Origin of the sequence: Paenibacillus sp. FSL R5-0473, from assembly GCF_038004565.1 — a bacterium.
Taxonomy (GTDB): domain Bacteria; phylum Bacillota; class Bacilli; order Paenibacillales; family Paenibacillaceae; genus Paenibacillus; species Paenibacillus amylolyticus.
On record NZ_JBBORL010000001.1, the window covers coordinates 57,672 to 115,342 of the forward strand.

Below are 57,671 nucleotides of genomic sequence, written 5' to 3' on the forward strand. Positions count from 1 at the left end.
GGCTGCAGAAGTCATTCAGGCCATTTTAAGCGAAATTCCCATCCCTCCCGGTGACATTGATGATGTTCTATTGGGGAATGCAGTAGGCGGGGGAGGTAACATCGCCAGGTTATCCGCGTTACAAGCCAAACTCCCAGTAGAGGTCCCTGGCGTGACGATTGATCGTCAATGCGGATCTGGTCTTGAAGCCATTCATTTAGCAGCGAGGCTGATTCAATCAGGTGCCGGGAAAGTGTATCTGGCTGGTGGTGTCGAAAGCACAAGTCGTGCACCCTGGAGATTGGAGAAACCCTTGTCTCTGTACGGGAGTGTAGTACCTCAAGTAATCACTCGCACACGATTCTCTCCGGAATGGATCGGAGATCCGGATATGGGGAAGGCGGCTAACAACGTTGCTAAGAAGTACGGTGTGACTCGAATGGACCAGGACGAATATGCGCTTTCCAGTCATAGGAAAGCGATTGCTTCAATACAAAGCGGGCGTTTCGACAACGAAATCGTTCCATTGTCTATCCCGGAGGGTAAGCAATTCAGAATCATTCATACAGACGAATGTCCTCGGGCGAATACAACACTTACGAAGCTTGCAGCATTGCCATCTGTTTTCGAACAGGATGGTACAGTGACGGCTGGTAATGCATGTCCATTGAATGATGGAGCCGCTATCGTTTTAATCATGTCAATGGGAAAAGCATTATCGTTAGGACTTACACCCCTAATGAAATTTATCGACAGTGTGGCAGTGGGGGTTGACCCGAACTACTTGGGTATCGGTCCGGTCCCTGCCGTTACCAAGTTGCTCAGCCGAAATCGCTTGGCAATGGAAGACATTGATCTTGTGGAATTCAATGAAGCGTTCGCTTCACAAGTTCTGGCCTCTTTAAGAGAACTGCATATTCCAACTCACATTGTTAATGTGGGAGGCGGGGCACTGGCGCTTGGACACCCGTTCGGTGCATCGGGAGCCATCCTGGTTACACGCCTATTCAACGAGATGAGGCATATAAAGGGGGCTCGGGGAATCACAACACTGGGTATTGGTGGCGGGATCGGGCTTGCATCATTGTGGGAGAAGTGCGAATAGGAGGAAACAGTCTTTGTTGTTAGAGGGACAGGTAGCAGTCATTACGGGTTCCAGCCGCGGAATTGGGCGTGCAACCGCAATACGTATGGCACAAGAAGGAGCCAAGGTAGTAGTCAACGGTGTACAAGAAGGTGGGGTATGGGACGTTGTCCAGTTGATTCGGGATCAGGGTGGGACCGCTATTGGGGTCGTTGAATCCGTTGCAAGCATGGCCGGTGGTGAACGCATCATATCGGAGGGTCTTCGCGAATTCGGCAAGATTGATATCCTGGTGAACAACGCCGGAGTTGTTCACGATAAGATGGCCCATAAAATGAGTGAAACCGAGTGGGATCTTGTATTGAATTCGCATCTTAAGGGAGCCTTTGCTTGTATCCGGTCCGCTCTGCCGAGCATGAGGGAACGAAGGGAAGGCAGCATTATTAATATGATCTCCGTGGCGGGCTTGACCGGAATGATCGGACAATTAAATTACAGTGCTGCCAAAGCCGGATTGATAGGCATGACGTGGACACTTTCGCTGGAACTTGAATCTTATGGCATTAATGTGAATGCAGTTTCTCCCGCAGCGCGTACTGACATGACAATGCCCTATATCGAACGGGCGAAGCAGACCGCTGAAATGAAAGGCGAGTCGTTTCCCGAGTACTGGAAAGTAGGTTCAACGGAAGATGTGGCCGAATTGATGCTTTCCTTATGTCTGCCGCGTTGCCGTAGGGTTACCGGTCAGATCTTCTCTGTTAATGGTGGAAAGATCGGTGTGTGGTCCCCTCCAGAGCACCGTATAGTTGCCACCCAATCCAGTAGGGAGAACGGTTGGGAAGCAAGCGAACTCTTTGAGCAAGTGTTGTCAGCCTACGTGAAAGTGTAGAACTATTTCCGAAATATACGAATTGATGGAGGAAATTTTGTTGAAGAAAAAACGCATTTTTATTGGGATGATGGCCGGGATGGGGAGAGTGAATCGTTGTCTTCCCATAGCACTAAAGTTACGAGAGATGGGACATGAGGTGGCGTTCACAATCTGGGGAAATGCCGGGGTGGCGATGGAACAGATGGGTTTTACCTATATTCCGATTCCAGTTATTCCTGCTCCCAAGGGACAGGTTTTCCACCCAAACTTCAAGGATATGAATCACTTTTTGTCCATGATGGGGTACTCGGACCCTGTTTACATGCGAAATGAGCTTGAAGCTCGTCTGCGGGTAACCATCGGTTTTAAACCGGACCTTGTTATTTCCGATTCGAGTGTCCCCGCAGCGTTCATTGCCTGTAAGCTGGACATTCCTCTCGTTTCTATGAATCAGTCCAGCACACTTCCAGGTGGTCTTCCTTTTACAACGAATTATGGATTATATGGAGACATACCAGATGTCACGAATGTATTGAACGGAGCGTTGGTTGAGTATGGTCTGCCTGAAACGGACAACCTTCTCACATTTCTGGCGGGTAATCTTGCCCTTCTTCCGAGCATACCGGATTTTGATCCGGTACAGATCGGGAAGCTGCCCGTTCCAATTGAATATATCGGTCCCGTGGTATGGAGAGATACAAATGAGACAGGAATGCCTGCGAACTGGTTGAAGAAATCAGACAACGACAGGAGGCCACGTGTATTTGTATACACAAGTCGTCTCGTGGAATGGGGTGTGGAGAGTGGTGGTCATATTTTCAGGGAAGCCGTTAGAGCACTCGGTAACACTTCGACGGAGCTTTTGATTGCTACTGGTTTTAATCCATTGGAAGGGGACAGCGTGGAAGTTCCCCCTAATGTACACTTCACCTCATATGTATCGGGAGTTATGGCAGCCGAGCATAGCGATGTGATGATTCACCATGGCGGACATGGAAGTTGCATGACGACGATCTTAACAGGCACGCCGTCGTTGGTCATTCCGACCTGGGCAGAACGTGAGTTTAACGCCAAGCAGTTACAGGACGTTGGCGGTGGCAGAGTAATGTCCCCAGATGAGGTTACGGGATCCGCTCTAGCTGAGACCGTTAACGCGATGATGACTAATGGAGACATGGATAAGGCTGTGGCGCTGAAGGAAAACGTCTGTACTTCGCAGTACGGAGGAGCCGGGCGTGCAGCTGAACTCATTCGTCGTTTGTTGTAAAGAGGGGGCAAGGTTCTATTGAAAAGTCTTTTGGTTGTCCTGAGAAGTCCGGCCTTACTTTTATTATCCGTATGTATTTTTTTTATTGGTTTGGGATACGGATTAACGCTACCATTCATGCCATTATTCGGAGTAGAACGGGCTGGAATGAGCCCCTTATCATTAGGGATCTTTATGGCGTGTGGATCGTTAAGCGGCATTATCATTAGTACGCTGTTTAGTCGATTGTCCGATAAAAAGCCTGTGCGCAAGTGGATCATTGTTGGATCATGTGTATCTGCTTCTGTAGGCTATGTATTCTATGCAAATACGGACAGTTACATTGTGTTAATGCTGGTTTCCTGTACTTTCATGGCCTTGTCTTTCTCGGCCTTTCCGCAATTATTTGCTCTTGCGAGAGAAGTAGTCGAGAGGGAGGCGAGTGAAGATGTCACCGTTGTTATGGCTGTATTGCGAGCTCTGGTGTCTCTGGCCTGGATTCTTGGTCCTGTAATGGCGTCTTTTATAATCTACCAGTTCTCGTACACAGGCCTGTTTCTGGTTGTTTCGTTGATGTACATGCTCGTTGCCGTATTTGTACTGATGATTCGAGCAGACGAGATTCGGGAACCGGGGGGCGGAACGGAATTATCATCTGACTCAGTACGTAGCTTCAAGCGCCTGCTGATGGCACCGCAGATTGTATTTTCATTACTTGCTTTCATGGCATTTGAGTTGGCTAATACGATGGGGGGCATTGTAACTCCCTTATATGTTACGCAAGAGTTGCAAGGCGGGAAGTTGGACGTTGGCATGATCTCGGGAGTTAACGCAGCCTTGCAGGTTCCCACCATGATCATTTTGGGAATACTGGCCAAAAGGTTTGGTAGTATCACAGTTATGAAATGCGCGGGATTGTTTGGAGTCGCCTATTTTTCACTATTTTGGTTTACCCAATCGGGATGGCAGATCATTGCTATCCAGATATTCAGTGCCATTTTTATCGCGATTGTACTTGGAGTTGGAATGACTTTTTTTCAGGATTTGGTTCCTAAAATGACAGGTACGGCCACAACGTTGTACAACAATGCAAACATCATTGGTTCCATGGGTGGTGGATTACTAGCCGGAGCAGTCGGAAATTATTTTGGTTTTAAAATAGTGATTGCCTGTTCGGCAGCACTTGCCTTCCTGGGATTTGTACTATTATTGGTGCCAAACGCAAATAAAAAGGTAGTCCGGCATGTGGGAGGAGATACGTATGAAAGCTAGTGTAATTATTCTATCGCATAATCAGAAAGAAGTGATTCAGGCCTGTTTGTCTTCCTTATCGAGACAGCGTTTGTGTGAAGGCGATCAATACGAAGTTGTAGTTATCGATAACGGGTCTATAGACGGCACGGGCGAGATGATCGGCAGGCTTACGTATGATTTTCCTATACGATATAATGACATTCCTTCTACGGAGCAATCAAGTCGGGCAGCGGCACGAAACAAGGGGATTACTATCTCGAATGGAGATGTGATCGTGTTCCTTGATGGAGATCAACTCGCCGGACCGGACTTTATCTATGAACATTTGAGAGTGCACAAGCTAGCCGAGGGGAAACTTGTCATAGGGTTTCGAAGATATTTGGGTGAAGAGAGCATCGATATAACGTCGTTAAATTCGGGATGGGTGCATACTGCTATTACATCATCAGAAGCAGATGAACGATTTCAGCTCATGGAACGTTTTTCGGAAAATGGAAGCGCATTCCGCACAGCGTGGCATCTGTCTTTCAGCTGCAATTTCTCGGTAACAAGAGAAGTACTGATCCGATCGGGTATGTTTGACGAAGGGTTCAAGGGATGGGGGTTGGAAGACAGTGAGCTTGGCTATCGTCTGCAACAGGCTGGAGGAACGTTCGTATTGAACAAAAAAGCGTTAACCTTCCATATCTTTCACCCTTCCGAGTTTGATGAGAATCGTTATGATGGTTGGAAAACGAATCTAGATTATTTCCTCGAATGTCATCCGATGTTTGAAGTACAGGCGCAAAACATCTTAAAGGAATTTTTTGACCCAGAGATTAGAAAATCATGGTGGGATTGTTATATTCGCTTTGAGAAGGTTGTAAGAGCACATCAGGGTTACGAGGGGGATCGATTACCTGTCAGCATCATTGTTGTCTATGCCGAGGGCCCAGAACTGATCCAGACCATTTCGGCAGAAGCTGCCCATAGAGAAGTGTTGGTTATAGATAAGACACCATCATCGGACCTGGATATCTTGTGCCAATGTATTAACGAGAAATTTGATGTTTTGTATTACAAGCATCCTTCGGAAGATCAGTTAATCGACTTGTACCATCAGTATGCAGTCAGGGGAATTGTGAAACATGAAATTTTCAAGTGATCATGGATCAGCTGTTCTGGCCCCAAATGATGACATTTTATACGGGAGGTTGACATGAATTTTGAATTGACAGAGCAACAGAAGCAGATTCAATCCGCCGCACGCCATTTTGTGGACGAGCTACTGATTCCGTTGGAACCTGAATTATTGCGTAACGAGCGTGAGGGAAGACCCGGAATCGAACTTAGACAGATTAGAGAGCTTCAACAAAAGGCGAAAACACAGGGCCTATGGGGTATTGAGACACCAGAAGAGTATGGGGGAGCAAATCTTGGGACGGTCATTAGTGCACTCCTGAAAATGGAGCTAGGACGCACGTGTATTCCGTTTGTCTTCGGGGGGGAAGCGGACAATATTCTGTACCTTTGCAACAAGGCACAACAGAACAAGTATTTGCTTCCCGTTATTGCGGGCGAGAGACAGTCCTGTTTTGCAATAACGGAGCGTTCGGCAGGTTCCGATGCAAGTCGAATTCAGATGAGTGCTGAGCGTGTAGCGGATGGTTGGGTACTCAATGGAGAGAAAGTATTTATCACAAACGGAAACGAGGCGGATTTTGCAATTGTTTTTGCAGTGACTGATGTCCAGGCAGAGCCGGGCAAAGGGATCACTTGCTTTCTGGTGGACCGGGACATGGGGTGGACGTCAGAGCCGATTCCTACGATGGGTGGGGATAAAAGCCCTTCTGTACTTACGTTTAACCAAGTGTTCGTGCCAAACGGAAATGTGCTCGGTGAAGAGGGGCAGGGGTTAACAACAGCGATGCAGTGGATCAGTCGAGGGCGTTGGGTGATTCCGGCTATTGCTGTGGGTGCATCTGGCAGGCTGATCCATATGGCCATTGATTACGTTAAAGAAAGGTCGACATTTGGAGAGCAGTTGGCAAGTCGGCAGAGCATCCAATGGATGATTGCCGACTCTGCTGTTGAGCTGGAGGCTCTGAAATGGCTGGTATTATATACTGCTTGGAGGGTGGATCAGGGGCTGGATGCAAGACATCATGCAACGATGTCCAAGTTGTACGGTGCAGGTAGAGCAAACGATATTGTGGATCGGGTCCTTCAGATTTTTGGTGGAATCGGATATTCGAAGGACTTGCCGATCGAGCGTTGGTATCGGGAAATGCGAGTATGGAGAATCTTCGAGGGCACAGACGAGATTCAACGCATGATTATTTCCCGCAATCTGCTTAAGGGTCATGTCCGAATTGGAGAGTGGGATTAACGGGCCGTGTAACGAACGGATCCTTCATAGGCTAGCAAGTTAGAAGGAACACCCGCTCGATGTTCAATATAGACTGTGATACTGCATGCCAGATGGGAGAGGTTATCCGTGTTGATGACACTCACGAGGACACGGACGACGTCCCCTTCCATCACGGGTGAGCGAAATCGGTATTTTATATCGCATAGAATCCAGTTATCCAACCCCAGCATTTGCAGTCGGTTTCCAATCATGCCACCGATAAGCATACCTTGTGCAATTCGGCGAGGTGCACCTGCTTCATGTGCTTTGAGAACATCCAGATGAATTGGGTTGTTATCGTTCGATGCAGCTGCATAGGCGATGAGCATAGCACTGGTTATGGTTCCAAGACAAGCGTCGAACAGGAGTTCACCAGATGAGAGACGGTGTTTCCCATCCCATTGATAATAAATCTCCGAGGGATATTGCGGATACACAGGCTCGAGTTCGGAGTACGAAGGCTGCAACGCTGGAGAGTCTAGAAGTATTAATGTGGTGTTAGCAACGAGTACGGGTTGTTTCATGACGTTCGTAACCTTCATTGTACAATCAAGGAGCTGGATCTTCCCCAAAGATCCAGTTGTTTCGCGTACGTTTGCAAGTTCAATCCTGTAAAATAAAGCTGCATCATACTTCAATTTACGTTCGTATGTAAACGATTGTTGGCCATGGATCATAATTTTCCCAGGAAGCTCCATCCAGGGTAAGTGTGTCTGTTGCCACCATATCATCGGAAAGGTGAGAGGAATGGATCTTGCGTCGGGACGAAATTCTTCTGGAAAGCCTTGTGTGAACTGGACAATCTGATCTGTGGTAATAACCATTTTCTTGGGAGGAGTAGGTACTCCGATCCACGATTGGTAATCCATAACTTGCATCTCTCCTTTGACTGACCATGTCTTGTATTATATCGAAGGCAGTTAGAATCATAAATGTTTTATCACATAAATTACTTTTTCGAAAATAAAGGTACACAAAAGATACATAATGAACTAAAATGAACTTATATGAACATTATCAAACTCAATCTCAACTAATTTAAATGACGAAAGGAATGGATTAATAATGGAAAATCGTTATGCTGCACATCCCAATGAAGTGAAAACGTATGATACATCTCGCCTGCGTGAGGAATTTTTGATGGAGCAACTGTTTGCAACTGATGAATTGGTAACGGTGTATTCTCATGTGGATCGTTATATTGTGGGAACGGCTGTACCTGAGAGCAAGGACATTACCCTTGAAGTGAACCTGAAAGATATCGGAACGAGCTTTTTCCTGGAGCGTCGTGAAATCGGTATCATTAATGTAGGTGGCCATGGAACAGTAACGGCGGATGGACAAGGCTATGAGATTGGAGCGAAGGAATGTCTCTACATCGGTAGAGGTGTGAAGGAAGTTGTGTTCACAAGCAGTGACAAGGCTCAACCTGCCCAATTCTATTTTGTATCCACACCGGCTCATCACACCTATCCAACGGTAAAAGCAACACAAGAACAAGCTCAGCCAAATCATCTGGGCAGCATCGAAACTTCCAATGAGCGTACGATCTATCGTTACATTCACCAAGGAGAAGGCGGAATTCAGAGTTGTCAGTTGGTGATGGGCATTACCGAACTCAACAAGGGTAACATGTGGAACACGATGCCTGCACATACCCATAACCGCCGTTCCGAAGTATACTTGTACTGGAACTTGCCTGAAGACGGTGTTGTATTCCACATGATGGGGGAGCCGAACGAGACGCGCCATCTAGTTGTACGTGATCGCCAGGCGATCATTTCCCCAAGCTGGTCCATTCACAGTGGTGTGGGTACAAGCAATTACACCTTCTGTTGGGCGATGGCTGGTGAGAACCAGACGTTCGAAGATATGGACGGCGTAGCGATGAAAGACCTGAAATAATAAATTACAGATGTCTGAGTTAAATTGACAGGGTAGACACTAGAACGGAGGGTACAGAAAGGACCAGAAGAAGCGAAGCGTGCGCCTTTATCACCAGATTTCTCCCTTTAAATAAGGGATCAAAGGAAATATGGGGATAAGAGTGATCGGAAGGTTTTCTGTACCCGAAGTGTAAGTGCGAAACTACCATTTAACTCAGGTAATATAGGAAGTTGATTATGATGAATCCATTGAAAAGACATGAAAAAATTATGGAGGCTCTGCTGGAACGCCAGGAAGTAACCGTCAGTGATCTGAGTGAGTTGTTGCAGGTGACGGGTAAGACTGTGCGAGAGGATCTCGACAAGTTGGAGAGTATGGGACTGCTCGTACGTGTCCATGGTGGTGCTATGCTGGCTCAGAATGACCAGTATGGCATCTTGAATAGCCGCGGAGTTACCGAGAAGCATCATTCGGAGAAGACGGAGATTGCTGAACGTGCCCTTGCTTACATTCGACCTGGAGATATCGTTGCTCTCGATGGTGGCAGCACTACGCTGGAGATGGCCAAACGTCTCGATAATCAACCGCTGACGGTGGTGACTAATGATCTATTCATCATTGCGGAGTTGACCAAAAAGGAGCAAGTGCGACTGGTTGTGCCTGGCGGGGCGCGTGTACGGAATATGTTGGTTGGGGATGATACGGCTGCGTTTATATCCAGTCTTAACATTCATAAAGCCTTTATATCCACGACAGCCCTTCATCCGGAATTTGGATTATCCATATACACGGGAGATCTGGTTCCTTTGAAAAAAGCAATGATATCTGCCTCGCAGCAAGTATACGGCGTTGTGGATCATTATAAATTCGGACAATTTGCACTGCGAACTTTCGCCCAGTGTTCGCAACTGGACTATATTATCAGCGATAGTCGTTTGGATGAAGAGACGGCTGCCTTATACGAGCAGAGCGGTGTCACAGTGGATTATCAAAGTTAACCTCATTCATTATTCATGGGATTAAAGAACGGACGGATCTAAGGATTGCATATCAAAACCATGCGGAGGAATCATTCATGAACCCATTTGATTTAAGCGGACAAGTTGCACTGGTGACAGGTACCTCGGGAGGACTTGGACAAGGGATGGCCATTGGTTTGGCAGAAGCAGGTGCTGATGTGGTGCTGGTCTCTTATTCCAAGCCTGCGGCAACGGCAAGTGCCATTGAAGCACTCGGACGCAAAGCTTATGTGATTGAAGCGGATTTAAGTCGTGAAGATGAGTTGTCGGCTGTGTTCGAACAGGCGCTTGCGTTCCAGGGCAGAATTGACATTCTCGTCAACAATGCCGGAATCATTCGTCGCACACCTGCGGCTGATCATGCAGTTCAGGACTGGCATGATGTAATTGGTCTGAACCTGAACACTGTATTTTTCCTAAGCCAATTGGCAGGCAGACATATGATTGAACGCGGAAGTGGCAAAATCATTAATATTGCATCCATGTTGTCCTATCAAGGTGGGATCAACGTGCCAGGGTATACAGCCAGTAAACATGGCGTTGCCGGTTTAACCAAAGCACTCGCCAATGAATGGGCAGGGAAGGGAATCCAGATTAACGGTATCGCACCTGGTTATATGGAAACCGATAATACTACCCAGATCCGTGCGGACGAGAATCGTTACCGGGATATTACAGCCCGTATTCCTGCTGGGCGTTGGGGAACACCTGAAGATCTGAAAGGCCCGGTTGTCTTTCTGGCATCTGCCGCTTCGGATTATCTGAATGGTCATGTGCTGAATGTCGATGGCGGCTGGATGGCACGTTAATCACTTGATAATCGGATTAGCATAAGGAGGCAGTGAGATGAAACTTGGTATTCTGGCACATACATTTGGCAAACAGCCTACAGCACAGCTTGCGCAGACGATTGCGGATAACGGATTTAATTCCGTACAGCTGGCGCTGGCCAAAGCATTATCAGATGTGGACTCATCGAATGGCAAGCTGAGCCCAGGGCTAGCGAATGAGATCGGAGATCAATTTGCACAGCGCGGGGTGAAAATTGCGGTACTGGGCTGTTATATTAATCCGATTGACCCTGATCCGGTAAGACGACGTGCGGACATTGATCGATTCAAGGAGCATCTGCGTTATGCCCGGGATTTTGGTTGCAGCATGGTAGCAACGGAGACCGGCGGCTTGGACACCTATCAGGATACACATCCGGATGGATATGAAGAGAAGGCGTGGAGTGTGCTGAAAGAAACGGTTGAGGAGTTGGCTGAGGAAGCGGAGAAATGGGGCGTGCATGCGGCGATTGAGCCTGTGTCGACACATACTCTTCATACCCATGAACATATGACACGTTTGTTTGAAGAGATTCCTTCATCAAATCTGGGGATGCTGTTCGATCCGTGTAATCTGATCAAACAACCACATGCAGCAGATCAAGGGGCTTTCTTGCGCGAGGTGATGGAATCGCTGTATCAGCGCATAATTGTGATCCATGCCAAAGATGTAGCCTTTGATGCACAGGGAGAGAAGTACAATCCGGTACCTGGGGCAGGGATACTGGATTACCCGTTATTTTTTGAATTGCTAAAAACGTATAAGCCACATATCGATATTTCACTTGAAGGCGTAACTGCGGAGGAAGCTGTACCTGCGGCCAAACATTTGCGTGAAGTATGGAGTGCAGTTCGGGTCTAACCAAACCCAGGATGAGGTATTGCATACCGAAGCTAAAGTAGCTGAAAAACCTTTGCGAGTGCAAAGGTTTTTTTTGGTACAGAAATCGATAATGTACATATTTAATTTTTCTTATCGGAACAATCGGAAATAAGTCTTTTCAAATGCGACATCTTGTGAGAGAATATGGAAAACATACGCCACCATGCGAAGACATCAGGAACTTAAAGAACGTATATATTGAGGGAGGATTCAGATTTATGTCAAACGAACGTGAGCTTTCATTTGAAACATTGGCAATTCATGCAGGCCAGGAGATTGATCCAACCACCAACGCACGAGCTGTGCCCTTGTATCAGACAACATCGTATGGATTCAAGGACACCGAGCATGCAGCTAACTTGTTTGGTTTGAAAGAGTTTGGCAACATTTATACCCGTCTGATGAATCCAACAACCGACGTGTTTGAGCAACGGATTGCGGCGTTGGAAGGCGGAGCTGGAGCGCTGGCTACAGCTTCTGGTCAGGCAGCCATTACGTTTTCACTTCTGAATATTGCTGGTGCAGGTGATGAGATCGTATCTTCGGCGAGTTTGTATGGAGGTACATACAATCTGTTCTCGACGACTTTGCCGAAACTGGGTCTGGACGTAAAATTTGTGGATTCCAGTGATCCTGAGAATTTCCGGGCAGCGATTACGGAGAAAACGAAAGCATTGTATGCCGAAACGATTGGTAATCCGAAGGGGAATGTACTGGATATTGAAGCGGTGGCAGCGATTGCTCATGAACATGGAATTCCTTTGATTGTGGATAATACGTTCCCAAGTCCGTACCTGCTTCGTCCCATCGAACATGGAGCAGATATTGTCGTTCACTCTGCAACGAAATTTATTGGCGGTCATGGTACATCCATTGGTGGCGTTATCGTGGATAGCGGAAAATTTGACTGGAAAGCAAGTGGCAAGTTCCCTGGATTGACGGAGCCGGACTCCAGTTATAACGGTGTTGTATATACGGAAGCGGTTGGACCGATTGCTTATATTATCAAAGCTCGTGTACAGCTATTGCGTGACCTGGGTGCAACAATCTCTCCATTCAACTCCTGGTTGCTGCTGCAAGGACTGGAGACATTACATCTGCGCGTAGAGCGACATAGTAGCAATGCCCTTGCGGTTGCGGAATTCCTTGAGAAACATGAGGACGTGTCTTGGGTAAGTTATGCAGGTCTGCCGAGCCACGGTTCTTACGAGCTTGCACAGAAGTATCTGCCAAGAGGGCAGGGTGCCATTCTGACCTTTGGAATCAAAGGTGGTGCGGACGCAGGTCGCAAATTGATTGAAAGTGTCAAACTGTTCTCTCACCTTGCAAACGTGGGCGATTCCAAGTCACTGATTATTCACCCGGCAAGTACAACACACGCGCAGTTGACCGAAGATGAACAAACTGCAGCAGGCGTTAATCCGGAATTGATTCGTTTGTCTGTTGGTACCGAGAACATTCAAGACATTATCTATGATCTGGAGCAAGCCATCAAGGCAAGTCAGGGAGCAAGCGTAGGCGCGTAAATGGCATTTGGATGAATCACTTAAGTGATATGCCATAAACAGGTCATATGAATATCAATAGATGGTTAAAGCCGTTGTCCCCCGGGACAGCGGCTTTTTGTCTTTTTGAACACGCATGTATGACTATCCATCGAAAAAGCCCATTTACAAATGTGGATCACAGGCATATACTGATTGAAAGTTGTATTGAGTAAACACAATTGCATAAGTGCAAAAATGATTATCATTCTCATTCGAGATTATGTCAAAATCATTCATAAAACCATGCTGCTGCGGGATTCCCGCAGCAGCATGTGTCATTTTTAGGGCATTAACAATGGCTCTCATTCTCAATACAACTTCATTTTTGGGAGCGGAATTTAGCAGACTCGTCATCCGCAAACCTACCATTCGAAAGGAACGTGATTCATATGCAAGCGATACATCAACCACTACACAGACAGAAACAAGCGGGACAGCGCTTATCCCAAACACCAGGCCCAAACCGGGGACGTAAGCCTGATTTTCGAGCCATGTTGCAGAATAAAGAGATGCAATCTGCATTGGGCAGCGGGCTGTTGATGCTGATTGCCTGGGGAACTGCACCGTATTTCGGGACTTTGTCCATCATGCTCTACATTGTGGCGTATGCCGTTGGCGGTTGGAACAAAGCGAAGGAAGGTATCGAGACACTGGTCAAGGAACGTGATCTGGATGTAAACCTGCTGATGATTGCCGCATCCCTCGGGGCAGCAGCCATTGGTTACTGGAATGAAGGTGCGATGCTGATCTTTATTTTTGCACTCAGTGGTGCGTTGGAAAGTTATGCGACAGAGCGCAGTCATAAGGATATCTCATCTTTACTGGCGCTGAAGCCAGAGACTGCACTGCGTATTGAGGATGGACAGATGAACCTCGTGGCTATTGATGATCTGCAACCTGGTGATCTGCTATTGGTCAAACCGGGAGAACTCATCCCAGCAGATGGTGTCGTGTACCGTGGGAGTTCTTTTATCAATCAGTCGTCCATCACCGGAGAATCCCTGCCTGTGGACAAAGTTGCGGGGGATGAAGTCTATGCAGGTACGGTAAACGGGGTGGGTGCTTTATACGTAGAGGTTACAAAATCGGCTGAAGGGTCACTGTTTGGCAAAATCATTAAAATGGTGGAAGAAGCGCAGGCAGAAGTGCCGGATTCCCAGCGTTTTATGGAGCGGTTTGAAGGAATTTACGCACGCATTGTTGTAGGGGTGACTTTACTTGTGATTGCAGGAACTCCACTACTGCTTGGCTGGACATGGAATGAGGCATTTTATAAAGCCATGGTGTTTCTGGTTGTTGCTTCACCTTGTGCATTGGTGTCTGCCATCATGCCTGTCATGTTGTCCGCGATGTCCAGCAGTGCGCGCCGTGGCATTCTCTTCAAGGGTGGTGCCCATATGGAGAATATGGCTCGCACGCGGGTCGTGGCTTTTGACAAAACAGGTACATTGACCATGGGCACCCCGCAAGTCACCGATATTATTACGGCTGAACATGTAGATCGTACCCAGCTGTTAGCTGCGGTAGCGGCGATTGAGAACCTCTCCATGCACCCCTTGGCTCGTGCCATCGTAGATCAGGCGAACAAGGAAAACATTACACTTCAGGAAGCAGAGCACGTACAGGCTCTAACAGGCTGGGGCATCGAAGGAACGGTAAACGATGTGGTCTGGAGCATTGGCAAAACAAATGTAATGGAATCGTTGCAGTTAGAGAAGATAAAGGACGCTAACGTTGATGATTCAGATGAACATGATGTTAACCCTGTGAAAGTATCTTCTGAGTGGGGTGATGTATGCTCTCGTCTTGAAGGGGAGGGAAAAACCGTATCCGCTGTTATGGCTGATGGTGAATTAGTCGGGCTGATCGCGATGCGGGACACGGTACGGCCACAGGCAGCAGCTGCAGTGAAAAAGCTTGAAGCGATGGGTGTAAAAGTTACCATGTTAACAGGAGATCGAGCCAGATCAGCTTCTGTAATTGCGCGTGAAACTGGAGTAAGCATGGTCTATGCAGACTTGCTGCCTGGAGATAAGGTGAAGCAGGTACAAGCACTCCGCAAACAGTATGGTCCTGTGCTGATGGTAGGGGATGGTGTCAATGATGCACCGGCACTTGCAGCAGCTACTGTGGGTATGGGGATGGGATTGTCCGGCAGCGGGACTGCACTGGAGGTCGCTGATGCGGTACTTATGAACGATAACATTGAAGAGATCGCTTGGGTGATTGGGCAGGCTCGTCGAGCACAGCGCACGGTGAAGCAGAATATGTTTTTTGCCATCACCGTTATTCTGGCTTTGATTGTTGGTAACTTCCTCCAAGACGTTGCATTGCCTCTGGGTGTGGTAGGTCATGAAGGCAGTACAATTCTGGTTATTCTAAATGGGCTTAGACTGCTACGGTAATAAGATTTGAAGAGGAAAATGAGTAATTGGTTTCGCTGGTAGTATGCGGCTGGTGGAACAGCTTACGTTTGAACCTTGGGTCAGCGGGTAATGATTCGAAGAGACGATTCGATAATAAGGGAGCTGTGAAATATGGGACGTTATGTACAAGTGGAACCAAATGTAAAAGTATATGTTGAAGATATTGGCGAAGGAACCCCGGTTGTCTTTTTGCACGGCTGGCCTGTTAATTATAAAATGTTTGAATACCAATTGAACGTACTGCCGAACCATGGCATTCGTGCCATCGCGATAGATTTTAGAGGATATGGCTTATCGGATAAGCCTTCCACAGGATATGATTATGATCGCATGGCAGACGATGTTCGTGCCGTTATTGATGATTTGGAGCTGAAAGACGCGGTACTCGCAGGATTCTCTATGGGTGGAGCGATCGCAGTACATTACATGGCTCGCCATAAGGGACATGGCGTCTCCAAGCTGGCCTTGTTATCTGCGGCAGCACCTGTGTTCACACAGCGTGAAGGTTATCCGTATGGATTGACTCCAGAGCAGCTGAACGAGCAGATCATTGAGCCAATCTTTGCAGATCGTCCGAAGTTACTGGAGACGTTTGGCGGCATGTTCTTCGCAAAGAAACACAGCCAGGCATTCATGGATTGGTTCCACGCTCTCGGCATGGAAGCTTCATCTTATGGTACCATTCGCAGTGCAATTGCGTTGCGGGACGAGGACTTGCGAGGTGACCTGAGTTCCATTCAGGTGCCAACAGCCATTTTGCACGGGAAAAAAGATGAGATCTGTCCGTTTGAGTTCGCCGAGCAGATGCACCAAGGCATCGCTTCGTCTCAGCTGATTGCTTTTGAAGAGAGTGGTCATGGTGCATTCTATGATGAATTGGAAAAATTCAATTCGGAATTGATTCGTTTCATCCAATCCTGATCAGGAGAGGGCATAATACCTCTGACAGACGATCCCAGTAATTTCATGGAATCTTCATTTGTGGCTAAACAAAGAACCCGGTTGACAGTCTTGGACTGTTCGCCGGGTTCTTTAGTCTTCAATTAAAACAGTTCGGTCAGACCAATCATCGTGATGAGCCCGAGTAAAAAGGACATCGTCGCCACACGTGCATTGCCATCGCCGTGACTCTCGGGAATAAGTTCCTTATAAACAATGAACATCATCGCACCGGCTGCAAAGGCCAGACCATAAGGCACAAGACCAGCTACGAGACTGCTCAAGGTGTAACCAATCATAGCTGTAATAATCTCTACCGCTCCGGTCAGGGTGGCAATACCCAGCGCTTTGAAGCGGCCAATGTTCTGGTTTACTAGGAAAAGGGCCACCAGAAATCCTTCCGGCGCATTCTGCAATCCAATGGAAAAGGCAATGAGATTGCCAAGGTTCTCATCCGAGCTTGCATAGCTGACTCCAACGGATAACCCTTCCGGCAGATTATGCATGGTGATGGCTGCAATAATCATGAAGGCTTTGGTTTCAATTTTAAAAGGCATTTTCTCGGGATTCTCCAGATCGACGTGTGGGATCTTCATCTCCAGCACCAGTAGAACCAGGCTACCAAGCATAATACCAAATGCAAGTACAAAGAGATTCGATTGGCCAAGCGCTTCCGGAATGAGATTATACACCGAGGCCGAGGTCATAATACCTGCGGCGTATGCCAGCAAGATATCACGCAGACGGTGCGATATTTTGCGCATAAATAGAATCGGTACGGCCCCTAGGCCGGTAGACATGGCTGATATAAAACTGCCAATGAGTGCATCGTTCATGCTTCCATTTTCCCTCCTGATGAAGACTTCTTCATAATCGCTGCCGAGCATTGACACCGTACATAAAAGAGATCATAATGAACAACAGATTAGAATGATTATAAATTAGAATTCCGTTTCTGCATAGGGCCATTGTCATATCACAGGCAGGTCTTGTGGACATGATGTGGGCTTTTCGTTCTAGTGTATGCAAAAGCCTAAGCTTTTGATGCCGGAGGGTCTAACCTTTTTGCAGAACCCGGGGGAGGAACTATACATGTATAAATCAATTATTATTGGAACAGGCCCTGCAGGGCTGACAGCAGCAATCTATCTGGCACGTGCCAACATGAACCCACTCGTTATTGAAGGACCACAACCTGGTGGCCAACTGACAACAACGACTGAAGTGGAGAACTTCCCAGGTTTCCCTGATGGTATTATGGGTCCTGAACTGATGGACAACATGCGTAAACAAGCGGAGCGCTTCGGTGCTGAATTCCGCACAGGCTGGGTGAACAACATCGACATGAGCGAGCGTCCATTCAAGATTCAAGTTGAAGGTATGGGTGAACTCGTATCGGAAACATTGATCCTGTCCACAGGCGCAACTGCTAAATACCTGGGTATCCCTGGCGAAGAAACGAATATAGGCCGCGGTGTCAGCACATGTGCAACATGTGATGGATTCTTCTTCCGTAACAAAGAAATCATCGTCATCGGCGGTGGCGACTCTGCCCTTGAGGAAGCAAGCTTCTTGTCCCGTTTCGGTTCCAAAGTAACACTGGTACACCGTCGTGAAGAACTGCGTGGCTCCAAAATCATGCAGGATCGTGCACGCAGCAACGAAAAAGTAGAAATGGCTTTGAACCGTACACCACTCGAAGTACTTGCTGGCGACAACGGCGTAACCGGACTGAAAGTGTTAAACAACGAAACAGGTGAAGAAGAAGTGATTCCGGCAAGTGGCGTATTCGTAGCGATCGGTCACACACCAAACACTGGTTTCCTTGGCGGACAGATCACTACGGACGAACATGGATATATCCTGACTACACCAGGTACATCCGAGACAAACATCCCAGGTGTATTCGCATGTGGTGACGTTCAGGATACACGTTACAAACAAGCGATTACAGCTGCAGGTAGCGGATGTATGGCTGCCATGGACACAGAGAAATACATTGAGAGCTTGGAGCACAGCGCAGTTGTTCTGTAATAGAATGAGCTGATTCCAACCAAACTATAGATTAATATAAAACCATATGAGGTGAATTAAACATGGAAAACGTAATTGTATATACATCAACGAACTGCCCGAACTGCAAATCCGTAAAAACGTTCCTGGCTGACAAAGGTATCTCTTATGAAGAGCGCAACATCGAAACTAGCGATGAATTTGCACAACAAGTATGGGACATGGGTGTACGTGCCGTGCCATTGACTGTCATTGGTGAACACCGCATTCTGGGTATGAACAAAACTCAATTTGCCAAAGCATTGGACGCTTAAATCAGGCTGATTATCTGAATCATCATGTGTTGAAAGAAATTTTCGATTCATATGCAATTCCGGTTTTCGCGAGCCGTTAGGATATAGAAAGAACCGTACCCGGAAGGGTACGGTTTTTTGTGCAAACGCAGAATATGATCTAGAAAAAAATACTCATGAAAGTTTGAAATACAACATAAACCAGCAATCCTGACAGCATGTACATGAAACCAGCCTTCTTTTTGCTCTGAAACAATCGGAGTATGCCAAGGCTGAACAGGGGCGCAAGCACAATCAGGAACAGGAGGACGGTGACAAACATTTGCGCCGAGATATCTGAAGTATCCACGTAGGTCACGCTTTTTTTCACTCCGTTTCGTTATCGGAATTAACACAGCTTTATTCATACAGCCATGACAAAAATCACATAACCCCATTATACATCTGGATTTCTTTAACAAAAAGGGAGGAAATGGGGCGAAATGATGTCAATTTTCATCTGTTATTAGACAGACACCCTGATTTTACCTAAAAACTGGGATATTGCAGAGTAAGCGGCACCAACACGGGTGGAACGGCTGCCCAGAGCTGCCCATTCAATCTGCAAACTGCGGCGGTGATAAGGTAATGTACGTTCCTCGACAACTTGTTTTAACGCTGTTTCAATCCATGGACCTGCTTCAGAGAGCGGACCGCCAATGATAATACGTTCCGGGTTGAAACTGTTAACGATGTTGGTTATGCCAATCCCCAGTTTGCGTCCAATCGTGTTGTATAATTTCTGAACAGCATCGTGGCCTTGCTCCGCATAATGAATAAGCTCGCGTGTGGTATGAGCAGGTAAATTTAGCTGATGGTCCGGGTGCTCGTAGGCTTTTTCCGATGCGTACAACTCCCAGCAACCACGATTACCACAGGAGCAGGGCAGACCTTCCGCTTCAATGGACATATGGCCTGTTTCTCCTGCGTAGCCCCACGCGCCTTTGTATAATTCACCATCTACCATGATGCCTGAACCAATCCCCATGCCTGCACTGATGTAGATCATGTGACGTACACCGATACCTGCCCCAAAATTCAACTCTCCATGGGCACCAGCATTGGCTTCATTATCGATCGTTACAGGCAGTTGAAATTCTTCTTCAAGCATCGAGCGCAGAGCTACCTTCTCCCACCCCAAGTTGGGTGCAAACAGGACCGTTCCTGCCTCATCCACCATGCCGGGCACCCCGATGCCAATCCCAATGACTCCATGAGGGGAAGCAGGAGCTGCTTCAATGAGCTGTTTTGCTGCCAATTTCAATTGCTCCAGTACAGAGGACACGTCATGATGTTCCAAGGTCACTGCGTACTCTGTAATGATGTGTCCTTCCAGATCTGTAAGCACGCCTTTCAAGTGGGTCACACTGAGTTCCAGACCGACTGCATAGCCTGATGTCCCTCGGAACAGCAGCATGAGTGGTTTACGTCCGCCGCTGGATTCACCAGGGCCAATCTCCTGCACCAGGTCATCACTGATCAGATCAGCAACCAGGTTGGATACCGTTGCTTTGTTCAGCCCCGTAACCTCGGACACTCGTGCGCGAGAAAGAGGGGCATGGCGCCGGATCGTATCGAGAACGATCGACTTGTTTATTTTTTTGACCAGCATCTGGTCTCCGGTAATTTTCATATGGTTAAGGCACTCCTATTCTTCTGATAAAAGGGTTCTGACCCACATCCGAAACAAGTTATTCGACTATTATAGCGTAAACAACCATGTAAAAAACAATTTTATTTTACTTTGTTTAACCAATAGACAAAGTATATTCGATGTGATAGGATAACTATGTAAACGATTTCTTAAAACTATTGAGGAGGCATTTTACACATGGCCTATTTTGAATCCGTTAATAAAATTGCATTTGAAGGTAAAGATTCCAAGAATCCTTTTGCTTTTAAACATTATAATCCGGAAGAAGTGGTAGCCGGCAAATCGATGGAAGAACATTTCCGTTTTGGCATGGCTTACTGGCACACATTAACTGCAGGCGGCAGTGACCCGTTCGGTGCGGAGACAGCTGTTCGTTCGTGGGATAAATACTCAGGTCTGGACCTCGCGAAAGTACGCGTGGAAGCGGCATTTGAATTTTTGGAAAAAATGAATCTTCCATTCTTCTGTTTCCACGATGTGGACATTGCACCAGAAGGCAACAACCTGCGTGAGTTCTACAGCAACATTGATACGATTGTTGATCTGATTGAAGATCATATGAAATCCAGCGGCAAAAAACTGCTCTGGAACACGGCGAACATGTTCTCGAACCCGCGCTTCATGTTTGGTGCAGCTTCCACTTGCAACGCAGACGTGTATGCTCACGCTGCAGCACAGATCAAAAAAGGTCTGGAAGTTGGTAAACGCCTGGGCGCTGAAAACTATGTATTCTGGGGCGGTCGTGAAGGTTACGACACATTGTTGAACACAGACATGCAACTGGAGCAAGACAACATTGCTCGCATGTTCCACATGGCTGTAGACTACGCGAAGGAAATTGGCTTTGATGCACAATTCCTGATCGAGCCTAAACCAAAAGAGCCAACGAAACACCAATATGATTATGATGCAGCAACTTCGATTGCTTTCTTGCAAAAATACGGTTTGGACAAACACTTCAAACTCAACCTAGAAGCAAACCATGCTACACTGGCTGGTCATACATTTGATCACGAAATCCGCGTTGCTCGTACAAACGGTATGCTCGGTTCCCTCGATGCGAACCAAGGCGACATGTTGATCGGTTGGGATACGGACGAGTTCCCGGTTGATATGTACGATGCTACATTGACAATGTATGAAGTATTGAAAAACGGCGGTATCGGCCGTGGTGGTGTGAACTTTGACGCGAAAGTACGTCGTGGTTCCTTCGAAGCTGACGATCTGTTCCTGGCACACATCGCAGGTATGGATACGTATGCAAAAGGTCTGAAAGTAGCAGCGAAGTTGATTGAAGATCGCGTATTCGATGACTTCATCGAAAAACGTTACAGCAGCTTCAGCGAAGGTATCGGTGCAGATGTAGTTGCAGGTAAAGCAACACTGGCTTCCCTTGCTGAGTATGCACTCAACAACGAAAGCCCACGCAAAAACCAATCCGGACGTCAGGAATTGCTGAGAGCACAACTCAACCAGTACATCTTGGCTGACTAATAGCGCATTAGGCAGGGTTGGCGCACGTCGACCACCAATGGTTACTCAACTCATATGTGTTGGACATTAGTATCCAAGCTTGCCTATGCACAAGATTAGCTTGTACCATGGAACGCCTGAACAAGCATGACATTCGGACCGTCCCCGACTTTCCCTTGGGAAGACGGGGGCGGTTTTTTGATTAAACAAACAACGCTATTTTTTAAAATTTTTGATATAAATGTTTGTCTAAGATGGTGCATGCAGAACGAAGTGAGCAGAAAGGACCCGAGGAAGCGGAGCGTGCGCTAAGAGCTTTCTGAAAGAAAGCTGGCTTCGGAAGCATAGGCTTATCCCCGGATTTGTCCCTTGTCAAAGGGATTAAAGGAAATCCGGGGGTAACGGCGATCCAAGGGTTTTCTGATCACGGAGTGACCACATGAGCATCAAGGTTTCATTTATAACCAATGACGAATCAAGGTTATTGGATCAATCTTTCTGCTACAAAAACGAGTATGTTTTTACTGTTTTGATATAAATGGTTGTCTAAGATGGTGCATGCAAAACGGAGTGAGCAGAAAGGACCCGAGGAAGCGGAGCGTGCGCATTTATCCCCGGATTTCTCCCTTGTCAAAGGGATTAAAGGAAATCCGGGGGTAACGGCGATCCAAGGGTTTTCTGATCATGAAGTGACCATATGAGCATCAAGGGTTTCATTTATACAGTCCTGTTACAAACGAGAGGAGTTAACCTATGAGTTACGTAATTGGTGTCGATCTTGGAACCAGTGCGGTTAAAACCGTGTTGGTCAATCGTGAAGGAAAAGTGGCATTTGAAGCATCCGAGGCATACCCGTTGTACCAGCCCAAGGCTGGATACAGTGAACAAAATCCCGAAGATTGGGTAGAGCAGACCATTGTTTCCTTGCGTAAATTGCTTGAAGTGTCTGGCGTGCAGCCTTCGGAAATCGAGGGATTGAGCTTCTCCGGTCAGATGCACGGACTGGTCTTGGTAGATGCTGAAGGCAAACCGCTGCGTAACGCAATCCTGTGGAACGATACACGTACTACGGCTCAGTGCCGTCGCATCGAAAAAGTGCTGGATGGCAAGCTGTTAAGCATTGCCCGGAACCGTGCACTGGAAGGCTTTACCTTGCCGAAAATTCTGTGGGTTCAGGAGAACGAGCCTGAATTGTTACAGCAAGCATCCTTGTTCCTGTTGCCAAAAGACTATGTACGTTATCGCCTGACCGGGGATTACGCTATGGATTATTCCGATGCAGCGGGAACTTTGCTGCTGGACGTTGCAGGCAAGCAGTGGAGCAACGAGATTGCAGAAGCTTTCGAGCTGCCAATCTCTCTTTGTCCACGTCTTGTGGAATCGTTTGAGGAAGTGGGCACGTTGCTGCCTGAGATTGCGGATCAAACGGGTCTGGCGGCTGCGACAAAAGTATTTGCAGGTGGTGCGGATAATGCGTGTGGTGCCATTGGCGCAGGCATTCTGAGTGAAGGACAGACGATGTGCAGCATCGGAACGTCCGGGGTTGTGCTTTCCTACGAAGAGCGTAAAGATCTCGACTTCGAAGGCAAAGTGCACTTTTTTAATCACGGGGAGAAAGATGCCTTCTATATTATGGGTGTAACGCTTGCCGCAGGATATAGCTTGTCCTGGTTCAAGGATACGTTTGCAGCGGATAAATCGTTTGATGTGCTCTTGCAGGGCATCGATCAGATTCCGGCGGGCAGCAACGGATTGTTGTTCACACCATATATCGTTGGGGAGCGTACACCTCATCCGGATGCGAATATCCGTGGCAGTTTCATCGGTATGGATGCAGGGCACAAGCTGGAGCACTTTGGACGTGCGGTGATGGAGGGTATTACCTTCTCGCTACGCGAGTCCATTGATATTCTGCGTGGTGCAGGCAAAACAGTCAATGAAGTTATCTCCATTGGTGGCGGTGCCAAGAACGAAGCTTGGTTGCAAATGCAGGCTGATGTTTTTAACGCCACGATTGTGAAGCTGGAGAGCGAACAGGGTCCTGCGATGGGTGCAGCGATGCTGGCTGCCTATGGCTGTGGCTGGTTCCCGTCTTTGCAAGAATGTGCAACAGCGTTTATTCGTCCAGCGAAGTCCTATGAGCCGAACCCGGAAACGGTTGCCGTCTATGATGGACTGTTCGCACTGTATCAGGAAGTCTATGGACAGACGCGTAGTCTCAATGATCGTTTGGCTGAATACCGTTAATTCATTTATTTCACTACATTAATATTGTGATTACCTTAAAAGCATCCGCGAAGGCGGGTGCTTTTTTTGTCGTTCATCAAGATTAACCCCATGAAAGGTTTACTTGGCCTGCATATCCGCATTCCGGCTCTGCATAGATTGGAAATAGAGGATTGTGATTCGTCCAGGAATTGTGTGTCGGACATTTTAATAGGTAGAAGCTTGCGCATGGGGGTGAAGCTTTGGATGGACATGAGGAACATGGAAGACCACATATTACCTTGTCGATGATCGTTCGTAATGAAGAGAATCGCTATCTCAGGCAGGCACTGGAGAGACATCGTCCCTGGATTGATCGCGCAGTAATCATTGATGACGGAAGCACGGATGGAACGGTCGCACTGTGCAGGGAACTTCTGGACGGTATTCCACTCGTATTAGTGGAGAACGTAGCTTCACGTTTTGCAGACGAGGTAAGCCTGAGAAAACAACAATGGGAAGAGACGGTGGCAACCGATCCGGAGTGGATTTTGAATCTGGATGCGGATGAGATTCTAACCAGTGACTTTGGGTTGGTACGGGATCTGCTGCTCAGTGGCAAAGAAGATGCGATCTATTTCAGATTGTTTGATATGTGGAGTGAGACGCATTACCGGGAAGATGAGTTCTGGCAGGCGCATGCCTATTATCGGCCATTTCTGATTCGTTATCACCCGGGGATGAACTATGAATGGAAGGAGACACCCCAGCATTGTGGTCGTTTTCCGTTAACGATCCAGCATTGGTCCTATGGATGTCATGCTCCCCGGGTGAAGCACTATGGTTGGGCGCGGGAAGAAGACCGTATCCGCAAATATGAACGCTATCAAGCACTGGACCCTGAAGCAAGATACGGTTGGAAGGAACAGTACGAATCGATATTGGATCAAGAGCCACGACTGTTGGCATGGTTCGAATAAGGAGAGGGGGAGTGAGCACGTTGAAGAAAGAACTGTTACGCAAATCGCAAGAAGAATCCCAACCTCAAATAGAGCTGAATTCACAAGAAAAAGAGAATGAGAAAGAACATCAAAAAGAGGAGCAACATGAGAGCCAGAGTAATCATCGACCGTCCAGACGTTCTGATAATTCGCTGGAAACCCGCCAATCGGAAGAGCATGAAGCGTTTGAGCAAGAAAGAATACTGATCGCCAGCCCGATTCGCCAGACAACTCCGGTGCTCCGTGAATTTCTGGATTCTCTGCATGCACTGGAACGAACAACAGTGAAGACGGATTATCTGTTTGTTGACGATAACGTGGAAGAAGCCGCATCGAATATATTGCATGAATTTGTGCTTCAGCATGAAGGGACGGTTATTCAAGCAGATGAACATGGTAGCGGTAGTCCTGACAACAAAGGGGTGTACAGCAAGGATGAGGGAGGACACTATTGGCAGGATGAGCAGATTTGGCGTGTAGCCGGTTTGAAAAATCGCATATTGCAATATGCACGCGACAATCACTACGATGCGGTGTTCCTGATTGATTCTGACTTGGTGCTGCATCCGCGGACGCTGGAGCAACTTGTATCGAGTGGCAAAGACATTGTATCCAATATTTTTTGGACCCGCTGGCAGCCAGATGCCAGGGAAATGCCGCAGGTATGGCTACAAGATGAGTATGCCTTGTATCGCCGCGGTGGCAAAACAGTAGACGGAACCGAGGCGGAGGACGAGGGCACGCAAACGACTGCTTTTCTAAATCAGCTGCGGATCCCGGGTTGTTATGAAGTTGGAGGGCTAGGGGCATGTACTCTTATTCGCAAAAATGTTCTGGCAGCAGGAGTCTCATATGACCAGATTCCCAATGTATCCTTCTGGGGCGAAGATCGTCATTTCTGCATCCGTGCTCAGGCATTGGGTTTTCGTTTGTTCGTCGATACTCATTTCCCTGCGTACCACATCTATCGATTGTCCGAACTGCCGGGGGTATCTGCCTTTAATCGCAGGGCGAGACGAGGGGAGGAGACGATCAGTATTACCCTGTGTATGATTGTGAAAAATGAAGAAGCTTCCCTTGCGAGATGTCTGGACTCGGTCAACGGTATTGCCGATGAGATTGTAATCGTGGATACCGGATCAACGGATCGTACCCGTCAGATTGCTTCCAGATATACGGATCGTATCGTTGATTTTGAATGGGTGGATGACTTTGCAGCAGCACGCAACTATGCCTTCGATCAGGCAAAGAGTGAATATATTCTGTGGCTGGATGCCGACGATGTATTGGAACCGGAAGATCGGGCGAAACTGATCGCCTTGAAACGTTCGCTGGACCCGGATGTTGATAGTGTTACAATGGATTATAATCTGTCATTCACAGCAGATGGCAAGGTAGCCTACAGCCTGCGCCGGAATCGTCTGGTGCGTCGGGATCGGCAATTTCGCTGGATTGGCGCGGTCCATGAATATCTGGCTGTAGCGGGCAATCTGCTGCATAGTGATATAGCGGTTACCCACAAGAAAGATAAGGTGTATACCGATCGTAATCTGCGGATCTATCGCAAAAGGGAACAGGCCGGAGAGGAATTCGGGCCGCGTGACTTGTACTATTTCGGTAATGAGCTGAAGGACCATGGACAGCATGAGGATGCGGTGAAGTACTATGAGAAGTTTCTGGATACCGGATTGGGCTGGGTGGAAGATCAGATCGCTGCTTGCCAGAAAATTGCGGATTGTGAAGCTGCACTTGAACATCCGGAACAGGAAGTCACGGCGTTGTTCCGATCATTTGCCTATGATTTGCCAAGAGCCGAGATTTGCTGTCGATTGGGTGGTTATTTTGCCGACCGTGAAGATTATCGCAAGGCCCTGTTCTGGTACGAACAGGCGACTCGTGCTGTACGTCCTGATGACCCTATGGTAGTGCTGAATGAAGCAGCTTGGACCTGGATGCCGCATCTGCAACTATGTGTGTGTTATGACCGGATGGGTAACCGTGCCAAGGCCCGGGAACATAATGATATCGCACTCGCCTATCATCCAACACATCCAAGCATGTTATATAACGATCGATACTTTAAAGATTTGGAGAAGGATAACGTATTGGAAAATGCCTAAAGCATGCATATAGATTGGAACTGTAGGTATAGATATTGCTGGAACAGTTGTTTGTAACAAGAGCCTCCTCTGATAAAAGAGTGGACGCAATGTGCCACTTTTATGAGAGGGGGTTATTGACGTAATTGTATTAAAGAAGTTATTGTAGATATATTAAGTCTTTTATTAGGGAGGAATGAGATGATGAAGTATTCCAAAGCTACCAATTACGCCCTGCACACGATGATTTTTCTTGCGGCATCCAATTCAGATAAACCTGTGGGTGTGCAGCAACTTTCAAAGTGGCAGAATGTTTCACCCACATATCTGTCCAAGATTTTAACCAAATTGACGAAAGAGGGGATGATTCATTCTTCATCTGGTGCCCATGGCGGGTATACACTTCAGGAGAAGTGGGAGGATCTTACGTTTTTGGACATCATACAGGCCATTGAGGGTACAACCTCTCTGTTTGATTGCTGTCATCATAAACAGGGATGCTTAATTCAAGAAACCATGATCACTGCCGAAGGACAGATGGAAGAAGTGCTTAAAAATCGAAAATTATCTTCAATTGCCGGTAAAATATCAATGATGCATTAAGTATTTTTTTTGTATTTATAATAGATATAATTTGTCTTTTATATCTATTATAAATTTCAACAAACGAATATATCCAGAAGATTTCACACACTATTCTTTTGAATAAAGGAGATTGAAATGAATTCATTTATTATCTATTTATTGGCTTTAGGAGCCTTTGTTGTGGGAACAGCCGAATTTGTCGTATCTGGCGTTTTAGATATCATTGCCCGCGATTTACAGGTTTCGATCTCATTAGCAGGACAATTGGTCACCGTATATGCACTATCTCATGCATTGGGAGCCTGGGCTCTGGTCATGCTGACTTCCAAGTTACAACGTAAAAAAGTACTTCTGTATTCCATGCTTATTTTTATCTTGGGAAATATCATTGCATTCTTCAGTTTGAACTTTGGCATGCTTATGTTCTCACGCATCGTATTGGCCATGAGTGGTGGTCTGTATTTTGTCCTAGCCACGAACTATGCTGCAAGACTAGCTCCTTCTGGCAAACAGGGTAGTGCCATTGCAACTGTCATCACAGGATTCACCGTTTCATTGGTATTAGGAGTGCCGATTGGTACCTTCATTGCTGCCTACATGGATTGGCACTATGTTTATATCATGATTGCAATTATCGCATTTATTAATTTCATGCTGTTGTACAGATTTATTCCTCGAATGGAGGGTAACCCGTCTCTCTCCCTGAAGCAACAATTATTGATTATCAAAGATAAAAAGGTTATCACCGGATTATTAACGACTGTTTTCTGGATTCTGGGCTACACCATGGTATTTGCTTATATCGCTCCACTTTTAAGTTCAGTAGCCGATTTTTCAATAGAAATGATTAGTACGGCGTTACTTGTATTGGGTGTATTTGCATTCATAGGTTCCCGTCTTGGTGGCTATGCGGTAGATCGATGGGGACCTGTTCGCACGATTCCAATCAGTTTGATTATTCATGCTGGTGCCCTCTTTATTTTGCCCATCACAGCAGGTTCCACAATAGGTATTCTTCTGACCATCATGATTTGGGGCACAGCTGCCTGGATAACAACGCCCGCGAATCAGTTCTATTTGATAACATTGAGACCACAGTCTTCTGAAACAGTCCTGAGTTACAATACGGCAGTAATGAACATAGGTATGACTTTCGGTGCCGGATTGGGAGGTGTAGTTGTGAAATACAATTCCGTTCAAAATTTGGGGTGGATTGGTGGTATGGTCCTGCTGTTGGCGTTGGCGATTGCCCTTGTTTCCTTCAGGTTGACTACAAAACCAAGTTGAATTCAATGTCTTTTTAAAAGGAAGAAGTGAATATTGGATCAAATGATTTCATCCAGGAGAGGATATGCCTTACAATAATGAATAACGGAAAAGCGGTGACCATGATTGCCTGTCTTCGGCTGCCGAATTGATGAAGCAAGGGGAACTGGATATGAATCTGACGGAAGTACTATTGGAGTCGAGGCTGGTCGCGATTGTGCGCGGTATAAGCCGTGAAGCGGCAGTAACAGCTGGACAAGGTATGACAGGTGGTGGCATCCGACTGATGGAAGTCACACTGAACACACCTGGAGCACATGATATTATTGCGGACTGGCGTGAGCGGCATGAAGGAAAGGCTTTTGTTGGAGCGGGTACGGTACTGAATGTGCAGATGGCGAAGGAAGCCGTCGCTGCAGGTGCACAATTTCTGGTGTCTCCCAATGTCGATCTGTCTGTCATTGAATATGCTGTAGAACATGGTGTCGAGATCTGGCCTGGAGCCATGACACCTACGGAGATTGTCGCTGCCCATGAAGCGGGAGCACGAGTTGTGAAGTTGTTTCCGATGGCGAGTCTGGGTATACCGTATCTGCGGGAGATCAAAGCTCCACTGAATCATATTCCGCTGCTGGCAACAGGTGGTGCCACACTGGAGAATATTGCTGATTATTACGCAGCAGGCGCTGCTGCAGTGGGTCTGGGAAGTGCACTTTTACCACGAGAAGCTCTTGTGGCAGGAGATCATGAGCAGATTGCAACATGTGCACGGAGATTTGTGGAAGCAGCTGAAGCCTAGGATTCCAGCATCAGATGAGGAATATGTATATATTTGGGTATATATATGATGGTTCCTTTAAATTAGTTGTTGGATTAATCTTTATCATAAAAACCCATGTCGCTTAACGTGCCGTTCATTCTATTGTTTTATGATGGATGTATGCCGGAATTCGGAGAGGAGAGATGCCCTGTGAAAGCTAAAACAATGATAGGCGGCATGCTCGCCGTGGCCGCAGTAACGGCAGGTGGATTATGGAAGGCAGCGGTAAAGAGCCAAACCCCCAAGAAGATTCCAATCACACTGACACCCCCAATGCCATTTGAGGATGTGACCTTTGACAGTGGGGGAGGTCGGGTGCATGGCTGGTTCATCCCGGCCAGAGCCGACATTCCGAAACCATGGCCGCTCGTTATTATTGCACATGGCTGGGGCTCCAATCGCTCCCGTGTTCTTCGTTACGCACGTCCGATCTGGGAAGCTGGATATGCCTTATTTATGTATGATGTGCGTAGTCATGGGGCCAGTGATCCGGTTCGTGCTGCATCTGCCTACCTGTTCCGGGATGATCTGCTCGCGGCGTTGCATTATACGACTGCACGACCAGAGATTGATGCGGATGCCATCGGAGTGCTTGGACATTCTTTGGGTGGACTGGGTACGATTCTTGCAGTGACGGAGGGAATTCCTGTATCAGCAGTGATTACGGACTCGATGCCATCGCAATTTGAAGTAATCGTCAGTTCAGAGCTGAGACGCCGGCGTCTGCCCTTGTTTCCACTGGCCCAGTTAATTCCGAGAATCTGGTTCTGGCGAATGGGTGAATCTCTTAAATCTTATCGTCAGCGTGATCCGGTGATGATGCTGAATGAACGGCGCAGGGGGATGCAACTGCCGATGCTTATGGTGCACTCCAAGGGAGATAATTTCATTCCCCCGAGTGAGCTTGAATATTTTATGTCCAAAGCCGATCCGCCTGTTGAACATCTATGGGTCAACAGCGGAGGACACAGTTGTTCTGAGGAAGATCCCACCTTCTGGGACACTGTTATTCCATTTTTGAAAACCCATGTCCAAGGTCAGGCGAAGTTGAACGATTCGTCTAAAGCGAATAGTTGACAAGGTAGATTCAGCCTACATAAGAGTGCAGGCTAACAGAGAAAACGCCAACGTGGTTGGCGTTTTTTTTGCTGTTACTAGCAATATGCAGAAATTCACATTTGTAAAATTGCCCCGAAAACGACGATTAAAAAGGAAGCTTATGGTATCATAGAATAGACTGGCAATATTCATGCGAGGTTATTTGTTATGCTTCTTTGTATGAAATTGAAGGGAGAGGTCCAGATTTGAGTTTGAATTGGAAGTTTAATCTACGATTGAAAATGTTCGCAACCAAAGCAACAACCGCAGCGATGGCAACACTGCTACTTGCTTCGCAAACACCAGGTTTTGCAGGCAGTGCATCAGCCGCGCAAGCAGAGCAGTTGACCGCAGCGACAACGGGGGAAAATGAACAACTAGACGCAACGAGCAATGACGTGCCTGAGGGAGCGAAAATCTCATCCAGGCAAGCCAGTGAAAATATACTGAAATTATTTCCATTGTTAAAAAAAGCAACGATCTCATCTGCACGATTCGATTCACCTAATTCCTATCCACCGCCAGAATACAAGGCGTGGGAGATCGGGTTCCAGATTACACAAGGCAATCATACGTCGGGATTCAGTGGAACTGTACATGCAGGCACAGGGGAAGTGTTAAGTGTACATTTGCCGTCGGATATCCTGGATAAACATGTCTCGGAATCAGATGTGAAGTTAACCAAAGCTCAAGCTGAAGAAAAGGCCGTGGCACTGTTGTACCAAGCGATTCCAAGTCTTAAGGAAAGTGAATATGCTCCGCTTGGAGATCTGTATTCTTCCATCGAACAAGAGTCATTGTTTGGCAGAACAGAGTATCGATACGGGTACCAGTTAAAACATGATGGATTGTTAACTGATGCAGAGACAGTCTACATTAATGTGGACGAAAGTGGTTTGGTAACAGGTTACTCCCGAGGTACTATTGAAGCCAAGTATCCCTCATCGAAACCGGCAGCTTCAGAAGAGAAGGCCAGACAGCAGTTTGAAGAACAGTTCGATGTGGAACTGGCTTATATCGCCAAAGATCGTCTATCTTCCAAACAGGGTCAGCAGTATTACCTTGCATATACACCAAAAAATATCAGTATCGTTCCGATTGAAGCCAATACGTTGGAACGGATTAATACATTAACAGGTAAAGCTGTAGATGAAGATTCTTTGCAGCAGGATACGAAGTTAAAAGGTGATGTAACGCCTTTTGTCCCGGCCAATGGTACAAGATTAAATGTGCAGCAGGCCGCCAATCGGGTCGCAACAAACTTTGATATTCCCAAGGGCTATAAGCTGGAACATAGCCAGCTGGGCAAGGGATATTACTCAAGTCCGAACAATCAGGTATGGAGTCTGAGCTGGAGCGATCGAAGTGCCAATATGTCCTATATGTTCATGCGGGATATCTCAGCACAGGTAGATGCAGTTACCGGGCAGATCTACAGTTATACGATGATGCAACGAATGGGACCGGAGATGGAACAGGAGAAGCCGGCTGAGGAGAAGGCAGGCAAATTGGTAACCCGGAAGCAGGCTGAGAAACTGGCGATGGACACAGTGATTGCGCTAGTTCCAGACGCAACGGAGCAGTTCCGACTGGCTAATGTGATTGAGGTGGATGATGCTCGCACATTTTTGTTCCAGCGTTATCTGAACGGAATTCCGGTTAAGGAAGATACGGCACAAGTACAGGTTTTGAACAACGGGACGATTAACGAGTTCTATACACGTATTGCGGCAACGCCTGAACAACTGCCAGCAGATGTTAAGCCAGCCATCAGTTATGAAGAGGCCAAGGCACTCTATCTGGAGGAATTCAAGCTAATCCTCGCATATTCCCGTTATGGCGGATATGGTATGAACGGTGGTCAAGTCATCCCAGCGGGGGTGAACCTTGCTTATATGCCTACACGTGATGAGAATTCGATCTATGGCAACTATGAAGCGCTGGATGCGAACACAGGAGAGTGGAAGCTTTTATACGGGGACACAAGCTCTGCAACCAAGACCGAACCTACGGATATCTTGGGTCATGTGGCCGAAGCAGCTCTACGCAATATGACCCAGCATGGCGTATTGCTTGCTGATGAGCAGGGACGCGTATTCCCGGATCGTGTGATCACCCGAGGAGATTGGTTTAACTATCTGGCAAGAGCGATTAATCCAAATATGGATCTGTACTACAGTGGGGACGGAGATGACAAGTTATACGCTGATGTGACACCTGACAGCCCGTATTATAAGGCAGTTCGGGCATTAATTGATCAGCGCTGGCTTGCCGGAGCGGACCCTGAACAGAATTTGAATCCGCAGGAAGAGATGACACGTGAAGAATTGGCAGTGCTGCTTGTACGTATTTTACGCTATGAGAAGCTGGCCGGATTCTATACGTTGCCATCGGATCTTCCCAACATTGCGGATGCCAGTGCCATTACGAGTAAGGGAGCGGTCTCCCTGAGTCTGAAGCTGGGATTGCTTCCTTCGATTGAAGGACGATTCATGCCTGCACGTAAAGTGACGGTAGCTGAAGCGTCACAGGTATTGGAACGGCTGGCGAAGCTTCAAGGTAAAACAGATACGTTTATGAGTGGTAATCGCCTGTATTAGACGAGGAATCACTCATATCGTGACCAAACGAAACATAGGATGAAGATAACGGGTAATCGTGATTCAATGAACTAAAGATCAAAGGGACCTTCCATAGAAGGTCTCTTTTGATTTGCTTTGACAAAACTAGAAGAATGACGACAGAGCCTTTTGTGATACAATAGGGCGTGAGAACTTTGCAAAGAAGGGTGGGTTCCTTTCATGGGTAAGAACGGGAAACGAATTATCACCATACTGCTGGCAGGCTGTCTGATTGCTGTAGCGTTACCACGTACGGTTGATCTGGATCAATTGTATGCTGCATCAGGGACATCAGATATATCCACGGCAACAGATTTGCGCCAGACCTTGCTTACCGCAATGTCACAGCGAACGGAGGAACTTGTTTTTACATACAAAGGCAATGTGAAGGGCCTCAAAAAACAATTACAAACCTCCATCGATGAGGCAATGAAGAGTGACCCCTATATCCAATATACCGTTAAAAGTTATGCATTTAATTATAAAGGCTCCAATGTGTCGGCCGAGGTGCATGTGACTCTCTCCTATCGGGAGACCAAGGAGCAGACCGATTATGTGAATCGTAAAGTCACAAACGTGTTGAAAGAAATCATCAAACCAGGCATGACGGATCATGAGAAGGTCAAGGTCATCCACGACTGGATTGTGCTTAACCTTTCTTACGATACTTCGTTGAAGAAATATACGGCCTACGACGGGCTTGTTACAGGCAGTACCGTCTGTCAGGGATATTCACTGTTGGCATATCGGATGCTGGAGCGAGTAGGTATCGATAACCGGATTGTGGAAGGTACAGCGGGCGGGCAGCTTCATGCCTGGAATATCGTGAACCTGGACGGCAAGTGGTATCACATGGACACCACCTGGGATGATCCTACCCCTGACCGCAAAGGTAAGGTTAGCCACAGCTACTATTTGCTGAGTGATGATGAGATGGCACGTGACCATATCTGGACAGGCAAAAGCAAGTACCCCGCTGCGCCCGCCCCATATCGAGAAGCTTTATTAAAGCTGGTGAAGGCCGGAGATAGCAAAAAAGCCGCTTATCAGAAGCTGTACCATGCTCTGGACTATTCCCTGTATGATGAACAGGATGCTGTTAAAGGCCATGCTGCGCTGAAGACCAAAGTTCAGAGTAAGCTGAAGGAAGGCGGAACCTCGCTGACATTCAGGTACAAGGGTACGGAAGCTGGACTGATTGAAGATTTGCAGGATTTGTACCAACTTGGCATGAAATCGATATCTTATTATGTATCCAAAATGGAAGGTACTACGGATCTGCGCGTCAAAATTAACTGGACACTATAACAACCGTTTGAGCAGGATGCTCCGCTTGAGGAGTATCCTTTTTTGTGTTCAATTTTGTGTTCAAAAACGAGGATTTTAGTGTTGTCTATTTTTTGTATATGTCGCTTTGCTATTCTAATCTTCGGCGTATGCCAACACTACGTACGAGGAGGATATGCAAACAATGAGGAAAAAAGTGAGCATAGTGATCATTGCTCTGTTACTGGTCACGCAAATGATGCAGGGTTGGATATTTACACCAACAATGCATGCTCAGGATGAATTAACTAATTTGCCAGCCAGTGCAATCAGCGATACAGCATCAGAAGAAGGTTTGGCAGGTTCGGAAGAGGTCAACAACGTTGACGTTGCTGCCACTCCGGAAGAAGAGGGGGAGGGAAACCTCAACCAGAGCAGTTTAGCAATCGCAGCTGCAGGCCCGGTAATTACAGATCAATTGATTACCAGTGTGCAGATGTACAATCAGGCACCAGAAGACAACGGAAATGGCACGATTGAAGTCAAAGGAGATAAAATCGAGGATATTCGACCACGAATCCAGGATGAGGTGGCTGTAGTCTTTACATGGGGACTTGCAGATGACAACCACAACTACAGTGATGGCTCCACGTTCACCTTTAACTTGCCAGATAAATTCATCATCGGATCGCAGCTTAAGGGTAATCTGGATGGCGGTGTTGGGGAGTATGTGGTGAATCCAGATGGCACAATCATCTTTACCTTTAATGAACTGATCGAGCATGCGAAGCTGGAAGGTAACTTCTACGTGTGGATTAAGTTCGATGAGAGCAAGATGGAAGATGGCTTGAAACAACAGATAGACTTTAGTTCCGTGGGGCAGGGCATCATTGATGTACATTTTGCCAACACAGCCGTAGATAAGTTGAAGAAATCGGGAAGCGCAAACAAAGAGAACTTCAACTCGGATGAAATTAAATGGACTGTAGATTTTAACCAAGGCGAGAAGGCTATGAAAAATGCTGTTCTTGCAGACACGTTCCCAGCAGAGCTGGAGCTCAAGGGCAACATCGAAATTCGCGAATTGGAAGTGCAATTGAATGGATCTGTAAAAGAAGGCCCAGTAGTTCAAACGGAACCACATTTTCCAATTCAATTGGGAGATACAGATAAGGCCTATCGTGTGACCTATACAACAAGTGTTAAAGCACCAACCACTGCTCCGTTCACCAACGTGGAGTATCAAAACCAGGTTGCGCTTACAACGGATCAGAGCGAGCACAACGAAACAGATATTGGCCGAGTTCGTGTGAGTTTTAATGAGCCTTTGAACAAATCAGGGCAAGATAGTGCGTATGATCCGGTGACACAGACGGTCACATGGAAAGTACAATATAACTACAATCAGCAAGAAATTATGCAAACGAATGCATGGATTGAAGACCGCTTTGATACGGCAAAACAGCAACTGATCAACAATTCCGTCAAAGTGTATCAAGTGGACATTAATGCAAGTGGAGCGGCTTCCAACAGAACACTGATCAATCCGAATGAATACACACTCGAAGCGATGGGTACAGGGTTCGATAATGGCTTCAGATTACATTTTAAGAACGATATTACAAAGGCCTATGAGATCGAATATGATACTCAATCTATTCATCGTGTGTATACAAACGACACCATTACGAACACAGTGAACATGTATGATGGTACTTCCAAAACAGGCCGAAGAGACATTCAGGAAGTCATTTTTGCAAAGAGTGTAAAAAGTGAAAACTTCAACACAAAAGAAATCGAATGGCAGATTGTTTTGAACCGTGATTTGCAGGAAATGACGGATATCGTCATCACCGACAATTACGAAGGCAGATATATGAAACTGATTCCGGGTAGTCTTCAAGTGAGTGGTGTTAACAATGAGGACTTTGAACTGACTCCAGACCCAGCTGATCCAACGTATGAAAAAGGATTCTCACTTCGCTTGAAGGACGGCGTAACGCTCAGTACGGAGCATGTTATTACTTATAAGACAAGCTTCGATCCCACAGCGGGTATGCCAACGAAAGATGAATATCGCAACTCAGCCAAGATCGATTGGGAAGAGTCTGATGTAAAGCAGACCGCGATTACCAAATCTGCTGCGGTCAAACCGCAAGACTACACGATTCAAAATGGTAACAAAAAGGGTGAATATAGCGCCAAAGATAAAAAGATCACCTGGACAATCGATGTAAACTACAATTTGTTTGATATTCAGGATGCAATCCTTAAGGATGCTTACACTGGAGACCAATCTTTCGTAGACGGCTCATTGAAAGTTCATGAGTTAGAGTTGCAGGGAGCCAATAATGTTACTGCTGTAGGTAGCGAGGTTCCGCTCACACCTGGTCAATTCCAGCTGAACCCGGACGGTAAAGGTTTTGTGTTGGATCTGGGTAACATGGGCAAAATGGCTTATCGCATTCAGTACCAAACAAGTCTGGATGGACCATATTCTGTCGCAGGCGCATATGCCAACCAGGCTGTTCTGACGGATGGTGAGGGTGGTGCAATACGATTTAATAGATCAGCCAGTGTTACACCTGCCAACGGTGGTGTATACGTGCGCAAAACAGGGAAGCAAGAAGGTACAACGGATAAAGCATCATGGACGGTAAATATCAATCCAAGTCAATCTTTCATTCCTGCGGGTAATCAATTAACAGATACCCTGTCAGAGAACCAGATTTTATTGGCTGATTCATTGAAATTATATGCAACCAATTTACCTGCCAACAATTCAGGAAATGTATCCACCAAAGCTGGACTTGTTGATCCAGCTGATTATGAATTGGACGTGGAGGGCAATACATTTACCTTTACCTTCAAGAAAGATATCCATACCGCATTCATTTTGGAATATCAGTCTTATATTAATGCCGATCATGGCGCCCGAATTGAGAATAAGGTTGAATTTGCAGGCCATTCTTCCTCGGTAATCGGAGAAGGTAATCAGTCGGGAATCAAAGTTTCCTTGGCTGGAGCAGGTGGAGGAGCCTCTACAGGTCTGGGCAAAATCAGAATTCACAAAGTCAGTGATGCAGGAGTTCCGCTGGAGGGTGCAATATTTGCAATCTATAATGCGTCTGGAACTACGCTTCTGGAAACATTGAAACCAACGGACGAGAATGGTGTGGTTGAAAGCTCCAGAAACTATCGATTAAACAATCTAACCAACGGTATACCTTATAAGTTAAAAGAATTATCTGCCCCGGCAGGATATTTGGTTGATCCTGAATATGGCTCTGCCTCAGGTAAAACGATTGAATTTAAGGATGCGGATATCGCTTTTGAAATTGAAAATAAAAAGATTCGCCAAGGCTTCGAATTAACCAAGGTAGATGCGGTGGACTCCTCCAAGACACTTAAGGGTGCAACTTTCGAATTGTACTCCAAGGACGGCGCAACGCGAGAGAAAATCGATGAGTTAACGACAGGGGAAGATGGGAAGATTGCCAAAGGTGGACTGTCTCCAGGGGATTATGAGCTGGTAGAAGTCGTGGCACCTGAGTTTTATCAATTGGATGCTATACCAATTCCGTTCACGATTGTAGAGAATCAGACGGAGAGTATTACATTGACGAAGTCTAATGCAATGGGTGCAGGTGGTAAACTTGTCGTTACCAAAGTAAATGCCAAGGATAAGTCCGTATTAAGCGGAATTGAATTCGAATTGCGTGATCGTTCCAACATTGTCATCGATACAAAAGTAACCGACCTAAATGGGGTCATTGAATTCGATGGTTTGGGTTATGGTTCATATACATTGGTAGAGACCAAGGCAGAAGGCTTTGTTATTGAACAGCCGGAGACCCTTGTATCTATTATCAAACCGGAAACTCAAATAACCATTGAAAATAAAAAAAATGATCGTTCTGTGAAATTGATTAAAACCAATGCGGGTCGAACTCAGCACCTTCAAGGAGCTGTATTTGAATTACGGGCTCAAACTGCATTGATGGATGCAAATGGGAATTGGGAGTTCCACAAGGTAACAGGTTTAGATGAAGCTACATTGACAACCAATCAACAAGGTGAAATTGTACTTGAAGGCTTGGATATCAATAAATATCAGTTGGTTGAAATAAAAGCGCCTAACGGATACATGTTGGAAACAACACCAGTACCATTTGAAATTACGAACATACAAACCGAAGCTGTAGTTGTGGAAAAAACAAATCAGGCTATCCCGGTATCGGGTGGTGGGTCTAGTGGACCTTATAATCCGGGAACACCTACTACGGGTGTAACACCAGATCCAGAGAAACCAGTAACTCCGGAACCAGGAAAGCCAAATCCGTCGGTTCCAGGCACGGTTGTAACTGAACCTACAGAGTCTGGGGGAGGAACCGAAAGTCCGACAGATGAAGATTCCGGGGTAGTGACACCGACACCAGGCGATTCCAACGGTGACGATACTGCACCTCCAGTTGGGGATACAGATGCACCTGATGGGGATGGTGCACTTGCACCTCCTGCTGGAACGGATACAGATGGGTCACAGGGCAATGGAAATTCTGCATCACAGCCAAACGGAAATTCTGGATATCAGGGAATGCTGCCACAAACAGGTGAAGAGAGCACAATGGCTTACACTGCTGTGGGCATGATGCTGATGGCGCTAGGTAGCGCGGGATTCATGTACTTCCGCCGCAGACAACAGCTTCATCGCTAGATCGAAACACGCAGTATCTAAAATTCATCGTGTGTAGATAGAAATACCCTCTAGCAATCACTACGAAGACTTAGCGTCGACGTGTGAATATGCTAAGAGGGTATTTTTGGGTGATATTTAGGGAGGATCAGGTCCCCGTAACAGTTGGTTTCACTGCAATAGCTCTTACAATTAGGCGATGTGTTGGATTGACGAGTGGATCACAGGTAATCAAGGTAAGGACCTGTCCAAGCCCGGGATCCTCCAGCACAGATAAGTCAGTTGGCTCCACAACGGATATCTGATCTACCTTGTATTGAATAATCGTTCGATCTGCCAGGGTGACTTCCATAGAATCACCAATCTGTAGTTCTCCCAGACGATTGAACAGCCGTCCTTTTTTGTGGGCGCGATGAGCGGCTATGGCAGCATTACCTTTGTTCCCGATACGGGTGGTTTCAACAAGATGGGTTGCAGCTACCTTCATATTGTCCTCCGTTGCACCCTCCAGAATCGGTAAGCGGACATCAATCTTGTCAATCGATAACACCCCCAACGTATCCGATGAGGCCTCTTGAACTGTACCTGTATTGTCAGTAGTCGGCTCGGCGGAAGCTGCATCCTGTATGCCTTGTTCGAAGGAGTGATTAAGCTTAGACAAGCCGTTTTGCAATTGCTCCAGATCGTTCATGACACGGGTTTGCTGCCAGTCATAATACGTTTCCCGCAGGAAAGGAAAGCTGATGATCAGGATGCCCAGTAGAACGAGCAGAATAGAGAATTTTTTCATTATACATCAACTCCCGTTGTCCAAGAAAAATAGTATACCTTTCTCTATTTTACTTACCGACCTATACAAAATATGGACAGGGACGAAAGGGCGTACAGAAATGTTCGAAGGGGGAGGCCGATCCAAAACAAAACCTCCCCGTTTCGCTACAGTAGGAAGAATGCAACGCCAAGGGGAGGTTTTTTTAATATGAAGTTAAATCGTATCAGCTGTATAAGCTGAACTAACCATTTACATGAGAACGTAGAGGACAGAAATAACGTGAAGAAGCGAAGCGTTCGCCTTTATCACCAGATTTTCACCTTTGTAAAAGTGAATCAAAAAATCTGGGGATAACAGCGATCGGAAGGTTATTCTGTCATCGAAGTGGCAAGTGTAAATATTGCTTCGTTAGTGCTTACCAGTTGGTGAATCCGTAGGTGTGAAATCACATTCCTGTAACGGCACCACTTTGGTCTTTTTGATCCATTTGTAACCGAGCCACAACACCAGGAACAGGGGGACGCTCAAGTAGGCAACGATGGCTCCACTCCAGTCGATCTGATCACCCGTGAATGCCTGATAGTTCTGTCCGATGATCACGATGATACACAGGACAAAAGCAAAGATCGGCCCAAACGGGAACCAGCGTGCACGGTAAGGCAGATCGCTCAGATCCCTGCCTTGTGCAACGTATGCACGACGGAAGCGATAATGACTGATAGCGATACCCAGCCAAGTGATAAAACCACACATACCGGATGCATTCAACAACCAGGTGTACACAATCCCATCACCGAACAGGGAGGCAAGGAATGCCAACATACCAACGGCTGTTGTAAGCAAAAGTGCATTCATTGGAATGCCTTTTTTGTTCAGCTTGCCCAGGAAACGAGGGGCTTTACCATCACGGGCAAGGGCATATAGAACCCGGCTTGAAGCATACATGCCTGAGTTACCGGCAGAGAGTACAGAAGTCAGAATAACGGCATTCATGACGGATGCCGCAATAGCAAGTCCTGCTTTCTCAAACACCAGTGTGAACGGGCTGACACCGATATTCTCCAGATCACCTTTGAGCAGGTTCGGATGCGTATACGGGATGATCAGACTGATCACGGTAATCGCCAAAATGTAAAAAATCAGAATGCGCCAAAATACCTGACGAATTGCACGAGGTACATTTTCGCGCGGGTTTTCACTTTCACCAGCGGCTACCCCGATAAGCTCGGTACCTTGGAATGAAAATCCCGCAGCCATGAATACGCCTAACACGGCGAAGAATCCGCCATGGATGGGCGCATCACCGATGGTGAAGTTGCTGAAACCAACCGCTTCTCCGCCCATAATACCAAAGATCATGAGCACACCAACGGCCAGGAAGATGATAACAGTAGCGACTTTGATAATGGCGAACCAGTACTCGGACTCTCCATAACCTTTAACGGACAACACGTTCAAGGAAAAGATCAGCACGAGGAACAATAAGCTCCATAACATGGATGAACTGTCGGGGAACCAGTATTTAATGAGTACAGTAGCGGCAGCAAGCTCTGCTGCAATGGTTACCGCCCAGTTGTACCAAAAGTTCCAGCCCATGGCGAACCCGAGAGCAGGATCGACAAAACGTGCGGCATACGTATTAAATGAACCGGAGTCCGGCATAAAGGTAGCAAGCTCACCAAGGCTGGTCATTAGGAAATAAACCATGATGCCAACGGCCACATAGGCAATTAATGCTCCACCAGGGCCTGCGGTTGAGATGGCGGTACCACTTGCGAGAAACAGCCCGGTACCAATTGAGCCACCGAGGGCGATCATCGTCATATGGCGTGCGCGTAATCCTTTTTTCAGGGAAGGTCCAGTTGTTGTTGGGTTACTGCGGTCTTGCATGGAAACACTCCTTCATTCGATATACTGATGTTTGCGATACTTGAATTCATAAAAACAAAAAGACCACAGGCATCAGCCTGCGGTCTTTAATATTTCAATGTCCGCACCATGTCCCAGATGATTAAGATAGCTCAACACAGAAGAATTCATACCTTTATATAAAGGAAATGTACTTCCGTGACAGTTCTGCGCCTTTCGACAGCAGCCCCAGCTCACCGGACCGTATAAGGAACGTCCAGCGAGCTTCGGCGGGTACACCTTTCGGCTGATCTCATAAGCGGCTCCTTAGCGCCTCCATCAGCGTACTGATCGCACCCGCGACCTCTACCTCACCATCAATGGATGAGGTGTATCTATTGTCTATGAAATTATGAACAACACAACTTAACACCGTGTGTCCTGTTTAGTAAACAGACAATCAGTATAACGCGCATGGTTTTCCAGTGCAATAACAATTGTTGGATGTGAGGTCTGAGGGACGACTATTCCTCTTTTTTATTACGGCCAGCCATCTGCTGCCATACCGTTCCAGCAGCCTGTTCTCCTGATTCGATCCGCTCCAGAGCCATCTTGGCCTGCAGGCTGACTTCAAATTCAGGATCATCGGCTGCAACGCGCAACGCTTGCTCTGCTTCTTCAGTTCCGACCTCATAGAGAAAACGTGCTGCACGCCAGCGTACAAGTTTACTTTTATCGGATAACGTAGCTGTCATGGCTGGAGTGGCGGCAGGATCACCGATATCCGACAAGGTATCCCCGGCAGTCCGGCGTACCGCAGGAGAACTGTCCTGAAGTGCTTCATACAGCAATTCCATCGCTTCCGGTGTACGAATGTCACCCAGGTATACGACAGCCAAGCGACGTATCTGCATTTTGTTGTCATGCAAGGCATGGGCTACGAGAGACAGTCTTTCTGCCGTAGGCTCCATGCTGTCAAATGCCGCATAGCGAACATTCCAGTCTTCGTTTCGCAGAGCCTCTTCAAGTTCGGCTCCATCCAATTCACGGCGGCGCTCGACGAACTCTTCGGATTTGGTACCATGTTCAATGGCCTGTTTAATGACTTGCTCCAGCCGTTCCGGCGGGTAAGCTGCTTCCAATTCCTGCTCGACTTCACGTGCAATATCAGGCAATTCACCATATCGAACACCGTAATCACTCAATTTACGTTCTTTGATCATCGTTGCACTGGCGACTTCTGTTACGGCTTTGACAAAGCGGTCTGACAACGAAATTCGTTCTTCCTTGACCCCGGCCTTGACCCTAATTTGCATCGGTACACCTCGGAAGAATTGTACAAATACCTGTGCTTCTCCGAAGTGCTCGCCTGAACCATCTTCGGATTCAATCCAGTCCAGATCGATGCCGTGCTGTCCAAGGCGATGTTGGACTTCGCCCAAGATAACGGACCAGTCGGCATTCCCTTTACGATCAAGTGCGACAAAGTCTGTTGTGTGGAACACACTCTTTACACCGGGAATATGAAGCATCTGGCGAATGAACGCCGGAGCAGATCGTTCGTTGTCCAGTGTATATGTTTTGCGAATTCCGTCCTCCAGACGTTCATCGAGATGTAACATCATCGTATTTGGACTCGGTGTTGGTTCAATGGAAACAATATTCATCAATGTAACCTCCTATAGTACCAGATTCATCTTTAACTTCCCGTAAATTAAATCACACGGGTATTTCTCTATTTTACATCAATGTGTGGAATCTGCGAAATCATCCAGAAGTGAAGTGGACGTGTCTAACACTTAATGTGAAGAAGTGCGAAATTTGTTAACACTTCTTTCATGTTCACGCACAAACATTTTTAAACGAAAATTGGCACAATAAAGATAAGAATCAACTGGAGGTATACCTATGGAACCCATTACCGTGCTCTCGGATGGAAAACGTCGTATTGCATATGAGAATATTATTCAATTGTTCAGGAACTGGATTGAGGACTCAACATCTGGTTCAGCGATAGAAACACATCGGGGAAGTTGGGAAAATGCCCGTTATTGTATTGTTGATTATCAGATTGCCGAAGAAGCGGTGTCAGCAGCAAATGCCATTCGGGCTTTTATGCCACAACTTCCGTTACTGGTCATTACGGATTTCCAATCCCTTATTCGGAAGCGTCACCTGCAAGAAATTACAGGTACGGGTGAGATGAAGATGATTCTCTGGAACGAGCAAGACCCGAATCAACTAATCAAGGATATGGAAAATTGGTTTCATTCGTCGTCTGTCCATAAATCAGAAATAGCCATACCACCCATCTTATCCATGAGATAAAAGAGGGATATGGCCAAAGGTGTTTAACTTTCAAGCGTTACGATCGTATTAGATCACATATTTATAGCCTGTTCCCCAAACCGTTTTAATATAACGTGGGTTCTTGGGGTCAGGCTCAATTTTTTTACGTAGACTTGAGATATGAACATCAATGGTACGATCCAGATAGGCGCGTTCGGAGCCTTTGATCCGATCCATCAGTTCATTGCGGGTGAACACTTTACCCGGATTGCGGTACAATTCCTTCATAATCTCAAACTCAATATGAGTAACCTCGATTTCAACGCCATCCACAAACAGGGTTCTTCTGTACTCATTCACATTCACATGTCCAGTAACCTCTGCCTGCTTGTCTTCTTTTACCGGTTTATCCTGATAGGAAATGATTGATCTTCGCAGCAGTGCTTTAATCCGGGCATCCAACTCTTTCAAACTAAATGGTTTGCACAGAAAGTCATCCGCACCATTATGCAATGCACGAAGTCGATCATTCAGCATGGTGCTTGCCGAGATCATCAGAATGGGCACAGTGGAGTGCTGGCGAAAGGCTTCTACGAGATCATTTCCATCCATTTCAGGAAGCATGAGATCCGTTACAACAATATCCGGCTGGAATTGTGGAAACAGTTGAAGTGCCTCGCGGGCATGATGAACCCGTTCAGTGATGTATCCTTCCTCCTCAAGAAAGAAAGCAATCATGTCGGCCAGATTTTTCTCATCTTCTATAAGAAGTACTTTGATAGTCATAGGGTCACACTCCTGGTGAAAATAATATGTTAAGAAAATGCTAAAAAAACAAGGTGAATTGCGAATAAATGCCGCAAATTTTTTAATGTTTCTATCCCAAAATATAGGATGTATATGTAGAGAAAGAATACGCTTTTTGAATGAACTTCAATATTCTAGCATGAATGCAGTTTGGTTGCCGATCAATCAGAATTTCCCAAAGCTACACCAAGTATTAATTACAGTATAATGGATCAGAACGAGTTAAGGGGAAAAAAGTAATATTGTATCCGCTTAAGTTTATAGGGGGAACCAACGTTGTTGTTGAAAACAGAAGAAAAAATGATCCATGAGGGCAATTGCTTATGGATCGTATAAAGGCAAGACAAATGCTGGATTGGGTCGTGTTGAAGCTGAGAATACCCTGGATTGGGACCAGCATTCTGATCATTTTGGGCTCACTAAGCACTATTTTTCCGTTTACTTTATTCTATGGTGTACAGTTTATGATTGGTAGCGCGGCAGCACTCATTGCTCTTCGTTTGCATGGAGCCATCTATGGATTTGTCACCCTTACAGTTATCCATCTCCTGAATACCGTCTTTGTCGGCATTGTGCCGCACAATTTAACTGTCATGCTTGCCCACTTCATGGAATTAATTTGGATGCTCGGTTGGCAGATCCGCTGGAAGAATGGCAGCTTAATCAAGGCTAATGCTGTCTTTTGGGTAGTGATGTTACTTCCTGTTATCTATGGCGGGCATTTTATGTTGGGTCTAAATATAGACGATTTGAAGTATGAGTATATGTATATTGCTGTGATTGGTATGGTGAATGCGCTGATTGCGGGAATTGTAGTTGATTTTTGGATCACCACGGGTGAACACAAGTCAAAACGTATGGGAACCATTCCACTAACAAGAATTGCGTTTAAATACGTAGTCGCCTTTGTGGTATTTGTTTCTCTCGTACTGTTATCCGCAGATAGCCGCAGACAATTGGGTCAAATGAATGATGCCATATTACGTGATATGAAATATGCAGCAACCGCGGTTGTTCAGGATCTTGATGAAGAGTACGTTACCTCTGAGAATATGGATCAGAATATGGCGCGTTATCATCATCTACTGGGTGTGAATGTGATTCTGCTGAATCGCAATGATACAGTCGTTGCTTCTGGTTTGAGTACACTACAGGTGGGCGAGTATCTGGACATGGACAGATTCCGTCTTCTGAAGTCGAGGGATAACCTCATTCTGTTAAGTTCCGCAAATATCCATTACAGCGATGTATTGAATCATTGGAAACAAGCCTCTTTTATCTATGAAGCAGAAATGACAAGGTTAACACCTTATCGGGTATTCATTGTGACTGACTCGTCCGAGTATTACCCCCGAATCGAATCCATTTATCTGACCACGCTGCAATCCCTGTTCATCATCATCGTGGCTTCCATGATCGTAGCGGCTCCTCTCAGCAGTAAGGTTGTTAGCCCGTTGTTAAGACTGACCCGAATGACAGGCTCTCTTCCGAGACTGCTGTTTCGAAATGGGAAGATGGAGTGGCCAACCAGCCATGTAACCGAAGTACAGATCCTGATTGGTAATTTGCGCAAAATGGCCGATGTGCTGCTGGAACAATTCGAACAGATTCGTCACGACAAGTTAACGCTGGAGGACAGGGTTATTGAGCGTACCAAGGAACTCAAGAATAGTGAAGAGGTCAAACGTGCCATTATTGAATCCTCTATTGATGCGATTATCGCTGTGGACTCCAATGGGCTGATCGTTGAGTTTAATCCGGAGGCTGAAAGAATGTTTGGATTGCGTCGGGAAGAAGTGATCCTGCACAAGGAAGCGCCATCTCTTTTTCAAGGGGCCAGCTGCAAGGAGATCAAGAATTTGCTGGAGCGATTTGAATATGTTGAAGGTAAAAGATACACCATCGTTGAAGAAATTTCAGGTATCCGACGGGATGGTTCCGTATTTCCGATTGAGTACAAAATTGTTGAGATCCAGTTGGGCAAAAATGAGACATTATATAACCTGTTTATTAAGGATATTACGGAGCGGACCAGAGCAGAAGAAGATCGTGTACGTCATGCCCTTGCGCTGGAGAAGCTGAACTCGGAGTTGTTCAATGAGAAGATTGCCATTCAGGAACAGCGAGATATCAGTGAGCAATTTATTGAATCTGTACGAGAAGGGCTCGTGATGTCTGATCGATCAGGGACCATAACTATCGTCAACCGAAGGATAGAAGAGATGTTTGGTTTGGGTGATTTTATGGGCAGATCCATTGAAGATTTGGCGCAGGCCATTGATACGATGGTATTAACGGACAACTTCAATCTGATGGAACAGACGAGAGCATTCCTGAATGGAGAAACGGCGTTTATCGAGACCGAATTTATATTCAATAATGTGGATAAAAGTGTATTTTCCTTGTACATGAAGCAGATGGATGTACCGGGAAAAAACCATGGGTTTCTGCTGGTGTTCCGTGACCGAACAGGAGAAGAACGGCTGGATCGGATGAAAAATGAGCTCATCAGTGTGGTATCTCATGAGCTTCGAACGCCTGTAGCCACCATTATGGGATATGTGGAACTCATGATGATGTATGACCTTCCGGCAACTCAGCAGCGGGAATTCATGCAGACCATCTCTTCGGAGGGCAAGCGGCTGAGCAGTTTGCTCGATGATGTACTCGATATTCAGCGCCTCGACAACGAAGGTATGACTTATCACATGACGTATGTACCGCTGGTGGAGTTGGTAGAAGGGGTTGCCGAACAGTGGAATATGAAGTCTGCCCAACGTATCTACGTGCATACGTTTAATGGAGACTTCTTTGCTTATGCGGACCAGAACAGGATGGTTCAGGTTCTGCATAATCTGGTGGGCAATGCAGTTAAGTATTCTCCGGGAGCCGATCGTATTGATATTACGTTATGGGAAGAAGAGGAATGGTTATGTCTTGATGTGCGTGATTACGGAATAGGTATTGCGGAGCAAGAGAAGGACATGCTGTTTAATAAATTCTATCGGGTCGATAATTCGGATCATCGGCAGATTGGTGGAACAGGAATTGGGTTGTACATTTCCCGTAAAATTGTAGAGGATCACAAGGGTACGCTGACTTTTATATCTGCACCGGACAAAGGAAGTACGTTCAAGGTCCGACTGCCCAAGCAGGACGTATTGGTGTGAATTTAAGATTGGATGAAGAAATGTATTTCACTTTTTTTATGAACCAAGTTTATGTACGAGACCTACGAATAGAGCCTTTGCCCTTCAGCGCGTGAGCGTGATAAGGGCAAAGGCTTTTTTTGTTTTTCAATTTCCCCGGATAAAAAAACAACTTCTTTTGCAAACTGTCTATAGAGCCATAATTTGCATCCCATGCAAAAGGAGGACGGCAGGTATATGTTCCGTAAACAAGAGAAAACACTCATTATCGTCTGTCTGGTTGCAGCTGTGGTTGTGCTGTATGCCGTTGTGAAGAGCATCATCCGAATCATGAGTTATTGAGATACACGTTCAAGCAGAGTAACTGCTGTCGTACATAACGATTATGTGAAAGAGGAGTGTAACCATGTCATCCCTGGATCCTGTTTTGCTCAGCCGGATACTAACCGGCCTTACCCTGTTTGTACACATTATTTTTGCCTCTATTGGTGTAGGTGTTCCACTTATGATTGCCTTGGCCGAGTGGCGAGGACTCCGAACCAATGATATGCATTACACCTTGCTGGCACGCCGGTGGGCACGAGGTTTTGTCATCACCGTTGCCGTGGGCGTTGTTACAGGCACCTCGATCGGATTACAGCTCAGTCTGCTGTGGCCGATGTTTATGCGGGTAGCGGGTCAGGCAATCGCCCTGCCGCTGTTCATGGAGACGTTTGCCTTTTTTATAGAGGCGATCTTTCTTGGGATTTACCTCTATACGTGGGATCGTTTCAAAAAGAAATATACGCATATGCTGCTGTTGATTCCGGTAGCTCTCGGCTCATCTGCATCTGCGATTTTTATTACAACGGTGAACTCCTTCATGAACCAGCCTCAGGGATTTACCCTGATTAATGGCATCATGAAAGACATTCATCCGATTGCTGCCATGTTGAATCCGGCAACGCCAACCAAAGTGTCCCATGTACTCGCCTCATCCTACACCTTGAGTGCAGGTATCCTGGCGGGGATAGCCGCCTTCAGTTTGCTTCGGGGACGGGATCATGTGTATTACAAAAAAGCACTGAAGCTCACGACGGTATCTGCGCTCGTATTTGCCATCAGTACCGTCATGATCGGCGATTCCTCCGGTAAATTTCTTGCGAAATATCAGCCGGAGAAGTTGGCTGCCGCAGAATGGCATTTCAAGACGATGAAAGAGGCACCGCTCGTTTATGGGGGGATTTTGGATGAGAACAATGAAGTGAAATACGCGATTGAGATTCCTTATGCACTTAGCATTTTGGCGGGGAATCGTCCCGATACGGAAGTGAAAGGTCTCGAAGAATTTCCGGCGGATCTGAGGCCACCACTGTCCATTCATTATATGTTCGACCTGAAGGTCACAACGGGAGTAATCATCCTGATGATTCCTGTGTTATATGTACTGCGGCGCTGGTTGCCAGGGCGCAAGCCCTATCCCAAGTGGCTGCTGCTTGGCATTGTCTTGCTGGGGCCACTGGCCATGATTGCAATCGAGTTGGGGTGGATGTTCGCTGAAGTTGGCAGGCAACCTTGGATCTTACGCGGATATATGAAGGTGGCGGAAGCGGCCACGACGTCAACTTCGGTAGGATGGATGTTAGTGTTGTTCATATTGCTGTATCTGATCCTGTGTTTCTCGTGCATTCGGGTACTCAGCAAGCTGTTCCGTAACAAGGAAGCAGAGAAGGAACTAGAGTCTCTGGGGCTTGAAGGAGGGATCGTGCATTGAGTTTCGAAATTGCAGGCATCGCAATATTGTGGACGTTTTTGTTCGGTTACTTGATCGTTGCGTCGATTGATTTTGGCGCCGGGTTCTTCAGCTTTTATAGCATTTTGACCGGGCATGAGAACAAAATTCATAACATCATTCAGCGCTACCTGTCTCCCGTGTGGGAAGTGACGAATGTGTTTTTGATCTTTTTTGTGGTCGGACTGGTCGGGTTTTATCCGGACAGCGCCTTTTATTACGGGACGGCTTTGCTGGTGCCGGGTTCCCTGGCCATTGTACTGCTTGCGATCCGGGGCGTGTATTACGCCTACAATACCTATGGCAATCATGGGCAGAACAGCCGGATCTATATGGCATTGTACGGGGCGACGGGATTGCTGATTCCAGCCGTGTTCTCCACCATTTTGGCAATATCCGAAGGCGGGATCATTGAAGAGGTGGGCGATCAGGTGTTTTTTCGCTGGCGTGAATTTTTGACGAATCCCTATACCTGGTCGGTTGTTTTGCTTGCACTGGTTAGTGTGCTGTACATCTCGGCGATGTTTCTTTCCTATTATGCAAAACGGGCGGGGGATGAGCCGGCATATGAGGTGCTTCGAGAGTACGCGCTGCTCTGGAGTTTGCCTACCATTTTTGCAAGCTTTCTTGCTTTTCTGCAGATTAACAAACAGAATCCCGAACACTTTGAGCAGATGGTAAATATTTCCTGGATGTTCATCGCTTCGTTTATTTGTTTTGTCATTGCTGTGTCGCTGGTGTGGAGAAGTAAATATCTGGGTTGGTGTTTTGTTGCTGTCATGCTTCAGTTTGCCTTTGCCTGGTATGGTTACGGGCGATCTCACCTTCCGTACATATTGTATCCTTACATCAATATTTACGACGGCTTTACGAATCGCACGATGGGGATTGCGCTCATTACAGCGTTTAGTCTGGGCTTACTCGTGCTCATTCCTTCGCTTGTGCTGATTATGAAGCTGTTCCTGTTTGATGCCAATTATGTGCGCGGTAATTCTGGTAAAAAGAAAGGATGAGTCTGTTCATGCACCCAAACATGTTCTTACTCATGACTCCCTTGCTTGATCCACTATCTACTGAGGGAGTCACGGGGATACCCGGTATAACCGGATTAAGCTTTTTTGAGACATTCACCATTATGTACGCCCCTCCACTGATCATTGCGGCTGCTATTGTCTTTCTGTTTGTATATCTGGCCGTATATAAGAACCCAAAGGATTGATTGGTTGGTACGTCCATTCCCGTTTGGGGTAATCTCTTGTTAAGAAATGAGGAAGGGAGGAGGGCCCTTTCATGCCGAAAATCCGTTATAACAATATCGATAATGTAAGTACGGACAAAACGCTGAAGGAATTCAAACAATGGAGGGAGCAACGGCGGAGCAAAGTGAAGGACTACTCCTACACCGTGCCCAAACACCCGCCTGAACTGGATTATCTGCATGCCAACCGGGATGACACAAGTATTACCTGGATTGGACACTCCACGTTTTTCATTCAATATTATGGATTAAACATCGTGACTGACCCGGTGTGGGCCGAAAAAATGGGATTTCAACGAAGGCTCGGTGCCCCCGGCATTCCGATTCAGGATATTCCACCGTTGGATGTGATTCTGATATCCCATTCCCACTATGATCATCTGCATCTGGCTTCCTTGCGTAAGCTGATTACAGCCAAGACGTTGCTCATCGTACCCGATGGTCTCAAGCGCAAGATGATTCGCAAAGGATTCCATCGATGCCAGGAGATGAAATGGTGGGATCATATGACACTTGGCGGAGTCAAAATAACTTTTGTTCCTGCACAGCACTGGACGCGCCGAACGTTGTTTGACACCAATACGTCCCATTGGGGCGGTTATGTATTGGAATCGAATCAACCAGCAACGACTTCAGCAGCGGAAAGCGCTGCAACAACGAACAATCAGGATGAATCATCCACGGAATCAGGGAAGAACGAAACATCCAAAACATCAGGCGGTCCGCCTGTGTTGTATTTTGTGGGTGATACAGGTTACTTCCAGGGTTTCAAAACGATTGGAGAACGCTTTGACATTGGTGTTACCCTGATGCCCATCGGTGCCTACGATCCGGAATGGTTCATGAATTCTCAGCATGTGACACCCGAAGAAGCGCTGCAGGGGTTCGTTGAATCCGGTTCACAGCTCATGGTGCCAATGCATTACGGCACATTCAAGCTGGCGGATGATACGCCCAAGGAAGCACTGGATCGGCTGGAAGCCGAACGTGAACGGCTAGGCATTGGTAAAGAGCGGATTCGGGTGCTTGGTCATGGCGAGACACTCCGCATTCACCACGAGGAAGGTAAACGGGGCTAACAAAAGCGAGCCAAATATGTTAATGTAGGGGTATGCCTGCATGAACAGTACATTTACCAAATCTTTAATAAGTAAAAAGCGGCCAATTTTCGAATTTGCCGCTTTTTTGTGTTATAATATGGTGCCAGAATAGGCATCGGGATATTGAATCCATGATTTACGCAACTTGCTATTCATGCAGTATGCAGATTAACCAATAAAGGATGGTATGCTTAATGATCAGTACAAGCGGCATCACGCTCCGCTACGGAAAACGTGCACTTTTTGAAGATGTAAATATCAAATTCACACCAGGAAACTGTTACGGCCTCATCGGCGCCAACGGAGCCGGCAAATCAACATTCTTGAAAATTTTGTCTGGTGAGATTGAAGCCAACTCGGGAGAGGTGCACATCACCCCGGGCGAACGTATGGCCGTTTTGAAGCAAAACCACTTTGAATATGATGAGTATCCGGTTCTCGAAACGGTAATTATGGGTCATAGTCGTCTGTATTCCATCATGAAAGAGAAGGATGCTTTGTATGCGAAGGCAGACTTCACAGAAGAAGACGGTTTGCGTGCAGGTGAGCTTGAAGGGGAATTCGCTGAGCAAAACGGCTGGGATGCTGAACCAGATGCAGCGGCGCTCCTGATCGGTCTTGGCATTGTTCGTGACATGCATGACAAAAAAATGATAGAGCTGAGCGGAAACGAAAAAGTCCGTGTATTGCTGGCACAAGCATTGTTTGGCCGTCCAAACAACCTGTTGCTCGATGAGCCTACCAACCACTTGGATCTCGAATCCATTCAATGGCTGGAGAACTTCCTGATGGATTATGAAGGTACCGTTATTGTGGTATCCCATGACCGTCACTTCCTGAACAAGGTATGTACGCATATCGCAGATATTGACTTCGGTAAAATCCAGATGTACGTAGGTAACTATGACTTCTGGTATGAGTCCAGCCAATTGGCACTTGCTCTGCAGCGGGATGCCAACAAGAAAAAAGAAGAGAAGATTAAAGAGCTACAAGCCTTTATTCAACGTTTCTCTGCGAACGCTTCGAAGTCCAAACAGGCGACTTCCCGGAAGAAAACACTCGACAAAATCACATTGGATGACCTTCGTCCATCCAACCGTAAATACCCGTTTATCAACTTCAAGCCTGAACGTGAAGCAGGTAAACAATTGCTGACGGTAGATCGTATTGACAAATCCATCGATGGTGTGAAAATGTTGAATGATGTGAGCTTTGTGGTGAACAAAGGTGACAAAATTGCATTTGTTGGCCCGAACGGAAATGCCAAATCACTGTTATTTGATATTCTCATGGGTGAAACCGAAGCAGATAGCGGCGAATATACTTGGGGTATAACGACGACTCAGGCTTATTTCCCGAAAGACAACTCCCAATATTTTGACGGTGTAGACATGACTCTCGTGGATTGGCTCCGTCAGTATTCGAAAGATCAGGATGAAACGTATCTGCGTGGATTCTTGGGCCGTATGCTGTTCTCCGGTGAGGAGTCCCAGAAGAAGGCTAGCGTACTCTCCGGGGGGGAGAAGGTTCGTTGTATGCTGGCGAAAATGATGCAGACAGGTGCAAACGCACTGATTCTGGATGAGCCAACGAACCACTTGGATCTTGAATCCATCACAGCACTGAATAACGGTATGATTGACTTTGACGGCACAATGCTGTTTACATCCCATGACCATCAGTTCATCCAAACGATTGCTAACCGGATTATCGAAATTACGCCAACAGGCATCATCGATCGCCAAATGAGCTATGACGAATATCTGGAAAGTGATGAAATCAAAGAACTGCGCAATAAAATGTATCCGGTAGAAGCTTAATCTAAGCATCATCTGCGGCACATGATTATAGGAACACCAAAGAACCGCAAGCCTCTGTGAAGAGGGCTTGCGGTTCTTTTTGTAATTCAATGGTTTCTCGGCGGCTTTAAGACCTAAGATCCACCAGTACGGCGACGTTGGTTGTTAGGCTTTTTGTTGTTTTGACTCTTCATCGCTTTAGGTCCGCCTTCAAAGTAGGCGCTGGATTGGTTACCAGAATTTGCTTGTTCTTTCTTTTGCGCCAGTTTTTGGCGTATAGCATCCTGCAAACTGACCTTTTTCGGTTCGTTATTTTCGCTCATCGTTATTTCCCTCCCGGTCTTACAGTGAGCCGTCCAGATTGGACGGGATGTACCTATTTTATACGTTTTACAAAAGCCCTACAAGGGCAACCTGATAAAATGCTCAAAACCTTTGGTTTTACCCAGGCCAACATTTTTTCTCAATAACTACAGCCCTGCCGTCTGGCAACTTTGTTTCGGCTTGCCTACAGCAATGCAACCTGGCAACACTGTTTCTGTAGACCCACACGCTCCGCATTTGGTAACATGGAAAAACCGTAATACGAAACGTTAAAGGGGTGTCGCCCGGTTTGAACGCTTATGAAGAAATTCGAAAAGGGGAGCGAGGGGCTTGGGTTAGTATCGTAGCCTATCTCGTCTTGTCCGCTTTTAAGCTGATCTGTGGATATTTATTTGCTTCCAGCGCCTTGCTGGCCGATGGTTTTAATAACCTTACAGATATTGTAGCATCCATTGCTGTACTGATTGGGCTTCGGATCTCCCAGAAACCACCTGATTCGGATCATGCCTATGGTCATTTTAGAGCGGAGACGGTTGCTGCTTTGGTAGCTTCATTTATTATGGCTATGGTTGGGCTGCAAGTATTGGTTGAAGCCGTTCGCTCCTGGTATGAAGGAGCCTTTGTTGCTCCAAACCTGTGGGCGGCAGCGGTGGCTGTAGTCTGTGCTGTGGTGATGTTAGGCGTGTACCGTTACAATCACCGTCTGGCAAAACAAATTAATAGTCAGGCTCTGATGGCCGCGGCGAAAGATAATCGTTCCGATGCCTGGGTCAGCATAGGCGCTGCAATTGGAATTATAGGTGCGCAGTTTGGACTTCCATGGCTGGATAAAGTAGCTGCCATTGCTGTAGGTCTGTTGATCTGCAAAACGGCTTGGGAGATTTTTCGGGATTCTACACATCGTCTTACCGACGGATTTGACCAGAAGGAACTGACGGATCTCAGATCCTCCGTAGCACGCGTTCCCGGTGTTGAGATGATCAAGGACGTGAAGGCACGTGTGCACGGCAGTCATGTACTTGTGGATGTAGTCATTGAAGTGGACGGAGGCCTAAGCTTGATTGAAGGCCATCAGATCTGTGACCGTGTTGAAGAGCGGTTGAAGCGATCGCATAACATCATGCATGTACATGTACATGTGGAACCAAAGACGGAAGAAGTCACAAGGAACCCTTGAACAGGGAGTGAACATCTTGGAAAATGAAAAGAGGACAGCCGCGATTGTGCGTGCTGTCCTCTTTACTTATCGTTAGAACGATTATACGATGTTATTGAATGGCAACGTGGATCCACGCTTTGCCTTTCCAAGTGTATACTTGTACCCACTCGCCGCCATCGAATCCATCAACCACTTCACCTGTTGTATCGATGACTTGGGAGCCTAATGCACCGATTGGTTTACCGTTAGGTGCATCATAGAACCAAGTGCGCTCCAGAAGGTTCAGCAACATCGTTGGTGCCAGTACTTCATCACCTGGTTTTACGAGTGGCTCTTCAAACATTTTGTCATCTGTGCCGTAGGTTGCCCCAGTTACCGTCTCAGCAGTACCTTCTACTGTTTCTACAGCAGGTTTGTTGACTTCAACAGCCGGAGTTGTTGTGGTCGTTGGTGTTGTTGTAGCCTCAGTTCCTGTTTCCGGATTTACCGTTCCAGTAACCGCTTCCTCCGCACCCGCAGCGGCAGCCATCGAACCCATCAACGTTAAAGCAGCGGCAAAACTTACGATTTTTTTCATTTTGTTTTTCCTCCTCGGTAGGTATGTAAAATGTTGTCCTGATTACAAGTAACCAAGCAAGCACCCTTATGAATCACAAATTATAACAATATTTTCTTGCATTCTCCAGTGTCAACTGGCTCATATGTGGGTATATAGCAAGCCTGTAAATATCATACTTCAGTGGGATAAAACCGGGTTGGCTATCTCAAAAAGGTCCTGTTTTTTTTGGGATTCATACGAGAGCGGATTGGAATAAAGCAGAAGGGAGTGCAATACATAATATAGAAAAGTTGACCTATGCCTGAACGCACAAAAGCCAATCGGCTTGGGAGCACGATCGGCTTTTGTATGTAATCGTTTAGTAAACACTCAGTCATATCAGAGCCTGAGGTTATCGCATTCGGCTACGTCCCGTAATCAGGGAGATTACGAACAGTACAACAAAGATGAAGAAGAGTACTTTCGCGATTGAAGCAGCTGCTTCAACAATACCGAAGAATCCAAAAATACCTGCTACCAGTGCAATAATTAGAAATAATACAGACCATTTCAACATAAGTATTCATCCTTTCGTATAATTGATTGTGGAGTGAGTTGTGTTCACCTCACCGCCTTGTGTAGTCTAACTTTAACCGAGTGCTAACCGCTTGAAACATTGGTTTTTTTTCCAAGCGAAGGCATATATGAAGGGATATATAATATTGTTTCGTCCGGGAAATCGCCGGGTAACTATAGCAATAACAAACTGATGCACATATGGAAAGAGAGGTTCTTCTATGATCTATCAAATTAGCGTGGCCCTGATTGCAGTGGCATTTGCAGTACTGGTATTCTTTTTAATTCGTACCTTGAAATCCGCTCAGGGTTCTTTGGACAATGTCTCACAGACATTGCAGGAGGTACAGAAAACCATTGATGAACTTAGTTATGAAGTGAAGCAGACGGTAAGACATGCCAATGATATTACGGTGGATGTACAACACAAAATGAAAAAAATTGATCCTGTTATGGAATCTGTTGAGAATCTGGGAGAAGTGTTAAATGAAGTGACGGCAGCAGCCAAACAAGTTTCCACAACGCTGATGGCGAAATTTCAGACCAAACGTAACAACGCTGAACAGACCAAGCATGCTGAAGCGGTTCATGTAACTGCACCGCCTGCTACATCAACGGATCGTACCCTGCAATCCTATGAAGCTACATATAATGGTGAAGCTAAGGGCGGGAAAAACTGGATGAAGTATGTTGATGTTGCAGCGAACGTATGGCAACGGATGCGCAAGTAACATGACCGCTTTGTAACCCATGGAGAAGCCTTCAGAGCGGTGATGAACCTGATGAAAGGGTGAG

The 57,671-nt window shown here is 46.5% G+C and carries 46 protein-coding genes, 1 pseudogene and 1 riboswitch (1 of these 48 only partly in view); of the genes and pseudogenes, 36 read left to right on the top strand and 11 right to left on the bottom strand.

All coding sequences use genetic code 11. The features are described 5' to 3' along the window. The 6 genes in view from MKY28_RS00265 to MKY28_RS00290 are tightly spaced (at most 54 nt apart) and all read left to right on the top strand, a layout consistent with a single transcriptional unit that may run on beyond the window. Positions 1-1,084, top strand: partial view of a thiolase family protein gene (locus tag MKY28_RS00265; protein ID WP_340934292.1) — the 3' portion only. 95 nt of this gene lie to the left of the window's left edge; the window shows 1,084 of its 1,179 coding nt (coding positions 96-1,179); its start codon lies off the left edge, out of view; it ends in the stop codon at positions 1,082-1,084. A 13-nt stretch (positions 1,085-1,097) separates the two neighbouring features. Continuing rightward, positions 1,098-1,955 (top strand): SDR family NAD(P)-dependent oxidoreductase, encoded by an 858-nt coding sequence (locus MKY28_RS00270; protein ID WP_340934294.1) that lies wholly within the window; start codon positions 1,098-1,100, stop codon positions 1,953-1,955. 40 nt (positions 1,956-1,995) lie between these two features. After that, positions 1,996-3,204: a glycosyltransferase gene (locus MKY28_RS00275; RefSeq protein ID WP_036668050.1), complete on the top strand. Its 1,209-nt coding sequence runs from the start codon at positions 1,996-1,998 to the stop codon at positions 3,202-3,204. 18 nt (positions 3,205-3,222) lie between these two features. Continuing rightward, entirely contained in the window at positions 3,223-4,455 is a 1,233-nt protein-coding gene (locus MKY28_RS00280) for a sugar efflux transporter (protein ID WP_100529841.1), read from the top strand. Further along, positions 4,445-5,581 (top strand): glycosyltransferase family 2 protein, encoded by a 1,137-nt coding sequence (locus MKY28_RS00285; protein ID WP_340934296.1) that lies wholly within the window; start codon positions 4,445-4,447, stop codon positions 5,579-5,581. Before MKY28_RS00280 ends, MKY28_RS00285 begins: the two co-directional genes overlap by 11 nt. 54 nt (positions 5,582-5,635) lie before the next feature. Beyond that, complete coding sequence (locus MKY28_RS00290; protein ID WP_340934297.1) at positions 5,636-6,805, top strand: acyl-CoA dehydrogenase family protein; 1,170 nt, start codon at positions 5,636-5,638, stop codon at positions 6,803-6,805. Here MKY28_RS00290 and MKY28_RS00295 read toward each other — a convergent pair. After that, positions 6,802-7,695, bottom strand: a complete 894-nt coding sequence (locus MKY28_RS00295; protein ID WP_036668045.1) for a MaoC family dehydratase — start codon at positions 7,693-7,695, stop codon at positions 6,802-6,804. The genes MKY28_RS00290 and MKY28_RS00295 overlap by 4 nt on opposite strands. Before the next feature lie 196 nt (positions 7,696-7,891). Between MKY28_RS00295 and kduI the strand changes: the two genes are divergently transcribed. The 7 genes from kduI (at position 7,892) to MKY28_RS00330 (ending at position 16,339) form a co-directional block, all read left to right on the top strand. Next, a complete protein-coding gene (gene kduI / locus MKY28_RS00300; RefSeq protein ID WP_340028346.1) occupies positions 7,892-8,731 on the top strand; it encodes a 5-dehydro-4-deoxy-D-glucuronate isomerase in 840 nt (279 codons plus the stop codon). A 221-nt stretch (positions 8,732-8,952) separates the two neighbouring features. Beyond that, complete coding sequence (locus tag MKY28_RS00305) at positions 8,953-9,711, top strand: DeoR/GlpR family DNA-binding transcription regulator (RefSeq protein ID WP_282322274.1); 759 nt, start codon at positions 8,953-8,955, stop codon at positions 9,709-9,711. A gap of 77 nt (positions 9,712-9,788) precedes the next feature. Further along, positions 9,789-10,541, top strand: coding sequence for a 2-dehydro-3-deoxy-D-gluconate 5-dehydrogenase KduD (gene kduD / locus MKY28_RS00310; RefSeq protein ID WP_036606921.1), 753 nt, complete (start codon positions 9,789-9,791; stop codon positions 10,539-10,541). 37 nt (positions 10,542-10,578) lie between these two features. Continuing rightward, complete coding sequence (locus tag MKY28_RS00315; RefSeq protein ID WP_340934301.1) at positions 10,579-11,424, top strand: sugar phosphate isomerase/epimerase family protein; 846 nt, start codon at positions 10,579-10,581, stop codon at positions 11,422-11,424. A 239-nt stretch (positions 11,425-11,663) separates the two neighbouring features. Beyond that, a complete protein-coding gene (locus MKY28_RS00320; protein WP_036606925.1) occupies positions 11,664-12,971 on the top strand; it encodes a homocysteine synthase in 1,308 nt (435 codons plus the stop codon). A 410-nt stretch (positions 12,972-13,381) separates the two neighbouring features. Next, a complete protein-coding gene (locus MKY28_RS00325) occupies positions 13,382-15,397 on the top strand; it encodes a heavy metal translocating P-type ATPase (protein WP_340934303.1) in 2,016 nt (671 codons plus the stop codon). A 132-nt stretch (positions 15,398-15,529) separates the two neighbouring features. Then, positions 15,530-16,339, top strand: a complete 810-nt coding sequence (locus MKY28_RS00330) for an alpha/beta fold hydrolase (protein ID WP_340934305.1) — start codon at positions 15,530-15,532, stop codon at positions 16,337-16,339. Positions 16,340-16,461: 122 nt separating this feature from the next. Here MKY28_RS00330 and MKY28_RS00335 read toward each other — a convergent pair whose 3' ends face one another. Continuing rightward, positions 16,462-17,193, bottom strand: coding sequence for a ZIP family metal transporter (locus MKY28_RS00335; RefSeq protein WP_036606933.1), 732 nt, complete (start codon positions 17,191-17,193; stop codon positions 16,462-16,464). A 256-nt stretch (positions 17,194-17,449) separates the two neighbouring features. Here MKY28_RS00335 and trxB point away from each other — a divergent pair, with 256 nt between their 5' ends. Both trxB and MKY28_RS00345 read left to right on the top strand, forming a co-directional pair. Further along, complete coding sequence (gene trxB, locus MKY28_RS00340; RefSeq protein ID WP_036606934.1) at positions 17,450-18,391, top strand: thioredoxin-disulfide reductase; 942 nt, start codon at positions 17,450-17,452, stop codon at positions 18,389-18,391. Positions 18,392-18,453: 62 nt separating this feature from the next. Further along, the gene (locus MKY28_RS00345) at positions 18,454-18,684 is read left to right on the top strand and encodes a glutaredoxin family protein (RefSeq protein ID WP_036668031.1); all 231 of its coding nucleotides are present in this window, start codon (positions 18,454-18,456) and stop codon (positions 18,682-18,684) included. Between the two features lie 139 nt (positions 18,685-18,823). Here MKY28_RS00345 and MKY28_RS00350 read toward each other — a convergent pair whose 3' ends face one another. Then, positions 18,824-19,021 carry a hypothetical protein gene (locus MKY28_RS00350; RefSeq protein WP_017692236.1) on the bottom strand — a complete coding sequence of 66 codons (198 nt, stop codon included), beginning with the start codon at positions 19,019-19,021 and terminating at the stop codon, positions 18,824-18,826. Positions 19,022-19,168: 147 nt separating this feature from the next. Then, on the bottom strand, positions 19,169-20,335 hold the full coding sequence (locus tag MKY28_RS00355; protein ID WP_340934307.1) for an ROK family transcriptional regulator: 1,167 nt from the start codon (positions 20,333-20,335) through the stop codon (positions 19,169-19,171). Positions 20,336-20,533: 198 nt separating this feature from the next. Between MKY28_RS00355 and xylA the strand changes: the two genes are divergently transcribed. From xylA to MKY28_RS00410, 12 genes and pseudogenes are all read left to right on the top strand, one after another. Beyond that, positions 20,534-21,850 carry a xylose isomerase gene (gene xylA / locus MKY28_RS00360; protein WP_036606941.1) on the top strand — a complete coding sequence of 439 codons (1,317 nt, stop codon included), beginning with the start codon at positions 20,534-20,536 and terminating at the stop codon, positions 21,848-21,850. Positions 21,851-22,582: 732 nt separating this feature from the next. Then, positions 22,583-24,076 (top strand): xylulokinase, encoded by a 1,494-nt coding sequence (gene xylB, locus MKY28_RS00365; protein ID WP_036606943.1) that lies wholly within the window; start codon positions 22,583-22,585, stop codon positions 24,074-24,076. 221 nt (positions 24,077-24,297) lie between these two features. Continuing rightward, positions 24,298-25,014, top strand: coding sequence for a glycosyltransferase family 2 protein (locus tag MKY28_RS00370; protein ID WP_340934310.1), 717 nt, complete (start codon positions 24,298-24,300; stop codon positions 25,012-25,014). After that, positions 25,002-25,664, top strand: a pseudogene (locus MKY28_RS31670) (glycosyltransferase); the annotation flags it as partial. The gene MKY28_RS00370 and the pseudogene MKY28_RS31670, both read left to right, overlap by 13 nt. A 420-nt stretch (positions 25,665-26,084) precedes the next feature. Beyond that, entirely contained in the window at positions 26,085-27,155 is a 1,071-nt protein-coding gene (locus MKY28_RS31675) for a glycosyltransferase (protein ID WP_445670915.1), read from the top strand. 183 nt (positions 27,156-27,338) lie between these two features. Continuing rightward, positions 27,339-27,737: an RrF2 family transcriptional regulator gene (locus MKY28_RS00380; protein ID WP_036668158.1), complete on the top strand. Its 399-nt coding sequence runs from the start codon at positions 27,339-27,341 to the stop codon at positions 27,735-27,737. Between the two features lie 117 nt (positions 27,738-27,854). Next, a complete protein-coding gene (locus MKY28_RS00385) occupies positions 27,855-29,006 on the top strand; it encodes an MFS transporter (RefSeq protein WP_036606945.1) in 1,152 nt (383 codons plus the stop codon). Positions 29,007-29,157: 151 nt separating this feature from the next. After that, a complete protein-coding gene (locus MKY28_RS00390; protein ID WP_340934313.1) occupies positions 29,158-29,784 on the top strand; it encodes a bifunctional 4-hydroxy-2-oxoglutarate aldolase/2-dehydro-3-deoxy-phosphogluconate aldolase in 627 nt (208 codons plus the stop codon). Between the two features lie 171 nt (positions 29,785-29,955). Then, on the top strand, positions 29,956-30,882 hold the full coding sequence (locus MKY28_RS00395) for an alpha/beta hydrolase (RefSeq protein ID WP_051449541.1): 927 nt from the start codon (positions 29,956-29,958) through the stop codon (positions 30,880-30,882). A gap of 227 nt (positions 30,883-31,109) precedes the next feature. Further along, positions 31,110-33,503, top strand: coding sequence for an S-layer homology domain-containing protein (locus MKY28_RS00400; protein WP_340934317.1), 2,394 nt, complete (start codon positions 31,110-31,112; stop codon positions 33,501-33,503). A 201-nt stretch (positions 33,504-33,704) separates the two neighbouring features. Further along, positions 33,705-34,832: a transglutaminase domain-containing protein gene (locus MKY28_RS00405; protein WP_036606951.1), complete on the top strand. Its 1,128-nt coding sequence runs from the start codon at positions 33,705-33,707 to the stop codon at positions 34,830-34,832. A gap of 163 nt (positions 34,833-34,995) precedes the next feature. Continuing rightward, positions 34,996-39,507: a collagen binding domain-containing protein gene (locus MKY28_RS00410; protein WP_340934320.1), complete on the top strand. Its 4,512-nt coding sequence runs from the start codon at positions 34,996-34,998 to the stop codon at positions 39,505-39,507. Positions 39,508-39,634: 127 nt separating this feature from the next. Here MKY28_RS00410 and MKY28_RS00415 read toward each other — a convergent pair whose 3' ends face one another. The 3 genes from MKY28_RS00415 to MKY28_RS00425 all read right to left on the bottom strand — a co-directional run bounded on the left by MKY28_RS00415 (position 39,635) and on the right by MKY28_RS00425 (position 43,773). Then, positions 39,635-40,276 (bottom strand): class D sortase, encoded by a 642-nt coding sequence (locus MKY28_RS00415; RefSeq protein WP_036668020.1) that lies wholly within the window; start codon positions 40,274-40,276, stop codon positions 39,635-39,637. A 390-nt stretch (positions 40,277-40,666) separates the two neighbouring features. Continuing rightward, complete coding sequence (locus MKY28_RS00420) at positions 40,667-42,148, bottom strand: amino acid permease (protein ID WP_036668017.1); 1,482 nt, start codon at positions 42,146-42,148, stop codon at positions 40,667-40,669. Positions 42,149-42,267: 119 nt separating this feature from the next. Continuing rightward, positions 42,268-42,483: riboswitch (Lysine riboswitch) on the bottom strand. Positions 42,484-42,630: 147 nt separating this feature from the next. After that, on the bottom strand, positions 42,631-43,773 hold the full coding sequence (locus MKY28_RS00425; RefSeq protein WP_340934324.1) for a virulence factor: 1,143 nt from the start codon (positions 43,771-43,773) through the stop codon (positions 42,631-42,633). 241 nt (positions 43,774-44,014) lie between these two features. Here MKY28_RS00425 and MKY28_RS00430 point away from each other — a divergent pair, with 241 nt between their 5' ends. Next, positions 44,015-44,434 carry a hypothetical protein gene (locus MKY28_RS00430; protein WP_076328902.1) on the top strand — a complete coding sequence of 140 codons (420 nt, stop codon included), beginning with the start codon at positions 44,015-44,017 and terminating at the stop codon, positions 44,432-44,434. Between the two features lie 48 nt (positions 44,435-44,482). Here the strand turns inward: MKY28_RS00430 and MKY28_RS00435 are convergent, their stop codons facing one another. Further along, positions 44,483-45,181 (bottom strand): response regulator transcription factor, encoded by a 699-nt coding sequence (locus MKY28_RS00435; protein WP_017692253.1) that lies wholly within the window; start codon positions 45,179-45,181, stop codon positions 44,483-44,485. A gap of 344 nt (positions 45,182-45,525) precedes the next feature. On the opposite strand from MKY28_RS00435, the gene MKY28_RS00440 reads away from it, so the two are divergent. The 6 genes from MKY28_RS00440 to MKY28_RS00465 all read left to right on the top strand — a co-directional run bounded on the left by MKY28_RS00440 (position 45,526) and on the right by MKY28_RS00465 (position 54,300). Next, a complete protein-coding gene (locus MKY28_RS00440; RefSeq protein ID WP_340934329.1) occupies positions 45,526-48,372 on the top strand; it encodes a PAS domain-containing sensor histidine kinase in 2,847 nt (948 codons plus the stop codon). A gap of 385 nt (positions 48,373-48,757) precedes the next feature. Beyond that, entirely contained in the window at positions 48,758-50,104 is a 1,347-nt protein-coding gene (locus MKY28_RS00445) for a cytochrome ubiquinol oxidase subunit I (protein ID WP_036606964.1), read from the top strand. Then, a complete protein-coding gene (locus MKY28_RS00450; protein ID WP_036606967.1) occupies positions 50,101-51,135 on the top strand; it encodes a cytochrome d ubiquinol oxidase subunit II in 1,035 nt (344 codons plus the stop codon). Before MKY28_RS00445 ends, MKY28_RS00450 begins: the two co-directional genes overlap by 4 nt. Positions 51,136-51,143: 8 nt before the next feature. Beyond that, positions 51,144-51,341, top strand: coding sequence for a cytochrome bd oxidase small subunit CydS (gene cydS / locus MKY28_RS00455; RefSeq protein WP_307416101.1), 198 nt, complete (start codon positions 51,144-51,146; stop codon positions 51,339-51,341). Positions 51,342-51,412: 71 nt separating this feature from the next. Continuing rightward, positions 51,413-52,459, top strand: coding sequence for an MBL fold metallo-hydrolase (locus MKY28_RS00460; protein WP_340934334.1), 1,047 nt, complete (start codon positions 51,413-51,415; stop codon positions 52,457-52,459). A gap of 215 nt (positions 52,460-52,674) precedes the next feature. Beyond that, on the top strand, positions 52,675-54,300 hold the full coding sequence (locus MKY28_RS00465) for an ABC-F family ATP-binding cassette domain-containing protein (RefSeq protein WP_036606972.1): 1,626 nt from the start codon (positions 52,675-52,677) through the stop codon (positions 54,298-54,300). Between the two features lie 113 nt (positions 54,301-54,413). Here the strand turns inward: MKY28_RS00465 and MKY28_RS00470 are convergent, their stop codons facing one another. Beyond that, the gene (locus tag MKY28_RS00470; RefSeq protein WP_017692261.1) at positions 54,414-54,602 is read right to left on the bottom strand and encodes a hypothetical protein; all 189 of its coding nucleotides are present in this window, start codon (positions 54,600-54,602) and stop codon (positions 54,414-54,416) included. A gap of 290 nt (positions 54,603-54,892) precedes the next feature. Between MKY28_RS00470 and MKY28_RS00475 the strand changes: the two genes are divergently transcribed. Then, on the top strand, positions 54,893-55,780 hold the full coding sequence (locus MKY28_RS00475) for a cation diffusion facilitator family transporter (RefSeq protein WP_036606974.1): 888 nt from the start codon (positions 54,893-54,895) through the stop codon (positions 55,778-55,780). Between the two features lie 91 nt (positions 55,781-55,871). On the opposite strand, the gene MKY28_RS00480 is transcribed toward MKY28_RS00475, so the two are convergent. Then, complete coding sequence (locus MKY28_RS00480; RefSeq protein ID WP_340934337.1) at positions 55,872-56,339, bottom strand: hypothetical protein; 468 nt, start codon at positions 56,337-56,339, stop codon at positions 55,872-55,874. A 373-nt stretch (positions 56,340-56,712) separates the two neighbouring features. Beyond that, the gene (locus MKY28_RS00485; protein WP_017692264.1) at positions 56,713-56,877 is read right to left on the bottom strand and encodes a DUF1328 domain-containing protein; all 165 of its coding nucleotides are present in this window, start codon (positions 56,875-56,877) and stop codon (positions 56,713-56,715) included. Between the two features lie 220 nt (positions 56,878-57,097). Here MKY28_RS00485 and MKY28_RS00490 point away from each other — a divergent pair, with 220 nt between their 5' ends. Beyond that, positions 57,098-57,607 (top strand): DUF948 domain-containing protein, encoded by a 510-nt coding sequence (locus tag MKY28_RS00490; RefSeq protein WP_036606976.1) that lies wholly within the window; start codon positions 57,098-57,100, stop codon positions 57,605-57,607. Positions 57,608-57,671 lie beyond the last annotated feature (64 nt).

Coding starts and splice junctions, on each gene's coding strand:
- MKY28_RS00285 (WP_340934296.1), top strand. CDS start 4,445: ATGAAAGCTAGTGTAATTATTCTATCGCATAATCAGAAAGAAGTGATT.
- MKY28_RS00290 (WP_340934297.1), top strand. CDS start 5,636: ATGAATTTTGAATTGACAGAGCAACAGAAGCAGATTCAATCCGCCGCA.
- MKY28_RS00295 (WP_036668045.1), bottom strand. CDS start 7,695: ATGGATTACCAATCGTGGATCGGAGTACCTACTCCTCCCAAGAAAATG.
- kduI (WP_340028346.1), top strand. CDS start 7,892: ATGGAAAATCGTTATGCTGCACATCCCAATGAAGTGAAAACGTATGAT.
- MKY28_RS00305 (WP_282322274.1), top strand. CDS start 8,953: ATGAATCCATTGAAAAGACATGAAAAAATTATGGAGGCTCTGCTGGAA.
- kduD (WP_036606921.1), top strand. CDS start 9,789: ATGAACCCATTTGATTTAAGCGGACAAGTTGCACTGGTGACAGGTACC.
- MKY28_RS00315 (WP_340934301.1), top strand. CDS start 10,579: ATGAAACTTGGTATTCTGGCACATACATTTGGCAAACAGCCTACAGCA.
- MKY28_RS00320 (WP_036606925.1), top strand. CDS start 11,664: ATGTCAAACGAACGTGAGCTTTCATTTGAAACATTGGCAATTCATGCA.
- MKY28_RS00325 (WP_340934303.1), top strand. CDS start 13,382: ATGCAAGCGATACATCAACCACTACACAGACAGAAACAAGCGGGACAG.
- MKY28_RS00330 (WP_340934305.1), top strand. CDS start 15,530: ATGGGACGTTATGTACAAGTGGAACCAAATGTAAAAGTATATGTTGAA.
- MKY28_RS00335 (WP_036606933.1), bottom strand. CDS start 17,193: ATGAACGATGCACTCATTGGCAGTTTTATATCAGCCATGTCTACCGGC.
- trxB (WP_036606934.1), top strand. CDS start 17,450: ATGTATAAATCAATTATTATTGGAACAGGCCCTGCAGGGCTGACAGCA.
- MKY28_RS00345 (WP_036668031.1), top strand. CDS start 18,454: ATGGAAAACGTAATTGTATATACATCAACGAACTGCCCGAACTGCAAA.
- MKY28_RS00355 (WP_340934307.1), bottom strand. CDS start 20,335: ATGAAAATTACCGGAGACCAGATGCTGGTCAAAAAAATAAACAAGTCG.
- xylA (WP_036606941.1), top strand. CDS start 20,534: ATGGCCTATTTTGAATCCGTTAATAAAATTGCATTTGAAGGTAAAGAT.
- xylB (WP_036606943.1), top strand. CDS start 22,583: ATGAGTTACGTAATTGGTGTCGATCTTGGAACCAGTGCGGTTAAAACC.
- MKY28_RS31675 (WP_445670915.1), top strand. CDS start 26,085: ATGATTGTGAAAAATGAAGAAGCTTCCCTTGCGAGATGTCTGGACTCG.
- MKY28_RS00380 (WP_036668158.1), top strand. CDS start 27,339: ATGAAGTATTCCAAAGCTACCAATTACGCCCTGCACACGATGATTTTT.
- MKY28_RS00385 (WP_036606945.1), top strand. CDS start 27,855: ATGAATTCATTTATTATCTATTTATTGGCTTTAGGAGCCTTTGTTGTG.
- MKY28_RS00390 (WP_340934313.1), top strand. CDS start 29,158: ATGAATCTGACGGAAGTACTATTGGAGTCGAGGCTGGTCGCGATTGTG.
- MKY28_RS00405 (WP_036606951.1), top strand. CDS start 33,705: ATGGGTAAGAACGGGAAACGAATTATCACCATACTGCTGGCAGGCTGT.
- MKY28_RS00410 (WP_340934320.1), top strand. CDS start 34,996: ATGAGGAAAAAAGTGAGCATAGTGATCATTGCTCTGTTACTGGTCACG.
- MKY28_RS00415 (WP_036668020.1), bottom strand. CDS start 40,276: ATGAAAAAATTCTCTATTCTGCTCGTTCTACTGGGCATCCTGATCATC.
- MKY28_RS00420 (WP_036668017.1), bottom strand. CDS start 42,148: ATGCAAGACCGCAGTAACCCAACAACAACTGGACCTTCCCTGAAAAAA.
- MKY28_RS00425 (WP_340934324.1), bottom strand. CDS start 43,773: ATGAATATTGTTTCCATTGAACCAACACCGAGTCCAAATACGATGATG.
- MKY28_RS00430 (WP_076328902.1), top strand. CDS start 44,015: ATGGAACCCATTACCGTGCTCTCGGATGGAAAACGTCGTATTGCATAT.
- MKY28_RS00435 (WP_017692253.1), bottom strand. CDS start 45,181: ATGACTATCAAAGTACTTCTTATAGAAGATGAGAAAAATCTGGCCGAC.
- MKY28_RS00440 (WP_340934329.1), top strand. CDS start 45,526: ATGGATCGTATAAAGGCAAGACAAATGCTGGATTGGGTCGTGTTGAAG.
- MKY28_RS00445 (WP_036606964.1), top strand. CDS start 48,758: ATGTCATCCCTGGATCCTGTTTTGCTCAGCCGGATACTAACCGGCCTT.
- cydS (WP_307416101.1), top strand. CDS start 51,144: ATGCACCCAAACATGTTCTTACTCATGACTCCCTTGCTTGATCCACTA.
- MKY28_RS00460 (WP_340934334.1), top strand. CDS start 51,413: ATGCCGAAAATCCGTTATAACAATATCGATAATGTAAGTACGGACAAA.
- MKY28_RS00465 (WP_036606972.1), top strand. CDS start 52,675: ATGATCAGTACAAGCGGCATCACGCTCCGCTACGGAAAACGTGCACTT.
- MKY28_RS00470 (WP_017692261.1), bottom strand. CDS start 54,602: ATGAGCGAAAATAACGAACCGAAAAAGGTCAGTTTGCAGGATGCTATA.
- MKY28_RS00480 (WP_340934337.1), bottom strand. CDS start 56,339: ATGAAAAAAATCGTAAGTTTTGCCGCTGCTTTAACGTTGATGGGTTCG.
- MKY28_RS00485 (WP_017692264.1), bottom strand. CDS start 56,877: ATGTTGAAATGGTCTGTATTATTTCTAATTATTGCACTGGTAGCAGGT.
- MKY28_RS00490 (WP_036606976.1), top strand. CDS start 57,098: ATGATCTATCAAATTAGCGTGGCCCTGATTGCAGTGGCATTTGCAGTA.